Annotated in this window: 72 protein-coding genes and 1 pseudogene (2 of these 73 cut by a window edge); 18 read left to right on the top strand and 55 right to left on the bottom strand. The window is 64.8% G+C overall.

Translation table 11 applies throughout. The features are described 5' to 3' along the window. Together KXV01_RS11145 and dxs are read left to right on the top strand one after the other, a co-directional pair. Positions 1-62: the 3' end of an HNH endonuclease gene (locus KXV01_RS11145; protein ID WP_032954353.1), read on the top strand. It extends 604 nt beyond the left edge of the window; only the last 62 of its 666 coding nucleotides appear in the window; the start codon falls outside the window, past its left edge; its stop codon occupies positions 60-62. Positions 63-167: 105 nt separating this feature from the next. Next, entirely contained in the window at positions 168-2075 is a 1908-nt protein-coding gene (gene dxs, locus KXV01_RS11140; RefSeq protein ID WP_099487342.1) for a 1-deoxy-D-xylulose-5-phosphate synthase, read from the top strand. A 132-nt stretch (positions 2076-2207) separates the two neighbouring features. Here dxs and KXV01_RS11135 read toward each other — a convergent pair whose 3' ends face one another. The 3 genes from KXV01_RS11135 to KXV01_RS11125 form a co-directional block, all read right to left on the bottom strand. Further along, on the bottom strand, positions 2208-2411 hold the full coding sequence (locus tag KXV01_RS11135; protein ID WP_005417823.1) for a hypothetical protein: 204 nt from the start codon (positions 2409-2411) through the stop codon (positions 2208-2210). Positions 2412-2585: 174 nt separating this feature from the next. Next, positions 2586-3143 carry a DUF3011 domain-containing protein gene (locus tag KXV01_RS11130; RefSeq protein ID WP_049413636.1) on the bottom strand — a complete coding sequence of 186 codons (558 nt, stop codon included), beginning with the start codon at positions 3141-3143 and terminating at the stop codon, positions 2586-2588. A 128-nt stretch (positions 3144-3271) separates the two neighbouring features. Beyond that, positions 3272-3943 (bottom strand): response regulator transcription factor, encoded by a 672-nt coding sequence (locus KXV01_RS11125; protein ID WP_049413639.1) that lies wholly within the window; start codon positions 3941-3943, stop codon positions 3272-3274. Between the two features lie 250 nt (positions 3944-4193). On the opposite strand from KXV01_RS11125, the gene KXV01_RS11120 reads away from it, so the two are divergent. The 7 genes from KXV01_RS11120 (at position 4194) to KXV01_RS11085 (ending at position 7997) form a co-directional block, all read left to right on the top strand. Further along, complete coding sequence (locus KXV01_RS11120) at positions 4194-4901, top strand: hypothetical protein (protein ID WP_049438183.1); 708 nt, start codon at positions 4194-4196, stop codon at positions 4899-4901. Beyond that, entirely contained in the window at positions 4898-5449 is a 552-nt protein-coding gene (locus KXV01_RS11115; RefSeq protein WP_049413642.1) for a GTP-binding protein, read from the top strand. Before KXV01_RS11120 ends, KXV01_RS11115 begins: the two co-directional genes overlap by 4 nt. Next, entirely contained in the window at positions 5442-5813 is a 372-nt protein-coding gene (locus KXV01_RS11110) for a roadblock/LC7 domain-containing protein (protein WP_049413644.1), read from the top strand. The genes KXV01_RS11115 and KXV01_RS11110 overlap by 8 nt, the downstream gene beginning before the upstream one ends. A 98-nt stretch (positions 5814-5911) precedes the next feature. Further along, positions 5912-6238 (top strand): hypothetical protein, encoded by a 327-nt coding sequence (locus KXV01_RS11105; protein ID WP_197467660.1) that lies wholly within the window; start codon positions 5912-5914, stop codon positions 6236-6238. A 109-nt stretch (positions 6239-6347) separates the two neighbouring features. Then, positions 6348-6794, top strand: coding sequence for a pilin (locus KXV01_RS11100; protein WP_049413646.1), 447 nt, complete (start codon positions 6348-6350; stop codon positions 6792-6794). A gap of 153 nt (positions 6795-6947) precedes the next feature. Continuing rightward, complete coding sequence (locus tag KXV01_RS11090; RefSeq protein ID WP_049438186.1) at positions 6948-7403, top strand: pilin; 456 nt, start codon at positions 6948-6950, stop codon at positions 7401-7403. A 111-nt stretch (positions 7404-7514) separates the two neighbouring features. Further along, positions 7515-7997, top strand: a complete 483-nt coding sequence (locus tag KXV01_RS11085) for a pilin (protein ID WP_049438188.1) — start codon at positions 7515-7517, stop codon at positions 7995-7997. A gap of 45 nt (positions 7998-8042) precedes the next feature. On the opposite strand, the gene KXV01_RS11080 is transcribed toward KXV01_RS11085, so the two are convergent. Together KXV01_RS11080 and KXV01_RS11075 are read right to left on the bottom strand one after the other, a co-directional pair. Beyond that, positions 8043-8387, bottom strand: coding sequence for a hypothetical protein (locus KXV01_RS11080; RefSeq protein WP_049413650.1), 345 nt, complete (start codon positions 8385-8387; stop codon positions 8043-8045). Between the two features lie 76 nt (positions 8388-8463). After that, positions 8464-8721 (bottom strand): hypothetical protein, encoded by a 258-nt coding sequence (locus tag KXV01_RS11075; protein ID WP_049413652.1) that lies wholly within the window; start codon positions 8719-8721, stop codon positions 8464-8466. A 393-nt stretch (positions 8722-9114) separates the two neighbouring features. On the opposite strand from KXV01_RS11075, the gene KXV01_RS11070 reads away from it, so the two are divergent. The 4 genes from KXV01_RS11070 to KXV01_RS11055 all read left to right on the top strand — a co-directional run bounded on the left by KXV01_RS11070 (position 9115) and on the right by KXV01_RS11055 (position 10656). Continuing rightward, entirely contained in the window at positions 9115-9399 is a 285-nt protein-coding gene (locus KXV01_RS11070; protein ID WP_049413653.1) for a hypothetical protein, read from the top strand. A 12-nt stretch (positions 9400-9411) separates the two neighbouring features. Then, complete coding sequence (locus tag KXV01_RS11065; protein ID WP_049413654.1) at positions 9412-9645, top strand: DUF1653 domain-containing protein; 234 nt, start codon at positions 9412-9414, stop codon at positions 9643-9645. Positions 9646-9737: 92 nt separating this feature from the next. Further along, the gene (locus KXV01_RS11060) at positions 9738-10310 is read left to right on the top strand and encodes a TetR/AcrR family transcriptional regulator (RefSeq protein WP_263467795.1); all 573 of its coding nucleotides are present in this window, start codon (positions 9738-9740) and stop codon (positions 10308-10310) included. 13 nt (positions 10311-10323) lie between these two features. Then, positions 10324-10656: an SMR family transporter gene (locus tag KXV01_RS11055; protein WP_099494819.1), complete on the top strand. Its 333-nt coding sequence runs from the start codon at positions 10324-10326 to the stop codon at positions 10654-10656. 22 nt (positions 10657-10678) lie between these two features. Here the strand turns inward: KXV01_RS11055 and KXV01_RS11050 are convergent, their stop codons facing one another. The 5 genes and pseudogenes from KXV01_RS11050 to KXV01_RS11030 all read right to left on the bottom strand — a co-directional run bounded on the left by KXV01_RS11050 (position 10679) and on the right by KXV01_RS11030 (position 12984). Further along, positions 10679-10852 carry a DUF1328 domain-containing protein gene (locus KXV01_RS11050; RefSeq protein WP_005417836.1) on the bottom strand — a complete coding sequence of 58 codons (174 nt, stop codon included), beginning with the start codon at positions 10850-10852 and terminating at the stop codon, positions 10679-10681. A 94-nt stretch (positions 10853-10946) separates the two neighbouring features. Further along, positions 10947-11509: pseudogene (locus KXV01_RS11045) on the bottom strand (LysE family translocator). 167 nt (positions 11510-11676) lie between these two features. Beyond that, positions 11677-12285: an ATP-dependent Clp protease proteolytic subunit gene (locus KXV01_RS11040; protein WP_005417839.1), complete on the bottom strand. Its 609-nt coding sequence runs from the start codon at positions 12283-12285 to the stop codon at positions 11677-11679. Between the two features lie 37 nt (positions 12286-12322). Beyond that, positions 12323-12673 carry a polyketide cyclase gene (locus KXV01_RS11035; RefSeq protein ID WP_049438192.1) on the bottom strand — a complete coding sequence of 117 codons (351 nt, stop codon included), beginning with the start codon at positions 12671-12673 and terminating at the stop codon, positions 12323-12325. Continuing rightward, entirely contained in the window at positions 12673-12984 is a 312-nt protein-coding gene (locus tag KXV01_RS11030) for a metalloregulator ArsR/SmtB family transcription factor (protein ID WP_049413659.1), read from the bottom strand. The genes KXV01_RS11035 and KXV01_RS11030 overlap by 1 nt, the downstream gene beginning before the upstream one ends. A gap of 86 nt (positions 12985-13070) precedes the next feature. On the opposite strand from KXV01_RS11030, the gene KXV01_RS11025 reads away from it, so the two are divergent. Next, complete coding sequence (locus KXV01_RS11025; protein WP_111096539.1) at positions 13071-13763, top strand: aspartate/glutamate racemase family protein; 693 nt, start codon at positions 13071-13073, stop codon at positions 13761-13763. Between the two features lie 12 nt (positions 13764-13775). On the opposite strand, the gene KXV01_RS11020 is transcribed toward KXV01_RS11025, so the two are convergent. Then, positions 13776-14171, bottom strand: coding sequence for a hypothetical protein (locus KXV01_RS11020; protein WP_100478506.1), 396 nt, complete (start codon positions 14169-14171; stop codon positions 13776-13778). A gap of 242 nt (positions 14172-14413) precedes the next feature. Here KXV01_RS11020 and KXV01_RS11015 point away from each other — a divergent pair, with 242 nt between their 5' ends. Then, the gene (locus KXV01_RS11015; RefSeq protein ID WP_049413661.1) at positions 14414-14929 is read left to right on the top strand and encodes a DUF3011 domain-containing protein; all 516 of its coding nucleotides are present in this window, start codon (positions 14414-14416) and stop codon (positions 14927-14929) included. 203 nt (positions 14930-15132) lie between these two features. Here the strand turns inward: KXV01_RS11015 and KXV01_RS11010 are convergent, their stop codons facing one another. Both KXV01_RS11010 and KXV01_RS11005 read right to left on the bottom strand, forming a co-directional pair. Further along, positions 15133-15474: a phosphotyrosine protein phosphatase gene (locus KXV01_RS11010; RefSeq protein WP_111096533.1), complete on the bottom strand. Its 342-nt coding sequence runs from the start codon at positions 15472-15474 to the stop codon at positions 15133-15135. Continuing rightward, on the bottom strand, positions 15471-15671 hold the full coding sequence (locus KXV01_RS11005) for a hypothetical protein (RefSeq protein ID WP_049413663.1): 201 nt from the start codon (positions 15669-15671) through the stop codon (positions 15471-15473). Before KXV01_RS11005 ends, KXV01_RS11010 begins: the two co-directional genes overlap by 4 nt. Positions 15672-16227: 556 nt before the next feature. Between KXV01_RS11005 and KXV01_RS11000 the strand changes: the two genes are divergently transcribed. Next, positions 16228-16689, top strand: coding sequence for a carboxymuconolactone decarboxylase family protein (locus KXV01_RS11000; protein WP_019660562.1), 462 nt, complete (start codon positions 16228-16230; stop codon positions 16687-16689). A 115-nt stretch (positions 16690-16804) separates the two neighbouring features. Here KXV01_RS11000 and KXV01_RS10995 read toward each other — a convergent pair whose 3' ends face one another. The 5 genes from KXV01_RS10995 to KXV01_RS10975 all read right to left on the bottom strand — a co-directional run bounded on the left by KXV01_RS10995 (position 16805) and on the right by KXV01_RS10975 (position 20675). Then, positions 16805-17248: a Rid family hydrolase gene (locus tag KXV01_RS10995; RefSeq protein ID WP_005417857.1), complete on the bottom strand. Its 444-nt coding sequence runs from the start codon at positions 17246-17248 to the stop codon at positions 16805-16807. Between the two features lie 70 nt (positions 17249-17318). Further along, complete coding sequence (locus tag KXV01_RS10990; RefSeq protein WP_263467794.1) at positions 17319-17822, bottom strand: hypothetical protein; 504 nt, start codon at positions 17820-17822, stop codon at positions 17319-17321. 419 nt (positions 17823-18241) lie between these two features. Beyond that, positions 18242-18781 (bottom strand): ImmA/IrrE family metallo-endopeptidase, encoded by a 540-nt coding sequence (locus KXV01_RS10985; RefSeq protein ID WP_227844837.1) that lies wholly within the window; start codon positions 18779-18781, stop codon positions 18242-18244. 14 nt (positions 18782-18795) lie between these two features. After that, positions 18796-19155, bottom strand: coding sequence for a helix-turn-helix domain-containing protein (locus KXV01_RS10980; RefSeq protein ID WP_263467793.1), 360 nt, complete (start codon positions 19153-19155; stop codon positions 18796-18798). 905 nt (positions 19156-20060) lie between these two features. After that, positions 20061-20675, bottom strand: coding sequence for a hypothetical protein (locus KXV01_RS10975; RefSeq protein WP_263467792.1), 615 nt, complete (start codon positions 20673-20675; stop codon positions 20061-20063). 62 nt (positions 20676-20737) lie between these two features. On the opposite strand from KXV01_RS10975, the gene KXV01_RS10970 reads away from it, so the two are divergent. Next, positions 20738-21013 carry a hypothetical protein gene (locus KXV01_RS10970; RefSeq protein ID WP_263467791.1) on the top strand — a complete coding sequence of 92 codons (276 nt, stop codon included), beginning with the start codon at positions 20738-20740 and terminating at the stop codon, positions 21011-21013. On the opposite strand, the gene KXV01_RS10965 is transcribed toward KXV01_RS10970, so the two are convergent. Continuing rightward, entirely contained in the window at positions 21010-21459 is a 450-nt protein-coding gene (locus tag KXV01_RS10965; protein ID WP_263467790.1) for a BLUF domain-containing protein, read from the bottom strand. The genes KXV01_RS10970 and KXV01_RS10965 overlap by 4 nt on opposite strands. A gap of 445 nt (positions 21460-21904) precedes the next feature. On the opposite strand from KXV01_RS10965, the gene KXV01_RS10960 reads away from it, so the two are divergent. Beyond that, a complete protein-coding gene (locus KXV01_RS10960) occupies positions 21905-22570 on the top strand; it encodes an SOS response-associated peptidase (RefSeq protein WP_263467789.1) in 666 nt (221 codons plus the stop codon). On the opposite strand, the gene KXV01_RS10955 is transcribed toward KXV01_RS10960, so the two are convergent. From KXV01_RS10955 to KXV01_RS10780, 36 genes are all read right to left on the bottom strand, one after another. Next, complete coding sequence (locus tag KXV01_RS10955) at positions 22567-23037, bottom strand: hypothetical protein (protein ID WP_263467788.1); 471 nt, start codon at positions 23035-23037, stop codon at positions 22567-22569. The genes KXV01_RS10960 and KXV01_RS10955 overlap by 4 nt on opposite strands. A gap of 2 nt (positions 23038-23039) precedes the next feature. Further along, positions 23040-24329, bottom strand: a complete 1290-nt coding sequence (locus KXV01_RS10950; RefSeq protein ID WP_263467787.1) for a hypothetical protein — start codon at positions 24327-24329, stop codon at positions 23040-23042. Between the two features lie 69 nt (positions 24330-24398). Further along, positions 24399-27209: a hypothetical protein gene (locus KXV01_RS10945; protein ID WP_263467786.1), complete on the bottom strand. Its 2811-nt coding sequence runs from the start codon at positions 27207-27209 to the stop codon at positions 24399-24401. 30 nt (positions 27210-27239) lie between these two features. Further along, positions 27240-31814 (bottom strand): tape measure protein, encoded by a 4575-nt coding sequence (locus KXV01_RS10940; protein WP_263467785.1) that lies wholly within the window; start codon positions 31812-31814, stop codon positions 27240-27242. An 88-nt stretch (positions 31815-31902) separates the two neighbouring features. Beyond that, positions 31903-32253 (bottom strand): hypothetical protein, encoded by a 351-nt coding sequence (locus KXV01_RS10935; protein ID WP_111096873.1) that lies wholly within the window; start codon positions 32251-32253, stop codon positions 31903-31905. A 74-nt stretch (positions 32254-32327) separates the two neighbouring features. After that, complete coding sequence (locus KXV01_RS10930; protein WP_263467784.1) at positions 32328-33071, bottom strand: hypothetical protein; 744 nt, start codon at positions 33069-33071, stop codon at positions 32328-32330. A gap of 22 nt (positions 33072-33093) precedes the next feature. Further along, positions 33094-35061, bottom strand: a complete 1968-nt coding sequence (locus KXV01_RS10925) for a hypothetical protein (protein ID WP_263467783.1) — start codon at positions 35059-35061, stop codon at positions 33094-33096. Positions 35062-35063: 2 nt separating this feature from the next. Beyond that, on the bottom strand, positions 35064-35300 hold the full coding sequence (locus KXV01_RS10920; protein WP_231109155.1) for a hypothetical protein: 237 nt from the start codon (positions 35298-35300) through the stop codon (positions 35064-35066). A gap of 56 nt (positions 35301-35356) precedes the next feature. Then, complete coding sequence (locus tag KXV01_RS10915; protein ID WP_053497214.1) at positions 35357-35731, bottom strand: hypothetical protein; 375 nt, start codon at positions 35729-35731, stop codon at positions 35357-35359. A gap of 125 nt (positions 35732-35856) precedes the next feature. After that, on the bottom strand, positions 35857-36330 hold the full coding sequence (locus KXV01_RS10910; protein WP_049450663.1) for a phage tail tube protein: 474 nt from the start codon (positions 36328-36330) through the stop codon (positions 35857-35859). 78 nt (positions 36331-36408) lie between these two features. Next, entirely contained in the window at positions 36409-36771 is a 363-nt protein-coding gene (locus KXV01_RS10905) for a DUF3168 domain-containing protein (RefSeq protein WP_235643132.1), read from the bottom strand. Next, a complete protein-coding gene (locus tag KXV01_RS10900; RefSeq protein ID WP_263467782.1) occupies positions 36768-37271 on the bottom strand; it encodes an HK97-gp10 family putative phage morphogenesis protein in 504 nt (167 codons plus the stop codon). The genes KXV01_RS10905 and KXV01_RS10900 overlap by 4 nt, the downstream gene beginning before the upstream one ends. Then, complete coding sequence (locus KXV01_RS10895; protein ID WP_197569465.1) at positions 37264-37599, bottom strand: phage head closure protein; 336 nt, start codon at positions 37597-37599, stop codon at positions 37264-37266. Before KXV01_RS10895 ends, KXV01_RS10900 begins: the two co-directional genes overlap by 8 nt. Further along, the gene (locus KXV01_RS10890) at positions 37596-38075 is read right to left on the bottom strand and encodes a head-tail connector protein (RefSeq protein ID WP_235643134.1); all 480 of its coding nucleotides are present in this window, start codon (positions 38073-38075) and stop codon (positions 37596-37598) included. The genes KXV01_RS10895 and KXV01_RS10890 overlap by 4 nt, the downstream gene beginning before the upstream one ends. A 1-nt stretch (position 38076) precedes the next feature. Then, positions 38077-38547, bottom strand: a complete 471-nt coding sequence (locus KXV01_RS10885; RefSeq protein WP_235643135.1) for a hypothetical protein — start codon at positions 38545-38547, stop codon at positions 38077-38079. 62 nt (positions 38548-38609) lie between these two features. Continuing rightward, positions 38610-39860: a phage major capsid protein gene (locus KXV01_RS10880; protein ID WP_111096865.1), complete on the bottom strand. Its 1251-nt coding sequence runs from the start codon at positions 39858-39860 to the stop codon at positions 38610-38612. An 11-nt stretch (positions 39861-39871) separates the two neighbouring features. Further along, the gene (locus KXV01_RS10875) at positions 39872-40714 is read right to left on the bottom strand and encodes a head maturation protease, ClpP-related (RefSeq protein ID WP_111096864.1); all 843 of its coding nucleotides are present in this window, start codon (positions 40712-40714) and stop codon (positions 39872-39874) included. After that, the gene (locus KXV01_RS10870) at positions 40692-41954 is read right to left on the bottom strand and encodes a phage portal protein (RefSeq protein ID WP_111096863.1); all 1263 of its coding nucleotides are present in this window, start codon (positions 41952-41954) and stop codon (positions 40692-40694) included. The genes KXV01_RS10875 and KXV01_RS10870 overlap by 23 nt, the downstream gene beginning before the upstream one ends. Positions 41955-41962: 8 nt before the next feature. Continuing rightward, a complete protein-coding gene (locus KXV01_RS10865) occupies positions 41963-43843 on the bottom strand; it encodes a terminase large subunit (protein ID WP_263467781.1) in 1881 nt (626 codons plus the stop codon). Continuing rightward, entirely contained in the window at positions 43800-44177 is a 378-nt protein-coding gene (locus KXV01_RS10860) for a hypothetical protein (protein WP_258390909.1), read from the bottom strand. The genes KXV01_RS10865 and KXV01_RS10860 overlap by 44 nt, the downstream gene beginning before the upstream one ends. A 151-nt stretch (positions 44178-44328) precedes the next feature. Then, positions 44329-44652 (bottom strand): HNH endonuclease signature motif containing protein, encoded by a 324-nt coding sequence (locus tag KXV01_RS10855; RefSeq protein WP_263467780.1) that lies wholly within the window; start codon positions 44650-44652, stop codon positions 44329-44331. After that, positions 44652-44915, bottom strand: a complete 264-nt coding sequence (locus KXV01_RS10850) for a hypothetical protein (protein ID WP_263467779.1) — start codon at positions 44913-44915, stop codon at positions 44652-44654. The genes KXV01_RS10855 and KXV01_RS10850 overlap by 1 nt, the downstream gene beginning before the upstream one ends. A gap of 162 nt (positions 44916-45077) precedes the next feature. Next, entirely contained in the window at positions 45078-45440 is a 363-nt protein-coding gene (locus KXV01_RS10845) for a DUF1064 domain-containing protein (RefSeq protein WP_229765986.1), read from the bottom strand. A 99-nt stretch (positions 45441-45539) separates the two neighbouring features. Beyond that, positions 45540-46127, bottom strand: coding sequence for a hypothetical protein (locus KXV01_RS10840; RefSeq protein WP_053497189.1), 588 nt, complete (start codon positions 46125-46127; stop codon positions 45540-45542). Positions 46128-46248: 121 nt separating this feature from the next. Further along, positions 46249-46719, bottom strand: a complete 471-nt coding sequence (locus KXV01_RS10835; protein ID WP_263467778.1) for a lysis system i-spanin subunit Rz — start codon at positions 46717-46719, stop codon at positions 46249-46251. Further along, positions 46716-47030 carry a hypothetical protein gene (locus KXV01_RS10830; RefSeq protein WP_032129818.1) on the bottom strand — a complete coding sequence of 105 codons (315 nt, stop codon included), beginning with the start codon at positions 47028-47030 and terminating at the stop codon, positions 46716-46718. Before KXV01_RS10830 ends, KXV01_RS10835 begins: the two co-directional genes overlap by 4 nt. Next, positions 47027-47515: a glycoside hydrolase family 104 protein gene (locus KXV01_RS10825; protein WP_263467777.1), complete on the bottom strand. Its 489-nt coding sequence runs from the start codon at positions 47513-47515 to the stop codon at positions 47027-47029. Before KXV01_RS10825 ends, KXV01_RS10830 begins: the two co-directional genes overlap by 4 nt. A gap of 96 nt (positions 47516-47611) precedes the next feature. Beyond that, positions 47612-48310, bottom strand: coding sequence for a hypothetical protein (locus KXV01_RS10820; RefSeq protein WP_263467776.1), 699 nt, complete (start codon positions 48308-48310; stop codon positions 47612-47614). Between the two features lie 76 nt (positions 48311-48386). Continuing rightward, a complete protein-coding gene (locus tag KXV01_RS10815) occupies positions 48387-48590 on the bottom strand; it encodes a hypothetical protein (RefSeq protein ID WP_263467775.1) in 204 nt (67 codons plus the stop codon). Beyond that, positions 48587-48952, bottom strand: a complete 366-nt coding sequence (locus tag KXV01_RS10810; protein ID WP_263467774.1) for a Ref family protein — start codon at positions 48950-48952, stop codon at positions 48587-48589. The genes KXV01_RS10815 and KXV01_RS10810 overlap by 4 nt, the downstream gene beginning before the upstream one ends. Further along, a complete protein-coding gene (locus tag KXV01_RS10805; protein WP_005418745.1) occupies positions 48952-49146 on the bottom strand; it encodes a hypothetical protein in 195 nt (64 codons plus the stop codon). The genes KXV01_RS10810 and KXV01_RS10805 overlap by 1 nt, the downstream gene beginning before the upstream one ends. After that, entirely contained in the window at positions 49143-49805 is a 663-nt protein-coding gene (locus tag KXV01_RS10800; protein WP_263467773.1) for a hypothetical protein, read from the bottom strand. Before KXV01_RS10800 ends, KXV01_RS10805 begins: the two co-directional genes overlap by 4 nt. Next, positions 49795-50685 carry a helix-turn-helix domain-containing protein gene (locus KXV01_RS10795; protein WP_263467772.1) on the bottom strand — a complete coding sequence of 297 codons (891 nt, stop codon included), beginning with the start codon at positions 50683-50685 and terminating at the stop codon, positions 49795-49797. Before KXV01_RS10795 ends, KXV01_RS10800 begins: the two co-directional genes overlap by 11 nt. A gap of 1 nt (position 50686) precedes the next feature. Next, the gene (locus KXV01_RS10790) at positions 50687-50998 is read right to left on the bottom strand and encodes a winged helix-turn-helix domain-containing protein (RefSeq protein ID WP_263467771.1); all 312 of its coding nucleotides are present in this window, start codon (positions 50996-50998) and stop codon (positions 50687-50689) included. After that, positions 50995-51525 carry a phage regulatory CII family protein gene (locus tag KXV01_RS10785; protein ID WP_263467770.1) on the bottom strand — a complete coding sequence of 177 codons (531 nt, stop codon included), beginning with the start codon at positions 51523-51525 and terminating at the stop codon, positions 50995-50997. Before KXV01_RS10785 ends, KXV01_RS10790 begins: the two co-directional genes overlap by 4 nt. A gap of 109 nt (positions 51526-51634) precedes the next feature. Continuing rightward, a protein-coding gene (locus KXV01_RS10780) for a helix-turn-helix domain-containing protein (RefSeq protein ID WP_263467769.1) crosses the window boundary here: on the bottom strand, positions 51635-51851 show its 3' portion. Its footprint extends 254 nt past the window's final position; only the last 217 of its 471 coding nucleotides appear in the window; its start codon lies beyond the right edge, outside the window — the gene reads right to left on this strand; the stop codon is at positions 51635-51637.

The raw sequence follows: 51851 nt of genomic DNA, 5'->3' as shown, positions 1-51851 counted from the left end.
TGGCCGACCAGATGGCCTTCCTGAAGGCGCAGTTGCCCAAGCGCTCGAAACTGAGCACCTGAACGCCTGAAAATGCAACCCTCACCGTCCTGTCACGGACGGCGGCGTTTGCTTGCCCCACCCCCGTTTGAGGGCGAAAATGGGCGTTCAGAAAAAGTGCGAACATGATGATCGACTCTGCCCGCTATCCCCGCCTCGCGCGCATCCAGACGCCGGATGACCTGCGCACGTTCGACGAATCCGAATTGAGGGCGGTTGCCGACGAACTGCGCGCCTACCTCATTGAATCGGTGGGCAAGAGTGGCGGTCACTTCGCCGCCGGCCTGGGCGTTATCGAGCTCACCGTGGCCCTGCACTACCTGTACCAGACACCGCACGACCAGCTGGTCTGGGACGTCGGCCATCAGACTTACCCGCACAAGATCCTGACCGGCCGCCGCGACGAGATCCACACCGTCAAGCAGAAGGACGGCATCGCGCCGTTCCCGAAGCGCGAGGAAAGCGAGTACGACACTTTTGGTGTCGGCCACTCCTCGACCTCGATCTCGGCCGCGCTCGGCATGGCCATCGCCCGCCAGTCCGAAGGCGACGACCGCAAGATCGTGGCGGTGATCGGTGACGGCGCGATGACCGCCGGCATGGCGTTCGAAGCGCTGATGCACGCTGGCGGCATGGAGCCGGAGCCGAACCTGCTGGTGATCCTCAACGACAACAACATGTCGATCTCCGAGGCCGTGGGCGGCCTGACCAAGATGCTGGGCCGCGCCACCGGCAGCCGCACGCTCAACGCGCTGCGCGAAGGCGGCAAGAAGATTCTCGGTGACAAGAAGAACAATCCGGCACGCTTCGTGAAGCGCTGGGAAGAACACTGGAAGGGCATGTTCGTGCCCTCCACGATGTTCGAGGAAATGGGCTTCCACTACACCGGCCCGATCGACGGCCACGACATGCCGGCCCTGCTGTCCACGCTGAAGACGCTGCGCGCCTCCAAGGGCCCGAAGCTGCTGCATGTGATGACCACCAAGGGCAAGGGCTACGAGCCGGCAGAAGGCGATCAGATCGGTTACCACGCCGTGGGCCCGTTCGATCCGGACAAGGGCCTGGTGGCCAAGGCCGGGGCCAAGAAGCCGACCTATACCGATGTATTCAGCGACTGGCTGTGCGATGCCGCCGCCGCCGAGCCGCGCCTCTACGGCATCACGCCGGCGATGCGCGAAGGCTCCGGCCTGGTGCGCTTCAGCAAGGAATACCCGCAGCGCTATTTCGACGTGGCGATTGCCGAACAGCATGCGGTCACCCTCGCCGCTGGCATGGCCACCCAGGGTGGCAAGCCGGTGGTGGCGATCTACTCCACCTTCCTGCAGCGTGCGTACGACCAGCTGGTGCACGACGTGGCGATCCAGGATCTGGACGTGCTGTTTGCGATCGACCGCGCTGGCGTGGTCGGTCCGGACGGCGCGACCCACGCCGGCAACCTCGACCTCAGCTTCCTGCGCTGCGTGCCGAACATGGTGGTGATGGCACCATCCAATGAAGCCGAGTGCCGGCAGATGCTCAGCACCGGCCTGCAGCACCCGGGACCGGCTGCCGTGCGCTACCCGCGCGGTACGGGTACCGGCGTTGCGGCCGGCACCGACCTGTCGACCCTGCCGATCGGCAAGGGCGAGCTGCGCCTGCAGGGCAACCGCATCGCCCTGCTTGCCTTCGGCAGCACCGTGCCCGCTGCCGAGCAGGTCGGCCGCGAACTGGGCCTGAGCGTGGTCAACATGCGCTTCATCAAGCCACTGGATCGCGAGCTGGTGCTGACCATGGCCGCCCAGCACGAGGGCCTGGTCACGATCGAAGACAACGTCGTGGCCGGTGGTGCCGGTTCCGGTGTCGGTGAACTGCTCAATGCCGAAGGCGTGCTGCGTCCGATCCTGCACCTGGGCCTGCCCGACAGCTACCAGCACCACGCCAGCCGCGAGGACCTGCTGGCCGAAGCCGGTATCGATGCGGCCGGCATCCGCGCCGCCGTACTCAAGCGTTGGCCCCAGCTGGCCGCAGGCAGCCCGCCGCTGAGTGCAGCGGGCTGAGGCCGTTCGGGAATCCACGCATCACGGGAAGGTGCAGCCGAAGGCTCGCACCTTCCACGGTGGAAGCAGGTGGTTCCACGCCATGCGTGGATGGCGGAAACCCGCAGGCCTGCCCCGGCAGGCGCCCCACGCTCAACCGTAACTGACCGCTTCCACGAACGCCCCGCTGGCCTCCACGCGCACGGCCGCGCGCTGCCCGGTGTCGACGAAGTGCAGGCGGGCCAGGGTCTCGGCAAAGTCATAGGCTCGTGCGCCGTCACGGAACTCGATCGGCTCCGGCCTATCCGGGTGCAGCACGCGCCACTGGCGCTGTTCGCATTGCAGGCGGATCAACATGCAGCTCACTCCTTGAGGCAGCGTATCGACGGCGGCGCGATGCTGATGCCGGCTACGGCAATCGACATCACCGGGAATCAGGGCACGCAAGGCGCCCTGCTCACAGACGATACGGCGTTCAAAATGTGAGCTGTATCAGATTATTCTGATTTTCACGGGTTGAACCCGTAAAGCTCAGTTCACCTGGAACTGCGCCCTGCAGCCATCGCTCACCCAGATGCCGCGGCGATCCCAGCCCCAGCTCTGGCCTTCGATGCAGGCACTGCGCGAGTCCTGGCGGATCAGGCGCACGCCCCGGCGGATGCGGGCATCGCAGTACTCCTGCCGGTGGCCATTGGAATGGCAGGTGACCACATCGCCACCACCCCATCCACTGCCGTTGCCCCAGCCGCCGCCATTGCCGCCCCAGCCGCCGCCGCGCCGGTACTCGCCCACGAACTCGGCACGGCACCCCTGTGTGACCCAGACGCCGTTGCGCGACTGGCCCCAGGTCTCGCCTTCCACACAAGGCGAACCGGACAATTGGCGGATCAACCGCGCGCGGCCATCCAGGCGGCACTCATTGCTGCGGTTCTTGACCGACTCGCAGCGCACGATGCCACTGCCATCGCGGCCGCCATAGCGGTCGTCGTCGTAGCCGTAGCCATAGCTCTGCGCCTGGGCGCCGCCGGCGGCCGCCAGCATCGGCAACAGGGTGCAGGCCAGGGTGCGCCAAGTGAGTGCCTTGCCCATCGAGATCTCCAGATGAATACGATGGCGCAAGCATCCGGGATTCACGGCCCGGCGCACAGAGGGAGGCGCGATGGCAGTTGTTCCCCCATTCAAACAACTCAACCGGACCTGACTGGACCGCCGTGAACTCATGGGCCCCCGTTTGCTGCCCCACTGGCCATGCCACCGGCATTGCCCAGGCGTTCCTCGAACGCATAGGCGAACAACTCGGCATCATTGCTGATGCCCAGTTTCCTCATCGCCGAAATGCGTTGCCGGCTGATGGTACTGACGGTGCGCCGCAGCTTCCCGGCGATCTCTGTGATCGAAGGTCCCGACACATACAGCCGCAGAACCTCCAGCTCCTTGGGCGACAACACCGAAAGCGATCGCTCACGCCCACCCTCCTGCAGGCAGTGCGCCAACTGGGGGTCCAGGTAGATCCCCCCGCTCAACACGGTATCGACCGCCTTGCGGGTGCCATCCACGCAACTGCACTTCCACACCAGTCCGCGCACACCGGTACGCATTGCCATGTTCAAGGTGGTGGCGTTGGTGACCATCGTGACCAGGATCACCGGCACCTTGGGGTAATTGCGACTCAGCGCCTGCAGCATCGCCTGGCCGTCCGAGCGGCCGACATCCGGCATCGAAAAATCAGTCACCACCAGATCCACCGGCTCTTCAGCCAGGATGGCCAGCAGGCTTTCCGCACATCGCGCCTCCGCCACCACGCGATGCTGCCCACCGGCCTCGATCACGATGCGCGTGCCAAGCAAGACCAGTGGATGATCATCCGCAATGGCAATTCGAGTGAGCATGCTGATTACCCGTCAATAGTCACGCCGCAGTGCGCAGTGGAGACGCTAGTAATCATTCCAGGTTACGTCAACTTAATAATCGCTCACTGCAATTGATGTCATTGCAGCAGTAACTTCCGGCCAATTCCATTAATTGCAGAGAGCATCAAAAATACGAATGACACAGCAGTTTTCCCAATAGTTTCATTCCAGAAAGCCAGCGGGGCCGCTTACAAAGTCACCTCCGATCACTCGCCGCACTGGACACCCCATGGTCCGATTCCGTCGTCAATCGTTTGAGGATCTGCAAGAGCCCTTTGAAGCAGAGCCACTGGCGCCGGCCGCATTGCCAACTGCCGCATTGCCGTTCGTACAGCAGTTGCGACTGCATCTGGCGAGCGACAGCACGCCGTCGCGGCGGCCGGCCCATGCCGCGATCATTCACGACGGGGCCACCGTGTGCTGGCTGGACGCCAGGAACGACCGGATGATGACCACCGCACCCGCGCCGATCACGCTGACACTGCTGCAGAGGCTACTGGGCGACGCAGACCCTCGACTGAGCCTAGTACCGGTGACACAGGAGGTCTTCGTGCAGCGTGCGACGGTGTGCAGCAATGTTCCGCTGCGCCTGACGCTGTGGAACGTTGCCCTGGTCACGGACGGGCCCGGCGTGCCGATCCCGCCCCTGCACGACTGCACGAAGTTGCGCCTGCGGCGTTGGCCAGACTTCCGCATCCTGGCCCATCGTCCCGATCACTTCCGACTGTGCGCGCTGCTGATCAAGCAGGGCGCGTCCGTGCGCGCATGCTGCGACATCCTGGATCTGCCACGCCAAACCGTGCAGTCGTTCTTCAACGCAGCGTTCCTCACCGCCTATGCCTTTCCCGTCGTGGGCGAGGACGCACCTGTGCGCCCCTCGCCCGCCGACGGCCTCGTCAATCTGTGGCGACAACTTCGCATCCGCTGGAGTGCATGACCGTGCGTGAGCACAAGATCGTAGTGATGGGCCCACTCGGCGCGGGCAAGTCCACCCTCGTGCAGACATTGACCCAGGGCACGGCGGTGGTGACGGAAGCCCGCAATACCGACCCTTCCGTGGGCAAGCAATACACCACCGTGGCCATGGACTATGGCGACATCGACCTGCCAGGCGGCGACCGCCTGCGCCTGTACGGATCGCCGGGGCAGGAACGTTTCTCCTACATCTGGCCGATCCTGCTGGCCGGTGCAGAAGGTGCCATCGTTCTGATCGATGGCAGCGCCAGCGTGGGCGCCACGCTGGCCGGGCGGCATCTGCGAGCTATCGCCGAAAGCGCACCGGGGCTGCCCGTCGTCATCGGCTTCACCCGATGCGGTAGCACCGATGATCCGGTACAGCCGCACTGGCAGGACTGGTTGCAGGACCATGCGCCACACCTGCCGGCATTGCCGCTGGACCCACGCGACATGGCGCAGGCCATCATGGCGATGGACCTGCTGATGAGTCAGATCGAATGCAATGCCACGGCGGCCGCCCATGAATGACATCGACCGCACATCGGCACTCGACGCGCTGGTACACGATGTCACCGGCATCCAGGCGCTCGTCGTTGCCAGCACTGATGGTTTCGCACTGGCCCAGGCCGGCCCGAAGGGCCATGTCGCCGATCGCCTGGCCGCGATGACCAGCTCGATGCTCGGCCTGGCCAGTGCGCTGGGTCGCGAACTGCACTTTGGTGAACTCGACACACTCATCCTCGATGCCGCCAACGGCAAGGTTTTGATGCTTGCCATTCCCGGAACACAGCCCCGCCTATTGATGACCGCATGCGACCACAGCTGTGTCATCGGCAACGTGCTGTGGCATGCCAAGCAGTGCGTACGGGCCCTGACCGACAACCCGAACTGATGCATGCCCTCTCACTGATCAGACGGCTCTTCAACTCCTCACACCCGCAACGGACCACTGAAATGAACATCGCCATCAACAAATGCCTGGACACGCTCATGCAGATCAACGGCGCGCAAGCCGTTGCCCTGGTCGACTACGAAAGCGGCATGCTGCTGGGTGAAGCCGGCTCAGGCGTGGACATGGAACTGGCGGCCGCTGGAAACACCGAGGTGCTGCGCGCCAAGATGAAAGCGGCTGAAGCGCTGAAGCTCAACGACAGCATCGAGGACGTGCTGATCACTCTGGGTCGCGCGTACCACGTGCTGCGCCCGGTGTCGGCCAAGAAGGGCCTGTTCTTCTATGTGGTACTGGATCGGCAGAAGGCCAATCTAGCTCTCGCCCGGCGCATGGTGCTGGACGTGGAAAGCTCGCTGGCGCTGTAGCGCACGACAACGATAGCCAGGGGATGCGAGTGCCGGGGCTGCTCTGGGGAGAGCGGCCCCGGCCTGTGGTTGCACCGCGCGCCCTTCTCGACAACGGGAGCCGCCCTCCATGCGCCCTCGATCAACCACACAGGCGGCACCTCGCCGACGCCACTACCGGCCCTGGGCGTCGGTCTGCATCGTCGCCGGACTGACAGCCGTCTACGCGCTACTGTTGTGTGCGCCCTCGGCAGATGACGCTACCGGCCGCACCCGGCCGCGCGACGCGGCCAGCGTGCTGGGCGGCGCCATCGCCGCCGTGGAAAGCAGTTACGCCGAAGGTGATCTCACCGTGACCGACCAGCACCTGGGCCTGCCTGCCAGCGCCGCGCATTGCGCGCACCTGCGCGCCTCGCTCCCCGACACCGGCCGCGCAGTGCTGACCTGTGACCTGCGCCAGGACGGCCGCCTGCAATGGTGGCGAACCCCTGCCGGAGAATGGCGATGCAATGCGGGCATGGCCGATGTGCAGGCAGTGCCTGTGCCATGCCCAACGCAATTGCGGCGCACTTTCTGATTATTCGCAAAACAGTCGCGCCGCCATTCAACACGTTCGACTTTACCAGTTCTTGAATATAACCACTGCCGTGCACGTGATTTCCTATGACTGCGCCACGAATGCTTGTTTCGGGGCCAGACCAACGAAACCACCACGCCACAGAGGATTATCATGAACACCGCAATCGGCCGTACACGCCACGCAGGCAAAAGCGCATCCCGGCAGAAGGGATTTTCCCTTATTGAACTCATGGTGGTGGTGGCGATCATCGGGATTCTGGGGATGATTGCCCTGCCGCAGTATCAGCGGTTCTCGGCCAAGGCAAAGTTGGCCGCTGCCCTCGCAGAAGTCGCTGGTGGAAAGGTCGGCGTTGAATCACTCCTCGCCGAAGGCAGCGAGATCACCTCGCCGGCATCGATTGGCCTGCCCGAGTCAAGCTCCCGCTGTACCTGGATTACGGTGAGAAGCGATGTCACGAATGGAGCTACGAGCATCAACTGCGAGCTCAAGAGCGACGCTGCAATCGGCAGTGGCAGCCTGACCCTGGATCGCGACTCGCAGGGAGCCTGGTTCTGCAAGGGCGACATTCCGGACCGGAGCCTCCTTCCCCAGGTCTGCCTGAACTGATCGCACGCGCATGCCCCTACATAGATCGCCGGGCCTGTATCCAGTTGCGCGCGTCTCTCCCATTGCGTGCGCCAGCCACGATTCAAAGTTGATTTCCTCATGGAGGAACCTATGAAAAAGAAAATCTCAAGGGCCGGCCACGGGGGGAGGCGTACACGCCGGCAACGAGGATTCTCTCTGGTCGAACTCATGGTGGTCATCGCCATCATTGCAGTTCTTTCCCTGATCGCAGTTCCGCAATACAAGAAGTTCTCTACCAAAGCCAAGCTGGCGGCGGCGTTGGCCGAACTGGCTGGCGGGAAGGCGGGCGTGGAGGCGTGGTTGGCCGAACGAGGTGATCTCTATGGTTCAGACAACCGCAAGCTGGGCCTGCCGGAGAGCAGCGAGCGCTGTGAAACCATCGCAACAAGCATTCGTGCAGATGGCGACCTGGAAATCGATTGCCTGCTGCGATTCGATACTGGCTACAACGTGGGGACATGGCGAAACAACCTGATGCTGATCAGGGACTCGGACAGCCATGAATGGCGCTGCTGGACTGCCATCCCCTATTACGACCTCCTGCCCAAAGGCTGTGGCCCCGACAATCCATAGCCTGCTATGCAGATACTTCAAGCTGTTCGCGCTTTGCCGCTCCAGTCAGGCAGGGGCGCCTGCGAAAGCCGGCCGTCCCCCCTCCCCTCCCTCGTCATCGCCGATGCAAACCCCTGGATCCGACGCGAACTGATACTCAGACTCCAGCCCCATCTGGACGGCAGAACCCTCGGCGAAGCGCGCTCGCCCGCAGAGGTTCTGACCCAGATCGCCAGCCCGCGCTGCAACGCACTGATCATCGATCCCTGCATGCCGACTGTGGGCCAGGCTGACGGCATGCCACTGCTGCGCCGCATCTGCTGCCTGCGCAGGGATCTGCTCATCCTCGTGCTGGCCCAACAGCCCTTGCGCGTACTGCAGGATCGCGCCCTGCCGGCACAGATCGGTCATGTCTATGCCAAAACGGTGAATCCATCGTGGCTGTGCCATGTCGTAAGCCAGGCACTGCACGGGGGATCCTCCGGCGTTACGCCACCGGGGCAGGACGCAGGCCGGTAGCCGGCCCCGAGGCGGTTGCCATCGCCTCGAAATGCACGGCATCCACGCTGCTACCCAGCGCCTCCACGCGCACCGTGCTGCCCTGGCCGGTCCGGCGATGGTGGGCGCTGGCCAGGCCAACCGCGGCATCGAACGCTGCGGCCCCGGAGTTGAATGCTTCGGCGACGCCTGCGGCCGGATCCAACAGGGACCACTGCGCGGCACTGCACTTGACGGTAATGACCATGGGACGCTCCTTCTGGGAAAGGCGCAGGGGCACTAGACCCTCTGCTGATGCCGTCACCCTAGCCATGCCATCAGGGTGGTCCCATCAGAAAAGTACGAAAAGTCCGCGCCAGTGCGTCAGAACCCCACCCTCATCACATCCCTGAGTCCGTTTAGCTCGTTCATTCCGTGATCCTTGTCACGGAGTCAGCTGGGCTTCACACTACCGTCATCAACAGGGGCCCCGTCCACATGCGCACCTTCTTCTCGCACCAGCGTTCGACGTTGCTGAAGTTCTATTTCGTGGCCAGCTATCTGATCCTGATCGAAGAGTTGGTCCGCGCCGCCGTGCATTGAGCGCTTGCTGGCGAGCTATTTGCGGCAGAAAATATCGCTTTACGCACGGAGCTCGCACATGAAGGTGCTTCTTCTGATCCCGGCCCTGCTGGCTCTGGCCGGCTGTGCCAGCCAGGACACGGCGACCGCGCGCGCTGATGCGGCTGAGGCGTCGCCAGCGACACCGGTGGTGGGGGGCGACCGTGATGCGCACGGCTGTATCGGCTCGGCCGGCTATCAGTGGTGCGAACACAGCCAGCGCTGCGAGCGCCCTTGGGAGTTGGCACAGGCGCAGGGCCTGGCCAACACGGCCGAAGCCATCGACGCGTACTGCGCCACGCCCGCCAGCCCGGCGCGCAAGTGATCACGACCCGTCATGGCTGAGCTGAGTCCCCTGCCCGACCTCGCCCGTGGCCGGTATCGCCACTTCAAGGGCGGCGAATACGAAGTGATCGACATCGTCCGCAGCAGCGAGACGTTGGAACCGATGGTGCTTTATCGCGCACTCTATGGCGAAGGCGGCCTGTGGGTACGCCCCTACCCGATGTTCATCGAGCAGGTTCCGGGCGAACACGGCCCGCAGGCGCGTTTCGCACGCATCGACGATTGATCCGGCTCCCACCGGGGCAGTGCCCGATGGTCGCGCCGGTGACGCGATCCGGCTGCGCTACAATCATACCGTCCAGTCGGTTTCTTTCCATCATGTCCTCACCCCCTCCCCGCTCGCGCCGCAAGGCGCCCGACAGCGTGCGCCAGTCATTGCTTCAGGCCACCATCGAAGTCATCGGCCGCAATGGCTTGGCCGCGCTGACCGTGCAGGACGTCGCGCAGGCCGCCGGTGTCAGCAAGGGTGCGTTGTTCCATCATTTCAGCAGCAAGCAGTCGCTGGTCGATGAAGCCATCGACGCGCTCATCGGCGAGTTCGAGGCACGCGTGCGCGCGCTACTGCAGGACGTCACGCCCGGCCACGGCTGCTTCACCCGTGCCTATGTGCAGGCCAATTTCGAGCACCTGCTGCAGCAGGAACAGGACAACGACATTGGCCTGACCCTGGGCAACCTGATGGAGCCGGCCCTGCTCGCGCACTGGCGCGACTGGAAGCGCGCGATGCTGGCCGAGTTTCCCGGCGAAGCGGGCGATCCACGCCTGTACGCGGCACGCTGCGCGGCCGACGGCTATTGGGCCACCGCCTATGGCCGGCCGCTGGACGAAGAAGAGCGCCTCAATGCGCTGGCGATGGCCGAGCAGGCCCTCAAGCTGTGCGACCCGCAGTGACCCGGAGCCCGCGATGAGCCCCTATATCTACCTGGCCACCGCCATCGTGCTGGAAGTGATTGCCACGTCACTGCTGAAAGCCTCGAACGGCATGAGCCGGCTATGGCCGACAGTGGGCGCGCTGGTTGGCTATGGGCTGTGCTTCTACCTGCTGTCGGTCACCATGAAGTCGGTGCCGACCGGCATCGCCTATGCGATCTGGTCCGGCGTCGGCATCGTGCTGATCTCGCTGATCGGCCTGGTGGTGTTCAAGCAGCGGCTGGATGCACCGGCATTGATCGGGATCGGTCTGATCTGCGCCGGCGTACTGGTGATCAATCTGTTCTCGCGCAGCAGCGCGCACTGAAGACGCTGCTGCGCGACCGGCGCTAGCTGACCTTCTTCGCCACGCTCATGCCGATCAGGAACAGCACTACGGCGATGATGATGCCTGCCCAGAACAGGAACTTGGCGATGCCTACGGCGGCGCCAGCGATGCCGCCGAAGCCCAGCACGCCCGCGATGATGCCGATGATGGCGAAGATGATGGCCCACTTGATCATGTCAGTCCTTTCCCCGCAGGGAATGCAAACGGTGCGATCAGGCTAGGCCGCCACCGATGCGGCGCTCGTGAACGGGCCGCGTGTGCGGCGTGAATCAACGCGGCCGGAAGCGCAGCAGCGCCACGGCGAAGGCCAGGAACACGCTTCCCACCAGCCGCTCGAACCAGCGCCGTGCGAATGGCTTTGCAAGCCAACGGCGCAGGCCGTGGCCACCGGCCGCATACATCACGTACCAGAACAGTTCGCAGGCCGCGAAGGTCGCCACCAGCACGCTGTACTGCACGGCCTGGCTGCGCGACGGATCGACGAACTGTGGCAGAAACGCTGCGGCGAACAGCAGTAGTTTGGGATTGCTCAGGCCGACCCACAGGCCGCCGCGGAACACCGCGCCTGCGCCGTGCACCGGCGCCAGCGGCGGCTCGGCGTCGCCGCCCACCGTGGAGGCGGGCCGGCAGCTGTCACGCCACGCCTTGATGCCGAGCCAGGCCAGGTAGGCCACCGCAGCACCTCGAACAGCATGGGCGAGGAATGCAGCAGCGCACTCAGGCCCGCTGCGGAAGCCGCCAGCACCAGCAGCATCGCCAGCAGGCAGCCGGCCATGGCCGGCACACTGCCACGGAACCCCAGCCCGACGCTGCGCCCAAGGATGTGCAGCATATTCGGCCCAGGCGTCCCGCACAGCACGAAGACCGTGGCCAGGAACCACCACCAAGTATGCAGGGCCATATCGGGCGTCCACTTCAGAACATCCAACCAGCATAGAGTGCGCCGGCCTGGCGCGGCACACACAGTGCAGCATGGATGCGGTGGTTACAGAGGCAGGCTCAGGCCGCGAGCGCGTCGCGCCGTACCAGTACCTGGTCGATCAGGCCCCATTCGCATGCCTGCTCGGCGCTCATGAACCGATCACGGTCCAGGGTCTGTTCGACCTCCTCGAAACTGCGTCCGCAATGCCGCGCATACAGCTGGGTGATGCGCTGCTTGGTGCGCTGCATCTCCTCGGCGTGGATGAAGATGTCCGAAGCCTGGCCCTGCACCCCGCCCAGCGGCTGGTGCACATGCAGGCTGGCATTGGCCAGCGCCGCGCGGTGACCCGGCTCGCCGGCCATCAGCAGGAACGAACCCATCGACCGCGCGGTGCCCATGCACAGCGTATGCACCGGGGCCGAGATGTATTGCATCGTGTCGTACATCGCCAGGCCGCTGGAGATCACCCCACCCGGCGAATTGATGTACAGATGGATCGGCTTCTCCGGATTTTCAGATTCAAGGAACAGCAGTTGCGCGCAGACCAGCGCCGATACGGTGTCATCGACTTCGCCGTTGAGAAAGATGATGCGCTCGCGCAGGAGCCGCGAGTAGATGTCATAGGAGCGCTCACCGCGCTCGCTGCGTTCCACCACCATCGGTACCAGCTGCATTCTGTCCCGCATGTGCCTGCTCCCTGTAGCGTTCGATCCAGGCGCCGGCTCAAGCCGCGCGCATCACCGTGCGATGGTCATCGTTGGACGCCGGCGGTATCAGCGCGCGCCGGTCGGTGAGCCGATGCACGATGGTCAGCACCGTTCCCCCATCCTCATCAGCGCGCAGCCGGAAACACACAAGGCTGTGCAGATGTGGGGGCTGTGCATCGCGCAAGCGGAATCCCAGCGCCCGCCCCTCCTCGCACAGGCAGGGCTGTGGATCGGCAAGATCGGCGGCAGGCAACCAGCGCTCACGCAGTGCCGGATCGAACAGTGCGCGCCAGACCCGTTCCGGCGGCGCAGGCAACCGCTGCTCCATCACCAGCGCGGGAGCCGCTTCCTTCAGTACATCGTCCATCAGTCCATCTCCTCCAGCAGGTTCTGCAGTGCGGACATCCGCGCCGGCCAGTAGGCCCGGTATCGCTGCAGCCAGCGTCCGATGTGGGCCAGCCCGCGCGGATCGACTTCATAGTGGACGAAGCGCCCCTGGCGCTGCTCACGCACCAGCCCTGCATCGCGCAGCACTGCCAGGTGCTGGGACATCGCAGACTGGCTGATCGCAATGCCCTCGCGTAGCGCGCTGGCATGCCGCCCGCCATCGGCCAGCTTTTCGAAGATGCGGCGGCGTGTGGGGTCAGCCAGCGCCTTGAACAGGGCGTTCTCGATCATGATCAACACATTAGCAGTCACTAATGTATGGTGCAACTGCCACACCTGCTGTGCTGCAATGACGACTCCCTGGCATGGAGCTGAGCATGAAGACCCTTGGCCTGATCGGCGGCATGAGTTGGGAAAGCTCAGCGCAGTACTACCGTCTCATCAACGAGACGGTGCGGCACCGCCTCGGTGGCGCGCATTCGGCACAACTGCTGCTGTGGTCGGTCGATTTCGCCGGCATCAAGCAGTTGCAGCACGACGGTCAGTGGGATGTGCTGGGCAACCACATGCTCGATGCCGCGCGGCGACTGCAGGCCGGTGGCGCCGAGTTGCTGGTGATCTGCACCAACACCATGCACACGCTGGCCGGCCGGATCGAAGCCGAGTGCCCGCTGCCCTTGCTGCATATCGCCGACCCGACCGCCACGGCGATCCTGCAGGCAGGCATCCGCAAGGTGGGACTGCTCGGCACCGCCTTCACCATGGAACAGGCGTTCTACCGCGAACGGCTGCAGGACCGCTTCGGGCTGCAGGTACTGGTTCCGGAGGCTGATGATCGCCGCTGCGTGCACGACATCATCTACCAGGAGCTGATCGCCGGCGTGGCCAGCGAGCACTCGCGGCAGGCGTACGCCGGCGTGATCGCGCGCCTGGTCGCGCGCGGCGCCGAAGCGATCATCCTCGGCTGTACCGAGATCATGCTGCTGGTGCGCCCCGAAGACAGTGCGGTGCCGTTGTTCGACACCACCACCCTGCACGCGCTCGCCGCGGTGGACGCGGCGCTGGCCTGACCGCGCGCGGCGTCAGCCTTCGCCCTGGACTTCCAGTGCGGTGATCAGCCAGTCGACCACGGCCTGCGAATCGCACAGGAAGAAGATGGAATCGCCCGAACGCGCCTCGGTCAGCAGCCGATAGACGGTAATCGCCACCGCCGACTGGTTGGCGATGAACACCTCCGGGCTGCGCGGCCCTTCGCTGTGGCCGGCCACGGCGTGCAACGCCTTGCGCGCAGCCACGGTGGCGGGCGGGTCTGCGCTGCGGCTCAGTTCCGGCCCGCGCAGGCCCCACGCAATGAACACATGCTTGCCCTTGAACGTGGTGTCCAGGACACGCACCTGCCCGGCCTCTGCGCCAGCCAAGCGATGAATGACGGTACTGCTGATCAACGCAACCCCCTGTGGTCGTCGTGGTCCGCGCATCCTCCTCCACAGGCCGACCGCGTGCCAGTGACGGCAGCCACAGGCTGCGCCGGCATGCGCGGGAGACATGTAAGAAGGTGTAAGCCGATGCGATCGGATGTGCCGCGATGATAAGGGATGTAAGGCCCTGCATGGGCCGGTGCGCACTACTAAATCCCCACTGAGCCAGCGCCGGAACGATCCGTTCCGGCGGCCTCGGGCTGGTCCATTCTTGCGGCCCATTCCCCCTGCCGAGGCTCTCCATGACCCATCGCCTGTTGCTGCCGATTGCCACCTCCACCCTGGCCCTGTTGCTCGTGGCCACCACGGTGGCCGCCCAGGACTACGACAGCGATCACATTCCGCCGCTGCGTTGCGAGTCGCAGTTCAACAAGACCCAGCAGTGCCCGATCGAAGGCCGCATGCGCATGGCCAGGCAGCTGTCGGTCACCCGCTGCGTCGAGGACCAGAACTGGGGCCAGAGCCGCCGCATGCTCTGGGTCACCGAAGGCTGTCGCGCTGAGTTCGTGGCCGACGAACAGGGACGCGGCCGCTGGCCGGGGCGCGGCCGGGATCGTGACCGGGATGACGACGGCGAGCGCCTGGTCTGCGAGTCCTACGAGCAGAAGGACAAGGAATGCCGCATCCGGGTGCGCCATGAAGTGCGCCTGGTCAAGCAGAAGTCGGTGACGCCGTGCGTCGAGGACCGCAACTGGGGCTGGGACCGCCGCGGGGTGTGGGTCAGCGACGGCTGCCGCGCCGAGTTCCGCGTGTATTGACTGCCGACCACACGCTGGCTTTGGCGGATACGCAGACACGGCCGACGTGATCGATGGACTGGGCGCATCCAGTCCAGGAGCCGTCGATGACGCCACCCGATCCTTCCTCGACGGTGCTGCATATCCGCGAGGCGATGCTCGCCTCGGGTTCTCACCGGCAGCGGCATCGTGCAGGGCTTGGACGAAGGCGATCCGGAGCTGATCTACCGCTTCGCCGGCAGTTGATCGAGGTACACGGCCACCTTGGCGGCCAGCAGGTCCATCAACGCCGGATCCATGCAGCGATAGTCGTCGGGGATGTCCAGGCAGTGCACGCGCTTGTGTTCCAGCAGGCGCGTGTACACGGCCCGCAGGCGCTGCTGATGCTTGGCCTCCATCACGAAGATGACATCGGCCCAGCGGATATCCGCCGGGCCGATGGGGCGTCGTGCGTGCGGGCTGGTGCCGGCCGACAGCGCGTTGAAGCCTGGCCGCCGTCGCCACATGGCTTCGGCGGTCGGGCTGCGCAGCTGGTTGCGGCTGCAGACGAACAGCAGGTTGATCATTGCTGTTCCTGCAGTTGGCGGGCGCTGAGGACCGGATAGGTGAAACCCAGCTGGCGTGCACGCGCGAGCTTGGCATCGCGCGTATACAGCAGCTTCCAGTTCTTCTCGGGCTTGTAGCTGTACGCGGTCGTGGCGCGGTCGCCATCGCGGTTGCGTGCCTGGCTGCGGCGCCAGGCACGGTTTCTTGCAGATTCCATGATGTGTTCTCGTGAGTACCGGGTTCAGCAGCCGCGGTAGTACGAGTGGCGCGCAGCATACACCGCACGCACAAAAAAGCCCACGCATCGCTGCGCGGGCTTCTTGATTGATCACAGTGGTCGGGACGGCCGGATTCGAACCGACGACCCTCTGCCCCCCAGGCATCGTTACTGTTCGGCCCATCTCGTTGATTGGCAAGGAATCTTCATAACAATGAAGCTCCCCAAAAGTGTCGATTGCGACACTAACAATCAACCACTTACGAGCCGATAGGGTGCATATGGCGGCTCTACCCGACGCCATCCGAACGGCGGCGATGCGATCCCCCCTTCAGCCAATTCCCCTTCCCTGTCCCGCCAATCGAGGATCTTCTCCGGGTGCTCCCCGCCGCGCCCCGTATCTAGCGCCCCACGGCCAGCATCCCCTTCCTCGGCGAGCGTACATGCAGCGGATCGCGACGAGCCTAGGCAGGTGTCACGAACTGCTGCCCGTCGGCGTCCTTGCTTCGGGTGGGGCGATTCCGGCCCCACAGATACCCGAAAAGGACCCATTAAAATGAATCGAGCGAACTGGTTCGTAGTCTCTCCCGAGGGCGCCAAAGCCGTGGGGCAACTGCATCACTTTGTGACCGCGGGCACCTCTCTGCCGCCGAAACTGGTGCATCTGGTGTTTTTGCGTGTGTCGCAGCTAAACGGCTGCGCCCACTGCATCGACATTCATACCCGTGATCTGCTTAAGGAAGGCATGCCGTTCGACACAATCGCTCTCCTACCTGTTTGGCACGAGGCCGCCTATCTATTCTCGGAACAAGAGCGCGCCGCACTGGCATGGGCAGAGGAAGTGACGCTCGTGAGCGAAACCCATGCATCTGATGAGGCGTACGAAAAAGTAGCCGCAGTATTCGGCGAGAAAGACCTGGTCGACCTCACGCTCACCATTGCGGCCATGAACGCGATCAACCGGATGGGCGTGAGCTTCAGATTGAAGCCCCGCGCCAAGCCCGCTGCGGAGAAGTAGCGTACGGCACGCCGGAGATCGTCCTGGCTTTGTCCGGGCCGAGGCGCTCGTAGGAACCATCGGTGGCCTACTCACCGCAAGGAACGGGCGGAGCAAGCCCCGCCCACAAAGTGCCTTAACCCTGGACTTCCGCCCGGAAGGCAATCTCAATCAGCTGCTCGGGGAAGGCCAACGCCGAGACCCCGATCAGGTTGCTGGCCACCTGCGGCACCGGCTGGCCATACACGGCCGGCCGGACTTTGCTACTGGCCGCGAAAGCGGCCGGAACGTCGATGACGAACAGCGTTTCCTCGACCACGTCCGCGATCGACCCACCCAGCTCTGCCAGCAGCACCTGCGCGTTCTCGTAGGTGCGCCTCATCTGGGCTTCCATGGTGTCGAAGTTGGCGGGCTTGCCGTCGGCCCCCAGCTCAGCCGGCGCAACCAGCTCGCCCTGCGGCGTGTGCGAGAGCTGGCCGGACACGAAGATCGTGTTGTTGACGCGGACGGCCTGTACGTACCCGTAGGCCGATTCCCACGGCACTCCGAAGCTGGCGGTCTTTCGATTGGTAGCGTTCATCATTGCTCTCTCTGGTGAAAGGGCAAGTGTGGCAAGCATTTTGAGTCGACCGCCTCCCCTGAACGGGGGATCAGATTCGAGCGCGGGACAGCTGCTCTCTACCTGCCTTGACCCACGCCTTCATCGGATCCCTCGCCCTGGGCTTGGTCTCCTTCGGCGGTCGGCGCGGTTCCAGCGCTTCCTTGATCCGCGCCAGTTCCAACCGCCCGGCCTCGGCTAGGCGCCGGGCCTGTTGCTGCTGCTCACGAGTCGGCGGCAGGCCGGGCAGTGGCGGGGGCAACTGAATCGGAGTGCTGTCGGTCAGCCGGGCGACGGCCTGGCGCAGCGGCAGCTCGGGATACAGCCTGGCCGCACACCAGCGCTCGGCGTAGCGCTTCGCCTGCCGGACGTTGGCGGCGCGCACTTCCTTCACTTCCCAAAATTTGTGGCCTTCCAGCCATAGGCGCACCCCTGGACCGCCATCGAGTTCGACGCCGGCCGTCTCGCGGCCGTTGTACCAGAGCGCCCAGCGCTCACCGGTCTGGACCCAGCCAGCGGGAATCGGGGCGGTGCGGAAGCCGTGAGAGGAATACATGGCCGGAAGTCTACGACCGCCCGTCGCACATGCTGCGACAGGTTGATTAACGCTTAATTCAACTGGCCCAGACAGCTATCGGGGAGGCGGTACACCGCCTCCCCTCCCAGGGTCCTAACTACTCAGGTTCCTTAGCAACGGACCAGGAAGCGCCAAGCCTCATAGCCGTAGTCGTGGGCGTCCAGCACGCGGTCCGAGTTACGCACTCGGCGATAGCGGCAGTAGACCCATCGGAACCCCTTGGGGGCCGGATGAATTTCCATCGGGCATGTCACACCTCCTTCTGGAGCCAGATTTGATTCTTGCCAGACGGTCCGGATGTAGTTAGAATCCCCGGCTAGTCGAGTCAAGCAAGAAATTGGTGGCGGCTCCAAGCCCACCGAACACATACGCGGACCATCCTTTGGTTCGCGTTTTTTTTACTTCAGCATCCCCCTTTGGCGGAGAGATGCGAGTCGAACCTTCGCGGCATCCACGCTGACGTTACACGCGTCAGCCAGTTCCAATTCATTCCTCAGGCGCTGCGCAGTCGCCGTCGGGATCAGAAGCGCACCCGCAAAGGTGTTCGCCTGCCACTCCGAGTTCTCATAGGCTTTGAGTTCACTCGGCTTTTTCATACTCCTCGCCAACCCGACACCGTTGTGCAACACCAGGTGTCCGACCTCGTGAGCGACGGTAAATCGATCCCGGGGCTGATTGGCGAGGAAGCCCTCGTATACATCCTCACGCAACCAGATTTCAGCAGTCTCTGGGAACGTGAGGCCGTGCGCGCTACCCATCTCTGACTTCTCGCGGACCTGGAGCGAGAAGGCTTCCCACAGCGACGGGATCGCGTACTCAACAACTTCAATCAAGGGAAACCTGTCGGTTTCTACCCCGAGAGCTTTCCGGAAAACATCAGCCCTTGCGGTGATCTTGTCCGTGCTCAACGGCGGCACTTGGAAGCAATAGCCACTCATGCGCGTTCATCCTTTCATTTGAGCTTTTCCAGTTGGGACAACATCTTTTCCACCTCCTCCGCGTCCATGGTGTCGAATCTCCGCGCAAAGGCCACAGCAAGCTCCTTCGCTCTATCACTCCGATGGTTGCCTAGCCCCACAACCACCTCATTCATCTGCTTAGCTGCCGCGACTTCCAAATCCCGCATGGCCGCTTCGCCGAGACGCAGATGACTCTGCAGCTTCGGTAAAAGCGCCGACGGGACTGGCTTGCGGCCCGTTTCCACAGCGGACAGGTACGCAGCACTCACCCCGAGCAGCTCCCCAAGCCCACCAAGCGTGAGGCTGAAATCTATCCGCAGCTTCCGGAGCGCCTTGCCGAATTCAGTCAACATGGCTTTCCCCTCCCTGCGAACCGATACGTGCCTCGAACATGTACATGGGAACCCTTCCACTTCGCTGGACAATCCAGCGATATCATTTCACCACAACCCATGAACCATGTCAACCCCGAGGTTGAATTCCTTTCCAAAATGAAGGCGGGGATGCCCCGCCGCTCACCGGCTGTTCCGAAGCCGTGAACACAAGATATTGGGGTTCCGCCCAAAGGTCAAGAACCTCAGCAACGAAAAATCAGTGGCTTAGCTAAACATCTAGTGTTGGAGGCGGACCAAAGCACATGCCTGGCTGCGCCTGCACACCCCTGCCACGGCCAACAGGGCTACTCTCCGGCCATGTGCGGCCGATTCGTCCAGCTCCCCGTGATCGACTTCGGCCAGCCGGGGCTGGCTGACCTTGCCCCCGGCCTGGCCGAAATCCAGCCCAGCCACAATCTCATGCTGACACGGCGCTGCTCACGCGCCTTGAGTTGAGCTACTTGGCGGCACGGCTCCCTGCGTAGAAAATTTGCCCAGCACGAAGTTCTTAACGATTCATGCTGTATGGTTGACGCATCTGGCTCCTCTCAGGCGCGAAATCCTTCGCCCCCGTGTCTAGCCCTCTACAGGCACGACACATGACACCCCTAACAGCTTTCCGGATCCTTCGGATCCGCCCGCTGCTGCGCCTCAACGGAACGATCGAGCAAGTCGAAACTCTGCACGCCAAGTGCGGTTCATGCGGCGACGAGTCACGTATGTCCCGAGGATATGGCCTTGCCGAGGTGGAAGGAGGGGTAGAGCTCACGTGTCCGGCATGCCAGGTGACAGGGATTTTGACCGTAGACCAAGCGTGGATTCTCTGGGCCGAGCAGATGAGGCAGGACAGGATCCTCGCCTTGGCCGGGCTAACGCCCGAAGATCTAAAGCTCACCTAGATCTTTGATCAAGGCCTGCCCCGCCTGCAGGAAGCCGGCTAACAGCCGCCCACCCGCCACCTGTCTCCCCACCTGTTTGTTGAGCCAAGCCGCTTGGATCCGGCCCGCAGCGAATACGTCTTCGGGGGCAAGGCTGTCTGGCCTTCCAACCAGAGGTTCGCCAGGAGAGGCCAATCCTCCATCTAAGGGCTGCACGACGGATGGCCGGGAACTGTCGCTCTTGGCATACGCAGTTGCCATCATCCGCCCGTTCTTTGGCGACCAGCCACCAAGCACCAACTCGGTCCCAAGCTGATCAAGCTGCAGGCCGGCCTCGGCTGCCGCCTTCTCATAGTTCGGCCATAGCTGGTCCACCACCAAGCCCAGCTCAGCGGACAGCTGCTCTATCGTGAAATCTGCGCGGAAGCTGGCCTGCAGGGCCAGTTCGTAGATGCGAAGGAAGAACTGGGTGGAACCGCGCGTGGCCAGCACCAAGTTGTGCTGAGGGATCAGCAGCAGCTTCGCCCCCGCGGAATGGGCCCCTGTTTGGGCATCCTCTGCCAAGGTATCCACTGCAACCACCAGGTGGTCACGAGTAAGCAAAACGTTGAGGATGCTCATAGTGGGCATGTCCAAGCGTCCGCCGACTATCCCTTCTTCCCGCCCCACCTGTCGAGAGAGCCATGACCACAGAGACAGCAGAAATCCTTGAGCGCCTGCACGCGTGCGAGTCCGGCCTTGAAGTGCACCGCGGCTACCTCAAGGCTATGGAGTACGCCCTACGCGTGTCTTTCATCACTCACCAGGATCGCGAAGCACTGCTCTCGACGTGGACAAAGCTGCTTCCTGCTATCGCGCACAGCCACGAAAGCGACGGCGGCGCGTTGTTTGCCGCCGCGTTCCAGCAGTCTCTCACGATTCTTACCGAGCAAATAGGCGCAGGGAACACGCCTCCTTAGGCTGCTACGGCGTACGGTTCCACCAGGCCGACCAGGAGATCCATGGCCGTCCGGTTGAGATCTTCGGCGTCACCGCGCTGGTTGAACCTGGTCCAGTCCGCACGGGCCAATCTCCGCAGCTCGTCGGGCTCAACGGGCAACCACTTCATCGGCCAGAACGGCAGGCGGCGCTGTCCCACCCTGCCCCTCTGCAGCTCGACAACACCGTTGTGGCTGCTGGCGCCCAGCACGCGGGAATAGGACACCGAAAGCCCGTCCTCCGGCCCCTCCAGATACTGGAGGAACCGTTCGCCATCGAAAAGGAGGACCCCCGTAACACCAGCGTTACGGTTGAACCGGGCCGCGTCGTCCACAATCTGATCCAGCTTTCCATTGGACAGGCCCAGCTTGTCGCCGGCGATTTCGTCGCCAGCGCCGCTCACGTATACAACCGCCCTGATGGGCATGGCGCACCTCCTTGATGAGGCACGACCCTACCACTCGTTAAGCTCGGCGAGCGTGATGCGGCGCAGGAAAACACAACAATTCAGTTTCAGCTGAGACTGAAAGGCTTCACTCGTCACACGATCAACGCACTTATCGCGGCAGCATTCGGGAAAATGCTCTCGGTACACAGCTATGCCCAACACAGGACTTTTCTACGTTCTAGATCTCGACGCGGAACGCGATGAGCACGGCGTTTTGGAGCGTGTAATGGAGATTCGGATCTCCTGCAACCAGTGCCGACACGTCACCTACTCCAAGGTTCCTGATCTGGAGACAATGCCCGGCGGCACCCTGTTGGCATGCAGTGGCTGCGGTGAGCGCCAAGCCGTCAGCAATGCGCGCTTGGTTGAATGCGACCACGTCCTTGGGCACATGGCCCGCTATCCAGCCTCGGCTTGACCGGCCATGTGCGGCCGATTCGTCCAGCTCCCCGTGATCGACTTTGGCCAGCCGGGGCTGGCTGATCTTGCCCCCGGCCTGGCCGAGATCCAGCCCAGCTACAACCTCGCGCCGACACAGCGCGCTTCGGTGATCCTGGACCGGGGTGAAGGCCGACAGGTCACCCGACTGGCGTGGGGTCTGCTGCCGTTCTGGGCCAAGGCCAAGGGCCTGCAGGGCTCGACCATCAACGCCCGGATCGAAACGGTCGCCACCAAGCCGGCATTCCGGTCGGCCTTCAAGAAGCGCCGCTGCGTCATCCCTATGGCTGGCTACTACGAGTGGTCGGTGAGCCCGATCGACGAGAAGAAAGACCCCTGGTTCATCCACGCCACCGGGCCCCTGCTGGCCGCCGGCCTGTGGGAGGACACCAGCCCGCTGCTGCCAGACGGCAACCTGGGCACCTTCACCATCATCACCGGCGACAGCAGCGGCGTCTCGGCCGACATTCACGACCGCATGCCCGTCTGGCTGCATGCCGGCCAGATCGATGACTGGATGGCAGCCAATCCGGACGATGCGATGGCGATGCTGCTGGCCAGCGAGCCGCCCGTGATGGAGGCGTATCGGGTCAGCCGGGCGGTCAACACGCCGAGGAACAACCGAGAGGATCTGCTGCAGCAGGTCGCTTAGAACACAACGGTAGGGCTTCCCGTCTCCAGTGGCAGCTCCGCCTTCTCCGGCCAGGCGAACGTCTCCGGCTGCGGCAACAGCGCGCGCACCTGCTCCCACGTCTCGATGCCATCCGGCGGCGCCAGCACCAGCTGCTCCAGCGCCTGGTTCACAGCATCGCGCCAGGCCACCATCGCCCGCGCCTCCGCGCGGTATCGGGCCACGCCGCTGTTGTAGTAGCTGGCGCACGACTCGATGCTGTCGTAGCCACGCTCCACCGCCTCGGCACGCATCCACGCGAACGCCTGATCCCGGATGTAGCGATAGTGCACGGGTGTATGCAGCTCGAAGCCCAGGCTAGGGAGTGACACCGGCAGCGGCGTGTTCTGTTCCAGCCACTCGGTCGGCCACAGGTAGTGACCGCGCGGGATGAAAGCACCGGTTTCGACGCAGCGAATGACGTCCGGGTCATTGGTAAGCTGGTACATGATCAAATCTCCGCATCCGCTGTCCAGTTGAAACGCGTCAGATACGACCCGTTTGGCGTCAGACCTGACCCAAAATTGCCCTCAATCGCAAACCCCCTACTCGAAGCGGTGTCGAAGCTCCATGCAGCGCCGGAGTTCCACACAGTACCGTTCCACAGTGCAGCGCCGTTACCCTGCGAACTAGCATCATTGCTGGTGTAAAGCAAAAGTGCGGGAGTGCTCCGCATTTCTACTGGGAAGGGAACAGTATTTGTACGGATCAAACCGCTAGAGAACGCAGTCGCCCCTTGTGCTGTTGCTGCAGGAAGCGCAACGGCTGGGGCTGTGCTTGCACCGAATGACTTGCAGTAGAAGCGCTGGCACAGCGCCAGTTCAAGCCCATCATGTCGGTACTCAAAAGCGCTGGCCGAAGAACCTTCTTCGACCTGCACCTGCGTGAAATGCACATCACCAGCTTGCGCACCAAGCGATGCGTTGCGACCGTTGAAGTTGCTTCCGCCTGTTGCCCAAAGAGTCAGAATCAGAGAATTGTTGGCACCCACAGTCTTACCGCTAATAGACGGAATCTGCACGGTATGGGTGACGGTGTTGATTCCTGTGGCAAGGCTGTACTTTGCCGCGCCGATCCCCGAAACCTGCGCGCTTCCGCCAGCGCCGAAGCTCTGACCAAATTCGATGGCAATTTGTCGGCCTGCCGCACCACTGTTGAACACCTTCAGGCTTACGGTTACCGTTCGACCCGCGAGCGTCGTCACATTCTCCATTCGTTGTTCAAGCACAACGTAATGGTTTGCAGCATCAGTCACAGCACCGTATGCGATTTTGGCGAGATAGATACATTCGGTATCGAATGCACCTGGCGTTACCGTGTTCCGTGACAAGCTCGGCGTTGCCACGCCGCCCGCGTTGAAGTACCAACGGTCGACGGAGTAGCCCGGCGTAGTGAAGTTGGTCCCGCGCTGCCACCAGCGCATCGAACCGTTGATAAGCCGGTTCTTTCCGATGAAGCGTGCGCCGATCGCAGCGTCGGCGTTCTGGCGTGCGGTCACTTCCGCTGCGACAGCCTGCGAGAGCGCGGTATCGGCGTCCGTGCGCAGCAGCGTCTCCTGCTGCAAGCCCGTTTTCAGGTCGGCCACGTCCTGGCCGATGTTCGATGACCCACCTTCCAACGCCGAAAGGCGTCCCTCGGCATCCGCGAAGTTGTCGTTGCAGGTTGCAAAGGCGGTGAACGCGTCGTCGCCTGGGCGGCCATCCGGCTGGATGGTGGTTTGATCGATGAGTTTCTGCGGCATGTGTGTTCTCTGCTGTTGATCGCCCACGGCAAAGCGGGCCGGACATGCCGGCCCGCGCCTTGTGCGGTTTCAGTTCTCGACCGAGATGATCGACAGGCTCTGCGTGATGGACTGCTGCTGGAAGGAGCCGGAGGTGTGCGTCACGCTCTGCTCGGTGAAGCTGGTGATCACCGCGCGATAGGTCATCGTTTGCGCGCTGGGGCTGGTGTCGTTCACCGTGAACGATCCGCCCCAGTCGGAAATCGCGTTGTCCGGGCCATCTGTCTCATTGAGGATGTTCACCCCGCCGCTGGCGTTGAGGACTTGCCACAACGATTCAGCGCCCTCACCCACCCGCCGATAGATTTCCACGCGCGCCGTGTTCTGACCCGCGCCAGCAACAAACCCGTCAGTGCCATAGGTGGTCTTCGTCCGCACATGTCGACGGGAAAAGCTGACCGTGACGCTCCGCACGCGGCCGTTGGTGGCGAACGGCCCGTTGACCAGCTCCACACCGACTGTCTGCGTGGTGGTCGTTTGGACCGCGTTGCGCAGGATGCCCGCCGACAGCTGGCCACCGAAGTAGGCACTGCCGTTGGCATCCATCCACATCACAGCGTTGGCCTTCGACGCAGCACCCGCACCGACGTTCGGCCCGAAGTAGTCGACCAGGTTGTCGCCGGCGGCGCCGAAGTTGGTGCCGATGATGCGCTGAGCAGACCCTTTCCAGACGCGAAGGAAGCCACCGCGCCATTCCATCCCTTCACTGGCTCCGGGCGAGATCACCTCGAACGTGTTGCTGGAGAAGCGGGTGTTGACGACCTGACCGTTGTTCTCGATGACCATGCCGCCGATCAGCGGTCCACCGCCACTGTTGGCGATGACATTCAGGAACGCCCTCGCCAATACCTGGGTCAGGCCGTTTTCGGTCTGGACCACCCGCGCCTCCATGCCCTCCACCACCTGCGCGCTGGCCTTGCTGTCCACCTCAGCCTTCACCGATTGCAGTTGGCCAGTGAATGCCTCGATGCCTTGCTCGGTCACGTCGACCCGGGCGCTGATCTCCTCGACGTAGTCCGCTGACGCTTTCCCGTCCAGCTCGACGCCCAGGTGCTGGATCTGCACCGCTTGGGCACTCTGCTCCGTGGCGATGACCTCGATGGAGCGCGTCGCCGTGGCCTCGAAATCGCCCAGTTCGGCCCGGACCGATTCCACCTGCTTGGCGACGGCGCGGTCGCCTTGGGCGATCACGGACTGCCAAGTCTTCACGCCCGCGCGCACGTCGCGGTCCCCGGCGTTCCAATCGCGGTCTCCGGCGTGCTTGTACGTCACCTGCGCTTCCAGCGACGACGTTCTGTCGCCGACTGCCCGGATGCCCTCCTCCGTTTCTTCCACACGGGTCGAGACGGCATCCAGTGCTTCCGCAGAGGCAACCTTGCCGTCGCCGGCGGGCATCCTCGCGGACACCCGCTCGATCGCCTCAGCGTTGGCGCTGTCGCCGTCTGCGCGCGCCTGACGCTCCTCCGTAATGCTGGCCTCCGTGGCCACCGTGCCATCGCCCGTGGGCAGCCGCGCTTGGATCACATCGATGGCGCTGGCGTTGGCCTCATCGGCCGTGACCCGCGCATCGCGCTCCGCGGCGAACAGGCCGCTCGGCACCTGCGACAGATCGCTGCCCTGGTAGTCGCCCCGCAGCTGCACGGCCAGCGTCTCGCGCTTGCTGGCCTCGGCCACGTCCGCCGCTACGCGGGCGCGGGCTTCCTCCTGGACCAGCGCCACGCCTGCACCGGGCGTAGGACGCCCGATCGCCACCCAGTCGGTCATGAAGTAGCTGGAGACGGTCTGGGTCCCGCCGAACTGCAGCCGGATGGCGTCGACCTCACCCGGCCACCAAGCGATATCGGCCACGTCGACCGTGCCGACGCCATTGTCGTCCCACCGCGGCTCCGGGATCGCCGCCCGCTTGTCCACGTCCCATGCCTGGTCGGCCAGCGTGATCCACTGCAGGAAGCCATCCCACGCTGCACCGCCAACGCGCTTCACCCTCAGCTTGACGAAGCGGTAGGCGCTGCCGTCGACGCCCAGGGCTGCCGGCGATTGAACATACGGGTTCTCGGTGCCGTTGGCCGGCCGCAACCAGCCATCGACCACCGTCGGTGGTGACCCGTTGCCGGTCCACTCCTCCACGGTGGTATCGAAGTACCAGATGCGCAGGCTGTCGAACTGGGTGCCACTACCGGCGGCCACCTCGGACAGCGCGCGCGACAGCGATTCCACGTCGCTCTGCCGGGTTTGGGTCTCCAGCGTGATGGCAGCCTCGCGCTCGAGGCGTTCATTCAGCAGGCCGTCGGCCCGGGCCTGCGCCTCCTGCGCGATCGCCTCCATTGCGTCGAACACGCCGCGCTGGCGCAGATCCGCCTCGGCCAGAAGATCCCGGGCAGCGGCAGCCAGCCCATCGGCCCGCGCGGCCGCCTCCGCGGCATCTGCCTCGATGCGGTCGGCAATCTCCTTCGTGATCCGCTCCGTCTGCTCGATCAGCTCGGCGGTGGTCGGCGGCGGGGTTGCTTCCACGACCGAGCCCGAGCCTGGCCGGCCGCGCACGGTCGGCGTGATCTTGAACCACCACTTGGTGCCGGTGTTGTCGCTGTAGAAGTAGCGCGTGTCGGTGGTCCGATAGATCTCGGTCCACGGCCCCTCCGGAGAGGGGCCACGCTCGACCACGTACACGACGCCGGCCAGATCGACCGCCGGCCATTCCAGCAGCACACCGTCGGCCACCGGGTTGGGGGTCACCTCATCCACCGGTGGCACCTCGGGTGGCCGGTGCACGACCGGGAACCAGTTCGAGTAGCGCGGCGCCGCCGGAGAAGGCGACGGCAGCGCGCCCACGCCGATCTCCACCAGCGTGAGTTTCCTTGCTTGCATTGCGGATTACCTCGCGTTGAGTGCCTGACGCAGCGCGTTGCTGCTGGAGGCGCGGACGCCCTGGGTGGTGGTGGACAGCAGCTCGCGAAGCAACTGGTTCTGCTCGGTGAGCAGCGCATTGCTCTGCTGCACAGCCGCCGTGGTTTGGGACTGCGACTCGTTGTTCACCACCAGGTCGAACACCGCACGGCTGAAGTTGTCCGGCAGGGCCTCGATCGCGTCCGCCAGCTGTCCCATGCTGGTGCCGTCCTCGGTGTTCAGGTCGCCGACCTTCATGCCGTCGATGAGTCCAGTCACCTGGTCGTACAGCCCGTTGTAGTCCTTGCCGCTGGCGTACAGGTTCCGGCCAAAGCCAAGAGCGGCCTGTGCCGCCGCCTGGGCTGCGCTGGTGTCGCCACCGGCCACGGCCCGCTCCAGCTCCTTCATGGCCTCGCCGAGCTTCTGCTGGTCCGTCAGCGGGGACAGGTCGCTGATCGACAGGCCGTACTGCATGGCCTTCTTGTCCTTGTCGATCTGCGCCTGCAGCTTGCCCATGTTCATCGCGCGCAGCGCTTCGATCTTGGCCAGATCCTCGGCACGTGCGCCGGACAGGCCCAGGGCCTTGGCGTAGTCGTTCGCCGACTTCACCTGCTGCCGGTAGGTCCGCTCGATGCTCAGGGCCTGCTGCTGGTAGCTGGACAGGTCGCCGGTCATGAGCTGCGTGGAAACGTCCGCCATCAGCGAGGCGTAGTTCCCGAGCAACCCGGTCACCTTCTCCACTTGGGTGGCCAAGTCCGTGCCGGCGACGCTGGCCAGGTCCTGGAAGTAGTCCACCGCCTTGTTGACCTTGTCGACCTCCATCCCGTTGAGGGCGCGGCCCAGCTCGTCGGCATTGCCTACCGCCAGTGCAATCGACGCGCTCAGCGCGTTGAACACGTCCGACGCCTCGAAGTAGCCGTCCAGCTGGCCTCCGAAGCCGGCAGCCTTCACCGCCTCGGTGAATAGCCGGTTGGTCATGTCGCCGAGGTACGCCTCCAGCTGCGACTTGGCCTCGGCGGAGTCTGCCGACAGCTGCAGCTTGCCCAGGCTCACCCGCACGCCACCCAGCTGCTGGGTCAGGTCGACGCCCAACTGCTTGGCAAGGCCGGTTGCCGCACCGCGAACCTGACGCGCGGCCATGTCGAACGTGCGATCGATCCCGGGATCAACGGCGCCGTACTGCGTCCACTTCTTGTCGGACCGGAAGAAGCCGCCCTTCTGCTTGATATCGGCGTAGGTCTGGCCGTCGAAGCCACCGAACCCATACGAGCCGGTCAGGCCCTGGCCGGTGATCTTCGGCGCGCCGCGACCGAACAGCTTGGCGTGGATGCTCGACCCGGACAGGATCGATGCGACCTTGTCGTTGAAACCCAGCCCGCGGAACGTCTTGTCGGCGAGGCCCACCGCGCCGGCGGTGGCAATCTTGCCGGCCCAGCTCTCCCCGTTGGCGATGTTCCAGCCCTGATCGAACAGCTCGGCGTTCTTCATCATGCCGGCCACGATCCAGCCGATGATCGGGACCGCCGCCGCAGCAGATCCAGCCGCACCGGCACCAGCAGCAGCGGAAGAACCACCCGCTGCGGCTGCGCCGCCACCGGTAAGGGCGGCAACGTTGTTGCCGAAGCCGAGCAGACTGCCGGCGCTGGCGCCGCTGCTCGCCGCACCCGCGCCCGCACTGAACAGCCCCTGGCCCTTGGACAGCAGCCCGGCTATGGTCCCCAGGTTCTGACCGCCGCCGGCGGCGCCATTGCCACCGAACAGCCCCATGATGCTCTGCAGGCTCAGGCCACCGCCCTGGCCGTTCATCCCGTTGAGGATCTGCGTCTGGATCGGGATCACGATCTTCTGCTGCAGGAACTCGCGGGCTAGGTCACGCAGCCCGCGCTTGGCGGCATCCTTCAGGTCGTCCCACAGGTCGTCGAAGTCGCGCATGCCGCCGGCAACGAAGTCGGCCATGGCGTCGGCGGCATCGCCCACGCCGTTGACGACCACGCCGGCCCACGCTTCAACGTTGGCAGCGGCCTCCTCCACGCGCAGCGACAGATCGGCCGATGCTCGGGCCGCGTCCAGCATGGATTGCTCGTACTGCTCGTAGCTCGCCGCCCCCTTGGACAGCGCCAGCGCTTCCTTGCCGCCAGCGGCCTCCACCGCCTTCTGCAGCTCCTGCCGCATGTCCCGCTCGTTCATCATCTCGCGCCGCGACAGCTCGCGCGCACGGCCGACCTTGCCGAGCATGGCGACCTCGGCATCCATCGTCGCAAGGAGCGCCTCGGGACTGGCCAGGGCCTTCTTGATCTCCGCGCTGGACTGCTCCAACGCCTTCTGCGACTCCAGGACCAGCGTGTTGTACGCGGCTCGCTCGATGCGCCCTTCCTTCAGCGCTTCCTTCAGCTTGTCCTCGAGCTGCTTCTGTCGCTCGGTGGCCTCGGCCAGCGGCCCAGCCATCGTTGCCGCGGCCATTGCAGCCTGTTCGTTGTAGCGCTTGATCGCTTCCGCATCTGCCTTGCGATCCTTGGCGCCGGCGCGCTCTGCGGCTGCCGACGCCTTGCGCGACTCCGTGAAGTTCTTCTGCGCAGCGGCCAGCTCCGTCTGGAGCCGAATGTACTGTGCGCCCTGCTCGATGTACTGCTTGACCTTCGGGTCGTCGCGCTTGGAAAAGTCGACGCCGCTGGCCTGGGCCTCCTTGAACCAGTCATTTACGTCCAGCTTTGCGACTTCGGCCGCGCTTTTGCCCACGCGGGCGAGCTGGCCCGGCAGCGACTGCATTGCCGACGCGATGCGCTTGCCCGCGGCGCCTGCCGAGTCGCCCAGAACGTTGAACGATCCCGACAGGGCGTCGGTTGCGCTCTTCGCCTGGCTACTGCTGCCCGTGAAGGCGTCGAGGATCGCCCGCTTACGATCGACCTCCCTGCCGGCAGTCGCCGCGGCAGCGGTTTCTTCCGTGAGGCTCTTGGCCACGGCGGCTGCGGCCGGCGAGCCCTCAATCATCGCCTTCCAGGCCGCGTCCAGCCCGCTCGCGAAGTCATCCGCGCTGATCTTCCCCGCCTTGAATGCCGCGTCCAGCCGTTCCGTCTCCTGGATGAACGCGGATGCCTGGCCGACGGTGGAGAAGTTTGTAGCAGCCGCAACCATCTCGGTGATGGAACCCGTGATGGTTCGATAGTTCGCATCGATCTCCTTCTGCAGGCGCAGAATCTCGCCGGCCTGCTGTTGGCGATTGAGTTCGCGGAACTTCTCGATGGCGGTGTCAGCGGCGCCGCCAAAGTCAATGAGCGCCGCCGCCGCTGTGTTGGTGTTGTCCCGGAAGAGCAGCCAGCCGGCTGCCGCCGTCGCCAGCATCGTAACGATGCCCGCGGGGCCACCAAGCACTGACAACGTCGCCGAGCCAGCACGCGCCAGCCACCCAGCGTTTGCCGTCGCGGCCTGAGCCTGTGCTTGCGCGAGCAGCAACGTCGCCTGCCTGTGCTCGAGCGTCGCGGCAGCAGCCTTGGCACTTACCGAAACGCTTCCGCCGATCACCTGCATCCGGCGGGCTTCGGCCTGAGCATCCAGCATTGCCGCTCGCGTACGAAGCTCCAACTGCTGAGCGGCTGCCAGACTCTGCGCGGCTGCAGCGCGATCTGCGGCGACCGCAGCGTTTGCCGCCGCAACCCGCGACAGAAGCGCCTTCACCAATGGGCCGGAGGCCACTGCGGCGCTGGCAACGGCGACCGTCTGAAGGTTGCTGCCCAGCAGGCCAATGCCAGCAGCAAGTGCCTGGGAGGCGCCAGTCGCATCGTCCGCGCGCCCGATCATCTCCGAAAGATTGGTGTTGAGCAGGGTCAGTGACTGGCCAACCGTCGCGTCCATCTTGCCGAACGCGTCGTCAACCGCACTGGCCTGCCGCTGGAGAGCGTTGATTACCTGGTCAGCGCTCAACTTTCCGGCTTGCCCAAGTTCGCGCAGCTTGCCCATCGGGACATTCAGCCCCTTAGCAATCTCTTGCGCGAGCGCCGGAGCGCCTTCCAGCACTGAATTCAGTTCCTCACCCCGGAGTGCGCCAGATGCGAACGCCTGCCCCAACTGAATCAACGCGCCCTCGGCCGCTGCCGCGCTGCTGCCACTGATCACCATCGTTTTGCTGATGGTCTCGACGACTCGCGCAAGACCCGCTCCGGAAAGCCCCAGTGCGTCCTGGTTCATTGCGATGCGCTGATACAGCTCGGCGGTCGCGCCGAGCGGCTGCCGCGTAGCCTTGGCGATCTGCACAACGTCTTGCTGGGCAGCGACGAACGCCGCTTGGTCTTTGGTGACGAGACGAAGCCGGTTGTTCAGGTTGGTCCACTCATCGGCCTTCCCAATCACGGCTTTCACCGCCGCCAAGGCCGAGGTCATCCCAACAGCTTCGAAGGCCACGCGGCGGAATCCAGCAGACACCTCATCCGCGCCACGACGCGAAGCATCCGACATTGATGCTTGGATTGTCTCCATGTCGCGCTTTACAACACGCGCGGCCTTCCCGCTGTCTCTCTCGAACGAACCCGACTTCAGCAACAGGTCTACGGTAAGGGTGTAAAGGCTCATGCCGTCATCCACAAAAAAAGCCCGCACATGGCGGGCCGAGATGGGTACAAAAAAGCCGCCCCATTGGGCGGCTTCTGTTGACGATCGCTCAGTCGGAGGACGATCTTCGGATCACTTCGTCGTTGATCACCAGCTCCTTCAGGAAGTGGCCATCCAACGACATGGTGCATCGCGCGGTGGAGTCGACGTTTGCGCCGAAACCGTTCATCAGCGTCAGCCCCTCACCATGCTCCCACTGGACGATGATTTGACCGCTGGCGCTGCGGACCGAGGCCGGTTGCGGGATCTTCGCCGAGGATGGGTTCTTGGCCGACTCTTTGACCCATTGCTGGCAATTCTTGCTCGCCTCGCGGTAGGCGCGTTGCTCTGGCGACGTGCCGCCACAGGAGGCAAGGAGCATCCCCGAGGCCAGCACGACGGCAGCCGCTGTCAAAGCCATTGGATTTCTCATTGCGATCCCCGTGTCAGTCTTCCACGCCGATTCTCGCACTCTCTTAGAGCCTCAACAAACAGCTACGCCGGAACCTCTTCGTATTCCATGTATCCGGTGAAGTACTGCCGGCTGATGTTCTCCGCCGATGGCAGCTGTGTCGGGTAGCCGTAGAGCGCCGACCGCGCCGCCAACAGCGGGTCGAACGCCTTGCTAGCCATGTCCCGGTACTGCGGCACAACGCAGGAGCGCCGGCGTCCCGCGATCGCTGCCGCCACCGTCTCCCAATCGGTCCCGCCCAGTCCACTGCCGCGGACGGCAGCTGTCGCCCGGCCGGACAAGGTGCAGGTCAGCCGGCGGTACAGAGGCCCAGGAACCGTGTTGACCTGCCCACCCTTGGTGCGGGTGTGCACGCTGGTGTCGATCATGGCCACCGCCCAGCCGTCGCTGATGCCCACCTCAACTGCCCGGAAGATCGCGATCTCGCCCACGTCCACGTTCGTGGCAGTTGTGGCGATCTCGACGGACACTGTCGAGACCAGGGCGCTGGCCTGCGGAAACAGCCATGCGCAGACACTGCCGTCGGGCAGTCGCACGGTGGTCCCGGTCGCGCCAGCAGCGCTCACCTGCACGCCGGGCGGGATGTTGAGGCCGAGGACGGCGACGATCCCCGGCACAACGGCCTCGGCCAGGGTGATCGTGATCGCCAGCGAACCGGTGCGCCGGATCCGCGACGATCGCCCCGGCTTGCCATCGAAGAGCGCCGCACCCTGGTCGGTCGACAACCACGTTCCACCGGTGAGGGTGGCCGTTTCCACCGCCGGCATGCCATATCCAATCAACACGTCATCATCCCCACAGGGTAAGCACCACGTCCCCCGTGGCAGGGTTGCGCTCTACGCGCCGCACCAGCACCGGCTTGCCATCGGCCAGGCCGTAGCGGCTGTAGGTCAGCCGGCCGATCTGACCAGGGAGCGGGGCCATGTCCTGATCACCGCGAATGGCGACCTGGTAGAAGAACCGCTGCCGCTGATACATCGCCACGACGCGGTTGATCTCGGCCTGCGCGTCGGCCGCATGCCAGAACAGCGAAATGACCGGATCGGCGGCGTCGGCGCGGCGGTAGTGTGCGTCCAGTGCGCCCGCAGCGAACACCTGACCTCGGTAGAGGCCCGTCAGCTCGTCGCGGCGGCTCTGAGGCACGTCCACCACGTCAGTGACGAGGTCGGAGGCGCCGAGGGCCTGAGCGTTCGGCCGGTAGGCCATACGCCGGGTCAGATTGGGCGCGTCGTCCGGGACGCCGACCAGGTCGCTGGCCATGTCCGCTTCCGAGATCTCAAACACCGGCTGCCCCTGATAGGTCTCCGGCGCAACCACCTGCACGAAGCGCAGCACACCGGTGGGATCCTGGTAGCACCCGACACCGTAGCTGGGCAGCATCGCGTTCAGGGCATCCCTGCCCGTGATGGCCGCTCCGGCGTAGTAGCCGATACCGGCGTAGCCGGTTGCAGCGTCCACGGCTGCACAGTCCGCTGCCGACCAAGCCCCTGCCCCGAGGCGAGCCATCACGTCGCCCACGGCCTGCTCCAGGCGCGCCGGGGCCATGCCGGGGCCGATGCTCGAACCATCGACCACCACAGGGGTGACGGGCGGAGATTTCAGCAGCAGCTGCTGGCCGTCCGGCACCATGCTAAAGGTGCCGTCTTCCATCAGATCGCCACGGTCCATCACAGCGTTTACGTGCACCGGGCTGTCGGCCAGGAACATCGCTGTCGCATCCGAATTGGCGCCGGCTGCCGGCACGCTGGCCACCGCGCCGATCACTACCGGCTGCGGCTTCCAGGCCAGCGACGTGATGTTGGGCAGGAACACGCCCCGGTTGATGGTCTGCCCCAGGTAGTCGTGCGCGTCACGCAGATGCAGAGTCTTGCTGCCGTCGTCGTTCACCTCGATCTGATCGATGACACAGCGGAACACCGGAGCGGCGTCGGCGAGCATGCCGCCGTCATCCACCTGCAGGATGCGCACCGCAGCCCCCGAGGCACCGGACAATGCCAGGTCATCCAGCAGCCCCTCGGCGTCGGCGACCACGCACTCCGCCGCCGCCGTCTGCGATACCGGATCGCCCCCCCAGGGCCAGAAGCTCAGCTCCTGGACGAGGTTGACGCCCTCGGCGACCAGCCCTTCGTACCGGGCATTGGCCGGGCTATCGCCTGGCGCGGAGAGCCAGTCATCGTCGGCCAGCCGCGTGGTCGGCGCCTGGACCTGGTCCAGCTTCCAACCGGCAACAGCGGCATCGCTGCGGGCGCCCCACTGCCCAGCGTTTACGGCCAGACACAGCCCACCGGCCTTCGTCGCAGCCAGTGCGGCGGCGAAGTGGAGCGGACCGGACAGCAGCAGGTCGCGCTGGTGGACCAGCGCGCCGTTGAGGTACAGGTGGAGCCTGGAGGGGCTGCCGAAGGAGACCCGCATCCCGACGATATCGCCCAGCGCGACCACGGGCAGACCAGTTGCGATCGCGCCAATGCCTTGGATCAGGCGACCCGTGGCCAGTTCCCAGCCGATGCCCTCCCCGTTCGCGCCCGGCGCTTGGCTGAGGGGCGCTGCTGCCGTGACAAAGCCCACGACGGCCGAGAGGTCGTCATCGCCCCACAGCGCGAACTCGACGCCGACAACGCCGGCGCTGAGGGCAAAGTCGGACCGGGCGCAGCGGTTGAGGTCGGCTGCTGCCGTCGTGGCAAGAGTGAGCCCACCGTCGCGCGCAGCGAGCAGCGGGCCGATCGGGAGGGCGGCAAAGCGCCCAAAGGTGTCGGTCATGGCTATCCCAGTCGATCGAACCAGTCCTGTGCCTCGTCCTCCTCGGAACGTGGTACGAGGGTTTCCAGGTACTCCTGAAAGGAGCGCTTGGTGCCGCCCTGGCTGTGTGAGGCGGTGATGTACGCGGCGAAGGCAGCGGGCTTGATGTGGAGGCTTACGGGGTCGATGGGATTCCGCTTATGGAACTCCCACCACTCCAGGAACTCCCGGCGCGACATGCTCGCCTGCAGCTCGGACACCGTGCGATGCAGGTGGCCGGCGAGGACCTTCCAGAACCAGTCCTCGCCGCGCTGCCTTAGCCGTTTCCCGCGTCGGCCTGGGCTTGGGCAGCATCCTCGCCGAAGCCGGAATGCTTCATGGCCACGCGCTGCAGCTCAGCGGCCACCAGGGGCTTGAGCTGGGCGGCCTGCTCCACGTTCATGACGGGCTTGCCGTCCTCGTCGCAGATGGTCGCTGCGATCAGCTTGGCGCGATCGCCTTCGCCCCACAGCTTGCGGAACTCCGCGTCCGGCAGCTCGCGCACATGGAACTGTGCCTTGGCCCCGTTGGGCAAGGTGATCGTGTCGGCGCGAACGTCCTTGGAGGCGAACATGCCCAGGTTGGTGAACGATTGCAGGATGCTCACGGGCTGCTGCGGCTGGGTTTGGGTGGTTTCGCTGGTCTTGCTCATTGGCCGTTTCCTTGAATGGCGACAGGGCGCGCGGGCCGCGCACGGCTAACACGCGGAGGATCCGCGCGCCCTGTCAGAGAGATGGCCCGCCGGAGCGGGCCTGGGTGTGCGCCGTTGCCGCAGCCTTACGGCGTCGGGCGGTGCGTGGTGACGGCGCCGGAGCCGCGGATGGTGATGGTCGCCTTCCAGACGTCGTTGTCCTGGCTGGTCACTGCGAAGTTCTGCACGAAGCCGTCGAACTGCTTGGACAGCACGGTGTCCGGCGGGGTGATCTTGCCGGCAACGGCCGTCGGCTTGGCCACGCCTTCGGTTTCCGACAGCGGCGCGGTCACCAGCCAGTTCACGACGGCACCGGTCTCATGCAGCTCTTCCAGCTTCTCGTGGTCGACGCTGTCGTAGATGATCTCGATGCTGGTGCTGCCGGTCTGCTTGCGGCCGGCGACGAACTGGTCCCAGTCGTCGTCGTAATCGGAGATATCGATCTCCGACGCCTGGCCATCGGGGAAGCCGACCGTACGCAGGCGGGTCACCTTGATGACCTCGGCCGCGGCGATGGCGACGAACAGCTGCGTGTGCTTCGACTTGATTACCTGTCCCATAGGGGTTTCCTTGTGTTGCGCCCGTCGCCGGGCATGAGAAAGGCCCCTTGCGGGGCCAGTGGGTTGCCGTTGTGTGGTTCAGCGCAGTTGCAGGAGCCTGGCGTCGAAGGAGATGCCAAAGGCGTCCGTGCCGTCGCTGTCAGGCGTCGGGTTGTAAGACTCGATGCTGCCCACGCGCTCGATCGCTTCGCGGATGGCGACGGCCGCGCCGTTGGCCTGCGTCATGGCTTTGCCCCACACGGTTAATCGGACTCGCCAGCCGTCGGCCGGCGGCGCATCGGACAGCATCGCGGTGGGCGATCCGCCGACCACCTCCCACGTCGCGTAGGGCAGTGCTGCATCCTGTGGCGCGGTTCCCGGCCACAACCGGATCGGGTCGCCCAGCACGTGCCGAACCGCTGCATCACCCTGCAGCAGGGACTGGATCAGGGGAACCATCATCGCCAGCCATCCTTCTTGAGCTGCTTGTCGAGCGCCGCCCAGGTTTCATTGATGATCACCTGCGCCGCCTCCGGCCCTTTGGCCTCTCCTGCCGGCGTGAGGAACGGCTCGGCCCTCATCTTTCTGGTGCCGAATTCCTTGAAGCGCCAGTAATAGACCCAGCCCGCCTCCTCATATACCTTCCCGACGCTGCCGCGGCGCCGGTTGCGCTTGGTGTTGGCGTACTTGCGCCGGCGACCGGTCTTAACCCCGACCGTGTAGTACTCGCCGCCTTGGCCTACACCTGCGCGCTGTCGGCTCTTGGAGTTGGCCCGGCGGGTGACGATTTGAGACGCCATGAAGCCCGTTGCTTTCGGTGCGCGGCGCCTGGCGTCGTCCCGGATGACATTGCCGCCTTTTCGCATGCCGGCCTGGACCGCCCTTCCCTGTATGGCCTTGGGAGCCTCCCGCAGCGAGCGCAGCAGGCCGTCCAGCCCCTGAATTGACACTTGCTCAGACATTGATCAGCCCCGCTACGGCGATGATCGCGATCTCGCTCCGGTCGTTGCTGGGTGCGATGCTCTTGATGTCGAAGGCGCGGCCACGGAACACGATCCGCCACTGAGGATCAACGTCACGCGGGCGGATATCGAACCGAACCTGCTCCCGGTAGCGCTCGGCACCGGCGGCGACCGCTTCCGTCGTCGCCGCAAGATTGTTGGTGGTCTTGGCCCACACGCTCACAACCTCGACCCACACCGGCTTACCTGGGCCGCCCAGGGGGTCGCGCGCATCTGTTTTGCGCTCGAAGCGGATACGGTGCTGCAGGTCGCCATCTAGAAGCGTCATGGCATCATCACCCTTCGGTATGGACGCAGGAGACTCTTGGCGCCGTTGGGAAGCTCCACCGCCTGAGCCCCAACGATCACGTCCGTGCGGTTCGCGTAGAGATGACCGAGCGTCAGCAGGATGGCAGAGAAGATGCTGGGATTCGTAACAACGCCGTGGATGCAGGCCTCCGCCTTTGCTGTCGCCTCCCGATGGGCAACAACTGCCAGCCGTATCGCGGCAGTGCGCTCGTCCCCATCCTCAATGAACATTGCGTCTGCCAGCGCCTGACTTTTTGCGAGCGAGGCGGCCCTCACTGCGGCTGGATAGCTGCTCCGTGCTAGAGCCAAGGCGCCAGCGTCTTCGTAGATCTGCCGATTGAGGTATGCCTGCGCTGCATCCTGCGCGCCGGCAATGGCGGCCTGCAGCTGTTCCTCGGGGTAATCGGCCTCAACTCGCACATGCGAGCGGGCTTGTGCGAGTGAGACGATGGGCATATCAGTCCTTCTTCCCTTCGGCAAGAGCAGCGGCCAGCTTTTCCGCCCCCCAACGCTTGTCGAACGGGATACCTGCGGCTTCAAGCTGCGCCATCAGGGCTGGCTTGTCTTCGCCAGCGACCTGGCCCTTGTCATCCTTGCCGGAGAGCTTGTCGACGGTCTCGGCGATCAGCGCCTCGCGTTCGCTGTCCTCGAGCGCGTTCCAGTCCTCCACCGACAGCCCCGAGGCTGCGTGTGCCCGGCCAACCACGTCGCCCAGCGACAGGACTGTACCGTCGGAAAGCTCCAAGCTCGCCGGCTGAACACCGGATCCCAGCAGGAACGGGGGCGGTGTGTCTGCCTTCAGGCTGAGCGCACCGACAGAGAGTGCGCCAGCCTCCAACTCAGGCGGGCAGTCGTCGCCGGCAACAAACTGGACCGGATAGATCTCGCCTTCCGGCACTCCACGGAAGGGCTTGATGAACTTCGCCATTGCGGCTCCTCGATCACAGGGTGGATGCCGGGCGGCACGATGCCGCCCGGCTGGTGGGGTGATTAGGCCGCAGCCGCGATCTTGAGGGCGCGCATCGGCTCCGGGTTGTGCACGCCGCCGCCCACGCGCTTGGTGGTGTAGAACATCACGTAGGGCTTGTTGGTGTACGGGTCGCGCAGCACGCGCACGCCCTTGCGGTCGTACACGGTGTAGGTCTGCTTGAAGTCGCCGAACAGGGCAGCGACAGCGTTGGCTGCCACATCGGGGATGGCCGCCACGTCCTGCACGGCGAAGCCCGCCAGGGTCGAAGGCTGACCGGCCACCAGCGAGGGCTGCCACAGGTAGTTGCCCTGCGCATCCTTCAGCTTGCGGACCACACCCTGCGTCTTGCGATTCAGCGCGAACTTGGCGCCCGCGGTGAATGCCGATGGCAGGTCATAGACCAGGTCCAGAATGCTGTCACCGTTGATGCCGGCCGCCACCCCGCTGTTCACGACCTTGATAGCACCGAACGGATGCTTCGCGGCATTGGCCCCACCGTCCACGTAGGTCAGGATGCCGAAGGGCTTGTTGACGCCATTGCCGGAGAAGAACGCATCGCCCTCCTGCTTGGCGAACTCCAGCTCGACCTCGCCGGCCAGCCATGCCTCCAGGTCAATTTCAGCATCGTCCAGCAGCTGCTGGGTCGCCGCCGGATTGGCGTAGATCTCGCCCCAGCCGAAGCTGAGCGGACGCAGCTTCGCCGTTGCAGTCTCCGGGCGTGGATCTTCTTCGCCCACCCAGCCCGACGAAGTGCCGCCGGTGTTGTAAAGCTTGGTCAGGCCCGCCCCGGAGCACGGCTGCACGTTGGCCAGCTGGCGCATGTCCGAGACGATGACCAGGCGGTCGGTGATGGAACGGTCCCATTCGACCGGTGCCAGGTAACCGCCCTCATCGGCCGCGCCCTTGTTGAGGGCCGCCTGCACTTCACCCTTGCGGAAGTGTGCACGGAACGAATCGGTGTATTCGGCGTCGGCCACGCCGCTGCCGGCGCTGCCGCCGCCCATCTGGAACGCGGCCATCTGGGTGTTGGCTTGGTCGACCGCCGCCTGAAGGCGGGTGATGTCGGCATTGATGTTGTCGACCTTGAGGGCCTGCAGTGCATCGGCGCTGCCCTTCTTGATCTCTTCCAGCTGCTTGGTGTGCTCGGCCTTGAACTCGGCAAACGCCTTGTTCAGCGACTCCACCAGCGCCTTCACGTCGGGCTGGCTGCCGCCATCGGCGTGCACGGAAACGAGGCCGCGCGGGACGCGGCCGTGGGTCATCTTGGTCATGTGTTGGCCTCTTAGGCTTTGATGTTGTCGAGAAGGCCCTGCAACAGGGCCGAGGTTTCGTTGCCGCCAGCGCTCGGCGTGGCGGACCCGGCAGCGCTCGGCTTGCCGTTGAACAGCGATTTCAAGGTGTCGCGCCGCATGGAGCGGGAGTGGCCTGCCTTGGCCATCGCCGCCTCCACCAAGGCCAGCGCCTTGCGCCCGCCCGATGCTTGCTTGGCATCCTTGGTGGCAGCAGCTCCATCAAGCAGACCATCGGCAAAGCCGTCCTCTACCGCTTGGGCGGCGCCGATCCAGGTCTCTTCGTCCATCATCCGGGCAGCTTCGGCCTCGGTGACGCTCGAGCGGGCCGCGTAGACCTTGGCCATAGCCGTGTCGAAGGGCTCCAGCAGCCTTGCCGCGTCGGCCATATCGTGCCGATTGCCGATGGCCACCGCCCAAGCGTTGTGGATCATCAGGAACGATCCGTCGCCCATCAGGATCTCGTCGCCGGCCATCGCGATCACCGACGCCGCCGACGCGGCCAGGCCCATGACCTGGACGGTCACTCTGCCTGGATGCTCGCGCAGCAGGTTGTAAATGGCGACCCCTTCGAAGAAGTCACCGCCGGGCGAGTTGATGTTCACCACCACGTCCTTGTCGCCGATCGCGCGAAGGGCGGCGCTGATGCGCTTGGCGGTGACGCCGGTTCCCTCCCAGTTCTCGCCGATGGAGTCATAGATCGAGATGCTGTTCGCGTCGTTGCCGGCGGCGCGGACTTCGGGCTCCCAGCGTTCGAGCGCGTCGGGGCGCATGTCGAACTGGGCTGCGCCGAGCCGTCGCTCAGCACGGATTTCAGGCAGCTGCCGGAGGCTCATTGCTCTTTCCCTTCTGTGTCATGGGGTTGATCAGGTCGTTGGCCCCTGGCTGATCCGATTCCGGATAGTCCAGCAGGTCGCGGATCTCGTTCTGCGTGTGGAACGGCGCCGTACCGCCGGAGCCGAGAGCGGCCTTGAAGAAGTCCGCCTGATCCTTGAGCGTGCCGCGCATCAGCGCCCGCACGTTGAACTTGGGCTGATAGCGCTCCAGATCCCGCTCGTCGATGAGCGATCGCGCGACCGCCTGCTCCCAGTTGGTGAAGTGCTCCAGCATCGTGTACTGCAGGAAGAAGATGCCCAGCTGCTCGATGCCGGTGCCCCAGCTGGTATCGCTCAGGAACAGCAGCGGACGGGGAACACCGTAGAGCCTGGCCACCTCCTCCACCTGTGCGCTGCGGTTCTCGACATGCTGGGCCTCTTGGGCGGTGCTGCCGAACTTGTTGGCCTTGGCGTTCTCCTCCAGCAGCATCCAGCGCTGCGCCGCGGCGGCGCCGGCATATTCGGTGTCGAGGGACGTGCGCATGCGCTCGTAGGCTACGTCGCTGAGCGCATTGGGCACCTCGATGGCACCACCGGCCATGTTGCCGGTCTCAAAGATCCGACTCGCTGCCTGTTCCGCATCCAGCGCCAATCGGATAGCCCGATCTGCCAGTTTCATCCTGGACAGGCTGGTCACGCCGTCCACCGATAGGTCACGGATGTGCAGCACTTCTTCCTGCTTGAGGATGACCTCGCCACGCTTCTTGCTGTTGAACCGGTAGAGCATGCGCCAGTCGTCGCCCAGCTCTGCCCGCACCGCTGGGGAGTCAAGCGGGATAAGGTGGATTGGCCGGCCTGCCGACCACACGATCCGCGCGTAGGCATCCCCGTGCCGCTGCCTGGCCAGCTCCATCTGCCGCTTGAACTCCAATGGCGTCTGCCACGGATTCGGCTTGATCTTCAGCAGGCGGTGCGCGGGATGCTCGTCGGCTATCCGCTTCTTCCTGCCCGACTCGACCAGGTTCAGGGGCAACATGCCGATGGTTCCGCAAATCAGGGACAGGCAGCGGAGTACCGCCATGTTGCGCAGCTGGTAGCCACCGCCGCCGTGGCCGCCCTGTGATCGGATGAACTCCAGCAAAGCCGGATCATTCATTCCCGTGAACTGGCCGGCCTCAGCGCGTGCGCTGGGTGGCGCCGCCGGCGGCGGATTCCAGAGCCGGTCCAGCGACTTCAGGTCTTCTTCATTGAACCTGGACATGGTTTTCCCTATAGAAACCGGATCCCGCGCTTCTCGTACACAGAAGCTGAGCGGACAAAGCTCGCGTGCGCTGCACCGATAGCCATGCACAGTGCGACGGCCGGATCGATCTTGTTGATGGACCGCTCTTTGGAGAGCCAGCGGTTATCCCATTTGTCGGTTTCGATCACCGCCGACATGAGCGCTGAAACGAGGACCGGGTTCTTCTTCAGTCGGATCCGGCCCTCCAAGAGGGCCTCTTCCAACAGGCTTAGCGAGCCGGGCATCCACATGCCCTCTGGCACCGGCTGCCCTGCTGCTTTGGCGGCCTCGGCTGCGGCTTCTAGCGGCTTGCCCTTCCTGGTGCCGCCCTGCGGGTGCTCGGCGAAGGTCAGCGAAAGGCCAATCTGTTTGGCATCGTCCTCGAAGCGGCGGAACACATACCGGTCATAGGCCATCAGCTGAATGGAGTAGCCTTGGTCGTAGTCGGCCAGCGTCTGAGCCACATGCCGGAAGCTGATCGTCTTGCCCTTCGGCGCGTGCAAGTGGCCAGCCTCGATCCACGTCCGGTAGGGCAGCTTGTCCTTCAGCTGGCGTGCGTCCACCGTGTCGCCGGGCGTCCATGCCTCAATCCAAGCGTCAAACGTCGGCTTCTCGACCACGCGCTCCTCGCCCTCCACCATGACGGTGACCGGCACGCTGCCGGTTTGGACGACGAACGCCGCAGCGGTCAGGTCGCGCACCTGCGATAGATCGAGCCCGCCATACACCGGCTTTCCGTGGTGTTCGGCAATCTCGAAGTCGGCCAATGCCGGCTCCAGCGTCGCTCGGGTCATCCATGCAGTTTCAGCATCGGTCCAGACGCAGAAGTGCAGGCGCAGCACGCCGTTCAACTGGCCGGGAATCGCCTTGGCTTGGTGAACAATGTCCCGCAGCGTCTCCTCGGTGATCGTGATCCCGAGCAACGGGTTCGCTTTGGCCCAGCAGGTCGGATCCTCCAGTGGGTCGTCGCCATCATCGAGCGCGCACACGTAACTGAAAGTGCGATCGTCCAGCGGCTCACCGACAAAGGTCGGATCGTTGACCGCCTCGGTATGCCCAGCCGCCACTTTCACCGCGTGCTCGTGCTCCTCCCAGGCAACACTGTTTCGGTCGCTGCCCGAGTTGGTGATCATGAACAGCAACGGCTGTCGCCTGAACTTGAAGCCGCGCTCGAGCATCTCGATGGCGCGCCGGTCGGGCAGCTCGTGGACTTCGTCGGCAAGAACGAAGTACGGGCGAGGACCGGAGCCTGTTCGCCCGGTGTCCCGCGAAACCGGCCGGAAGAAGCTGCCGCTCTTGTGGTGAGCGATGTTGTACTCGCGCCCCTCGCCGCCGGAGAACTCCAGACGCTTCATCAGCGCCTTTGACGCCTTAACCATCTTCACCGCGTCGGCGAACAGGATTCCGGCCTGCTCCTTCTTCGCGGCGGCGGCGTAGATCTGCGCGCCAGCCTCCCCGTCGGAGGTCATCCCATACAAACCAATGCCGCCGGCCATGGGCGACTTTCCGTTGCCCTTGCCCATCTCGATGTAGGCGCGACGGAATCGCCGGTTCCCGTCTGCTTTCTTCCAGCCAAACAGCGATCCGAGAATGAATGCCTGCGAGGGGTGCAGCTCAAAAGAGCGGCCCTCGAACTGGCCCTCGGAGAGCTTCAGAATCGTCTCGAAGTACTCAAAAACCCTTTGCGCCGCAGCTTGGTCGAAGTAGAGGCCGCGCTCGTGACCGTCTTGCAGGTCCTTCAGGTGCCGGCGGCATGCATTCCGCACATGGGGGCCGGCCACGATCTCACCTGCTACCACCGCCAGCGCATAGGCCGCAGTGCGATCAGAAGAGCTTGTCGTCGGGGTCTTCGTCCTCTTCGCCGCCATGATTCACTTTTGTCTCGTCAACCGGCGTTGCGCCGAGCTTGGAAAGCAGGGAGCCCAGCGCCTGAAGGGCAGAAACCCCCATGTCGGGGTCGGTCTCCATCCGAGCCGCCAAGATGCAGACCTGGCGCAGCAACAGCCGGTGGCCGGCATGCAGCCACGGCATGTTTTCGACCTGCTCACGCCATACCGCGATCTGCGGTTTGGTCATCCCCTTGTAGGGAGGCCCGACCGCCTTGGTCTTTTTCGGCGTCTTGCGGTCCTTGTGCCGTTTTGGGTTCTTGGCCGCTGCGCCAGAAACTGCCGCTTTTGCGGCTGGTGTCCTTGGGTTTGCCATTTTCTGCCCCGGTCGGGGGGTCGTCTTTCCAACTGTGGATGTGCGAAGAAGGGGGGGCGCACGTATCGCCGGGCGATCGGCCCAAACTTTTGAGCCCCCCTCCCCTTTTCATTCAGCTTTCTGTGGATAACCCCGCGCCGGCACTGTTGGCCTACTTGATCGGCCAACCGTCGGCGTCGCACCCCACAACCACCTGCTGGGCGTTCCCAAAGCCGCCGTCCTCGCGGGCCGTCTTCCGGCTATGGCAGCTGACGCACATCGTCCGCAGGTTCTCCGGGGCGTTGTTATTGGGGTCGCCGTCCACATGGTCGACGTGGGCTTGGCCTCGCCCGCTGCAGAGAACACCGCAGCCATGCTCCTGGCATCGGTACAGGTCCCGAACCAGAATGGTCTCCCGCAGCGCGCGCCAGGCTCGGCTGTTCGTCGGCAAGGCGCGCTTGGCCTGCCGGTTACCTGCCAGCCCTCGGGCGCTCATCAGTAGGGCTTCCCGTCCAGGTCGACGCGCGCAGGCTCGGCACCTTCATCCTGCACCGGTGCGCCGGCCTCCTCGCCCAGCAGCTGCGCCACCGCCTGCACCAGCAGCCCCACGTGCATGGCCAGCTCGGCGATCTGCTTGCCCTGCTGCTCGATGATCCCGACCATTCGGTCGATACGGCTGTCGGTGCTGCTCTCAATCAGCCCCGCCAGGGCCGTGACAGCCGCAGCGCGCGCCACCTCTTCAATCCGTGCAGCGTCCATCACCAACCCTCGTCGTTCGCGGCACCAGGCCGCGGCGTATCCACCACTCAACCCGCTTCCAGTCCGGCTCCATTCCCGTGGCCCTGGCAAACCACACCACGGCAGCTAGATACCACCGCAGCCACCAGCGCAGGCGGACCGACGCAGTCACTGTCGAGTGCATCAGAATTCCTCCACTTCCCAGCCACCGCCGTCGCGCTTGGGCCTGACCTTCACCGCAATGAAGCGGAACGGGTACATGGCCGCGGCAATCTTGATCTTGGCCCTGGCATCGTCCTGCCAGTGCCCCTTCACCTCGTGGCACTCCATGACGCCATCGGCAGCCATGACCGCAAAGTCCGGGGTGTAGAACGTGTTGTCGGCCAGGCGCAGCTTCATGCCCTCGAACCGGTGCCACTGGACCTCGCCCGCAGCCTGCAGCGCACGCAGCCGCGCGGCATACGCAGCCTCGGTCTTGTTCATCTCGCCGGTCTTCAGCCGGCCAAGCGCCAGCATGCGGCGCTCCACCCCGTTAATTCGTCCCATCGACGAAGCACCTCGGAATCTGTCACCTGCATTGCTGAGGCGCTTGGACACGCCAAGAAGTAGATGCCCGGCCAGCGCTTTCGCTGGCCGGGCCTGGCCTTAGTTCGTCAGCACGATCAGCTGGAACTTGGCATTCACGCCCCACGAGCCGCCACCGCCCCCCGAAGCGCCCAGGCTCAGGCTGAAGCTGCTGCCACCACCAAAGGACGAGCCGCCGGAGAACTGGATTCCCATGCCACCGCCGAACTCCTGTCGGACGCTTCCGGACCAACCGCCGCCGAAGTCATACGTGATGCCGGCACTTGCAGGGGAGATGTCGATCGCGGTGTTCTTGAACTGGACCTTGGCGGAGCCAGACAGCTTGCCGTTGCTGTCGAAGGTGCCGGTCAGTCGGGCCTCTTCGTTACCCACGCCGTAGCCGACCGTACCAGTGACGCGTTCGTTCTGGTACTTCAGATTCAGGAACGAGTCGTTCTCGCCCACCTTGACCTGCGCATTGCCCGTCTTTACCTCACCGCTGACGGCGGTGCCGTCGATGTTGCCGGTGAAGCTCGCACCCACGGGGCGCCCATTTTCGTTCACGACGCTGCCGCTGACCTGCCAGCCACTATCGTCCATCGGCTGATCGATCGTGCCACCGCCTGCGCGCTGCATCATGTAGTCGTCCTTGTGTTCGTTCTTGCTCATTGAATTGCTCCTTAGTTGTTGCCTTTGCGGCGGTAGTCGGTGCAACGGCCTATCCGAGGCACCAAAACGGCAGAGGGCCGCTCAAGGCGGCCCTCAGATAAAAGTTGACTCCAGATTTCGGTCAGTGCTGATCGCGATCCACCCGGATCACTGCTTGGCATGCTCGGAGCTGGTCGTCGGCGTCGGTGACGATCTGAACAGCAGCTCCGACAACCTCTGGACGTAATTCGGCTCGCGCATCACGTTCGGCGGCGCCGGCGGCAGCTTCGGACAGGCGAGCGGTGTGGCAGGTGGCGAGGTCGTCGCGCAACTGGAGACGCCCAGCGCGCAGGTCAGCCACAACAGCAACGGGGACGGTCGCGGCCGCAGTGCGGTCTTCTTCATGCTTAGCTCCAATGTCGGCCAGCTGCAGAGCCTTGCTCTGCTCGGTGGCACGGGTCTGGTTCACCTGGTCGGCGACTGCCGATGCGCCGGCGGCGCGCAGGGTGGCGTCGCTGGCATCGGCCCGGTCGCCACGCCACGCCCAGCCAGCACCGAACATTGCGCCTGACCACAGGACGAAGGCAGCAACCGCGATGGTGATTCGGTTCATTCGGACCCTCCTGCCCTGATGGTGTCGCTGTCCGGGTCAAACGGCGGCGGCTCCAAGCCGGCCGCGCGCATCAACCCTTCCAGCCGGTAGATGTGGCGGATCAGGCGCAGTTCCCTGGCCTCCATGCGGCCAACCCTTTCGCCCAGCCGGGTCACTTCCTCGCGCATCAGCTGGATCACGTTGACCTCGGCCCCTTCTCTGGCTGTCTCTACGAACTGCTTGCGCCACCACAGCGCCACACCGCCAGCCCCAACCATCAGGCCGCCGACGGCGGTGCCGATTGCCTGCCAATCCACGTCGACCCCGATCATGGCGCCACCGTCCCGCCGGCCTTGCGGTAAACCGCCAGCAGGTCGGCCAGCTTGTGTTCGTGCTGGCCGTAGCCCGCGCCGGGCAGGCTCGCCCAGATCTTGCGGACGGCCTTGATGGCGTCCTCGATCTTGCCCGCCTGGATCAGCGGCAGCGCGCGGCGCTCCCGGATTTGCTGCAACGCAATCAGGTCCTGGCTCAGAGGCGAGAAGTCCTTCAGGCCGAGCGTCTTTTTGTAGGCGTCGTAGTAGCGGCGCAGCAGCTGGTAGCGGCCGGCTGCGGTCGACTGGATCTTGAGCTTCGGCAGGTCCACCAGCACGCGCGGATGGTTGGCGTAGCTCTTGAACAATTGCCCGCCAACGATCACGTCGTAGCCACGGTCTTTGGTCGGCTGCTTGCCGTTGTCCGTACCTTCGGACCAGGCCAGCATGTCGAGGAAGGCCACGACGTTCACGCCGCCAGCCTGTTGGGGAGTGATCTGCGCCATGGCGTCTCCTGGAAAAGAAAAGCCCCGGCTTGGCCGGGGCTTGCGTCTGGATGCTGGGAAGATTGCACCCGTTTCCGATGACCTAGGAAGTCATCGCTATGCAGCCTTGGAAAGAGCCCTATTGAACTTACTTGCAGCGCGCGCCTCGGCAGCACGGAAGCTGCACAGCATCCACTCGTACACCGGGCGCCAGAACCGGCTGTATGCCGACCAGTCGGCCCCGATCGCGGCGGCGCGCTTACGACCGCTAAGCGGCTCATACCCGCTACCACCGCACTCGACGCAGTTCACTACACCTGCTACGCGCTGGTCCCGCAGAACCCTCTTGCCGTCGCAGTGCGCGCACTGGCGCGCGCCGGCCATTTCAGCGATCACCGCCCCGGCCAATACTCCCAGCTGTTCCATCGTGTTGTTCGGCCAGGCCGCAGCGCGCGCGTCGTCCAGAGCCTTTTCCGTACGGAGCAGCTCCCGCCGCTGCGCTTCCGTAATCGACCCGCCGCACCAGCCCATGCTGGCCTTGGCAATGCCGTAGTCAGTGCGGGCGTCGGCAAGAGCGTGCATCTGGCGGGTGAACTCGGGCGCGACCAGGGAGATGACCGCCTGGCGCAGCTGCTCGCGTCTCCGCTGACCACTCTCCGGCCACCACAGCGCCTCCAGCAGTTCGCGACCAAGACCAGCCGGGACGTACGCCAAGGCGGCCAAGATTTCCTCAGTGCTCGGTCCGCCGATGCTTCCGTCGAAGCTCAGTGCCCTCGGCCCCGTCCGGCTCGACAGCAGTTCGCGTGCCTCGTTCATTCCCATGCGCCTTCCCCTTGGTGGTTTGCTCGTGCAGCGCGCGATCGCGCTTGGTTGTCTTCTATTGCGGCACCTGTCACGCCGCACGGTCCCAGCTGGCCGACAGGCGCTGCACCTGCCCGCCGCGTGCCTCGAACTGCTCCACCGTCTCGACCGGGCCATCGGCGAGCACACGTGCCTTGACTCGCTTGGGCCGGGACACGGTGTTGTGGTCCATCCGCCGCTCGCGGGGCGCACGCTGGGGGTTGATCTTCGGCGCCATGGCCTTCGTCTTCTTCATGCTGCCGCCCTCAGTTCGTTGATGTAGGTCTGCTGTGCGATCAGGTCGTCGTCGGATCCGAACGCCTCGTGGAATCTCTTGGACCAGTGCAGCGGTGGGCCCCAGCGGGCCACCATTTGCTTCTGCGTCATGTGTTCGGTTCGGTAGCGCTGGTGATGCCACTGGCACAACGCGTAGCCGAAGAAATGGCCGCGCCGGATGTTTCCCGACTTGGCGTGGTTGTATTCGCACCCGTAGATCACGTGCTTCTTCGCCATCAGTCCATGCGCGTAGCGAACGAGGCATGCCATGCACGGCCCGGTCTTCGCCAGTTCGATGCGTGCTGCCTCCGCCTCGGTCGGCGGCGGTGCGTTCGACCACATCAGCGCAGCTCCGGGATCGGGCCGGCGTAGCGGGTGATCGGGATCCGCCGCATGCCGTCGCGCCAGACAGTCATCCCGCGCGTTGCGTAGACCACCAGCGGCTTGATCCCGTAGCCGTAGGCCAGATACCAGCCCGCCTCGGCCACTGGCTCGCTCACTGGGCGCACTTCGACGTTGAAGTGATCGGGGCTCATGCCGCTTTGCCCTCCAGCAGCGCGACGACCTCAGCCAGGCGCGAACGGGTCCGTTCGTCCGCGGTCGGCGACGCCTCAACGGTTCCGGCCAGCAGCGCCACCGGGTCGAAGGCCGGGGTGGCGGGCGGAAGTGCCAGGTACTGCTCCACCTGCTCCTTCATGAGTTGGCCAGCGGCCACCGCCTCGCGCAGGACGCTATCCCGACCGGACACGTCGCCGCCAAGGGACAGCTGATAGGTGGCGACCCGGTGCGCAGCGCGCGCTTCCTTCACCAACCGGGTGTAGACCTCCAGGAATGCCGGCCGGGCAGCGATCTTGTCGCCCGCCTGCACCAGCGGCAGCGCCGCCGCCCACGCATCGCGGGTCTGCTCAGTCCACACCACGGTCGCACCTTCGTCAGCGGCGCGGATCGCGTTGGCCCATGCCTCATTTGGTGCCGGGTGGCCGTCCTCGATGCGTTCGAGGATCGCCGCCAGCGAAAGCCGCGCCTTCAGCTCCCGGCGGCACGACGCCAGCGCGCGCTCCAGCATCGGCAGCGGGTACTGCGCCAGATCCGAAACCATGTAGGCGGCGGCGTTCGGGCTGAGCTGGTCGCCAATCACCTCGGCGGTGGCCACCAGCAGATCGACCAGCCGATCCTGCTCCTGATTACCCAGCATGTGCCGCCCTCCGCTGTGCCAGCAGAGCCTTGGCCGCGTCGGCGGCGCTCAGGTTGGTCTGCGTCTTGTCGGTCTGCCGCGCGGCCTCCTCGGTCACCTGCCGACCGGTGGCCCACTGCGTGCGGTATGCCTCGCACTTCGCCAGCAGCGCGCCCAGGTCGTGCATGTTCTGCACCACGTAGCGCTCGTTGACGGTCAGAAACCACGCGGCCACCAGCGGTGCTTCGCTGTGGCCGAGCCGCTGCACGATCTGCCGGACGTTTGCGTTGACCTTCGCGTTGCGCACCGGTGCCACACCGTGGCGGTCACGGTAGGCGCTGGCGTAAGCCGCCCAGGTGGCACGGCACGCGGCCTGCAGGTCGGTTTCGGAATCCACCGCCAGCGGCGCGGCCGGCAGGCCCGCCGGAAATGACGGTTCTCCTGACGGTTCATTGAGGGTTATATGACGGTTAGGCGGCACGGGGCGCACCCCTAGACCTGCGCCCGGTGCATCCCCCCCTGCATGGGGCGCATCCCCTCCTGCAGCGGGCGCACCCCCTGCATGGGGCGCAGCCCCTGCGCCCGGTGCAGTACCTGCTTTTCCAGACTTGCGGCCAGCCTTCGAAGGCGCAGCGGCCTTGTCGAAGTTGGCCGGAGTGACCTTGTAGACCGTGCTGCTGTTGAACCGGCGGTCACGGGTCAGCAGGCCGACGGTCTCCAGATGATCCATTGCCGTACGCACAGCGCGCGCCGACATGCAGCAGCGCGCGGCGATGGTGCCCACCGCCGGCCAGCACACACCGTCGTCGTTGGCCTGATCAGCCAGCGAGATCAGCACAGCCTTCTGCGTAACGCTCAGGCCCTGCAGCGGCCAGCACTGCGACATGATGATGGTCGACATGTCAGAGCCCCAGCGTCAGGTTCTCGCCCGGCGCAACTGGCCACCAGGTGCATGCGGGCTTGCCGGTGGTAGCGCACGGCGCGGTCGGGCCGCGCCAAATGCGTCCCTCGCGGGCCAGCTCAGGCAGTCGGCGACCCAACATGTGGCGGTCAAGGCCAGTCAGCGTCGACAGGTGCAGGCTGCTCTGGCCAGGGTGGCGGGTCACCGCAGCCTCGGTCTTGGCGTGCTGGACACGCAGCGCGCCGCTTTCAGCGAGCGCGGCGGCGGCGATGTGACTGGACAGCGGATCGGTGGAGCGGGCCGGGTGGTTCATCGACGCGCCCTCCCCTTTGCTGCAGCGCGCGACACGTTGCGGATCAGCCGGTGCGCCATCGTGATCAGCGAGCTGGCCTCTTCCACCATCAGCTTGGCTTCGTCGCTGTCGATGTGGCGGTCGGCCATCGCATCCACCGCAGTGCCCGACAGGCGCCCCACCCGCGTGGTGATCTCCAGCAGCTTCGTCTGGATGGCGCCAATCTCGTCCGACCAGCCACCCTCCGGCGGAGGCGGAACGGTGGCCACCGCCATGCCGAACTGCCCGGCAAGCGCCTGCATCCAGTCCAGGGCGTAATCGCTGCCGCCTGCCTTCTCCTGCATCCACTCGGTCAGCAGTTCGGCGATTTCCATCGTCACGGACTCACCCTCCAGCCCGCGCAGCTTCGCGCGCAGCGTCTCCGGGTGCATGGATTTGCCACGGCGGTCGGCTAGGAAAGCGGCTGCGTCCACGACACCGCCGGGCGTCTTGCGCACGGAGTTGTAGAGAACGTCGAGCCAGTTAAGTGCGGATGTGCGGCAGGTCATGGGTCACCTTGGGGAAGGCTGTGTTTCAAGGTTTCGGGTTGGGCCCGGGTGGCGCACGATGGGCGCCATGGAGATCAACAAGTCAGGGACGACGGCCAGGGATGGCCTTTCAGGCGGTGTCGACAGGACCGATGCGATCGGCGTCGGGATCGTTGTTTGCAGGCGCCACAACCGGCGCAACTTCCATGCCGAGCAGGCGCTGGATCTGGGGAAGTGCGGGCAAGACGCCCTCTTCGGGCCACGCCTCCACCTCTGCGGCGGGGAGCTGAAGCAAGGTTGCGAGATGACGGTCACTCGCGATGCCGAGCCTTCGGCGCAGCGCGCGC

Source organism: Stenotrophomonas sp. Ps181, from assembly GCF_025697425.1.
GTDB classification, from domain to species: domain Bacteria; phylum Pseudomonadota; class Gammaproteobacteria; order Xanthomonadales; family Xanthomonadaceae; genus Stenotrophomonas; species Stenotrophomonas sepilia.
Note: the sequence above shows the minus strand (reverse complement) of the source record. Positions and strands in the feature narration are given on the sequence as shown.

Coding starts and splice junctions, on each gene's coding strand:
- dxs (WP_099487342.1), top strand. CDS start 168: ATGATCGACTCTGCCCGCTATCCCCGCCTCGCGCGCATCCAGACGCCG.
- KXV01_RS11135 (WP_005417823.1), bottom strand. CDS start 2,411: ATGTTGATCCGCCTGCAATGCGAACAGCGCCAGTGGCGCGTGCTGCAC.
- KXV01_RS11130 (WP_049413636.1), bottom strand. CDS start 3,143: ATGGGCAAGGCACTCACTTGGCGCACCCTGGCCTGCACCCTGTTGCCG.
- KXV01_RS11125 (WP_049413639.1), bottom strand. CDS start 3,943: ATGCTCACTCGAATTGCCATTGCGGATGATCATCCACTGGTCTTGCTT.
- KXV01_RS11120 (WP_049438183.1), top strand. CDS start 4,194: ATGGTCCGATTCCGTCGTCAATCGTTTGAGGATCTGCAAGAGCCCTTT.
- KXV01_RS11115 (WP_049413642.1), top strand. CDS start 4,898: ATGACCGTGCGTGAGCACAAGATCGTAGTGATGGGCCCACTCGGCGCG.
- KXV01_RS11110 (WP_049413644.1), top strand. CDS start 5,442: ATGAATGACATCGACCGCACATCGGCACTCGACGCGCTGGTACACGAT.
- KXV01_RS11105 (WP_197467660.1), top strand. CDS start 5,912: ATGCAGATCAACGGCGCGCAAGCCGTTGCCCTGGTCGACTACGAAAGC.
- KXV01_RS11100 (WP_049413646.1), top strand. CDS start 6,348: ATGCGCCCTCGATCAACCACACAGGCGGCACCTCGCCGACGCCACTAC.
- KXV01_RS11090 (WP_049438186.1), top strand. CDS start 6,948: ATGAACACCGCAATCGGCCGTACACGCCACGCAGGCAAAAGCGCATCC.
- KXV01_RS11085 (WP_049438188.1), top strand. CDS start 7,515: ATGAAAAAGAAAATCTCAAGGGCCGGCCACGGGGGGAGGCGTACACGC.
- KXV01_RS11080 (WP_049413650.1), bottom strand. CDS start 8,387: ATGACCGATCTGTGCCGGCAGGGCGCGATCCTGCAGTACGCGCAAGGG.
- KXV01_RS11075 (WP_049413652.1), bottom strand. CDS start 8,721: ATGGTCATTACCGTCAAGTGCAGTGCCGCGCAGTGGTCCCTGTTGGAT.
- KXV01_RS11070 (WP_049413653.1), top strand. CDS start 9,115: ATGAAGGTGCTTCTTCTGATCCCGGCCCTGCTGGCTCTGGCCGGCTGT.
- KXV01_RS11065 (WP_049413654.1), top strand. CDS start 9,412: ATGGCTGAGCTGAGTCCCCTGCCCGACCTCGCCCGTGGCCGGTATCGC.
- KXV01_RS11060 (WP_263467795.1), top strand. CDS start 9,738: ATGTCCTCACCCCCTCCCCGCTCGCGCCGCAAGGCGCCCGACAGCGTG.
- KXV01_RS11055 (WP_099494819.1), top strand. CDS start 10,324: ATGAGCCCCTATATCTACCTGGCCACCGCCATCGTGCTGGAAGTGATT.
- KXV01_RS11050 (WP_005417836.1), bottom strand. CDS start 10,852: ATGATCAAGTGGGCCATCATCTTCGCCATCATCGGCATCATCGCGGGC.
- KXV01_RS11040 (WP_005417839.1), bottom strand. CDS start 12,285: ATGCGGGACAGAATGCAGCTGGTACCGATGGTGGTGGAACGCAGCGAG.
- KXV01_RS11035 (WP_049438192.1), bottom strand. CDS start 12,673: ATGGACGATGTACTGAAGGAAGCGGCTCCCGCGCTGGTGATGGAGCAG.
- KXV01_RS11030 (WP_049413659.1), bottom strand. CDS start 12,984: ATGATCGAGAACGCCCTGTTCAAGGCGCTGGCTGACCCCACACGCCGC.
- KXV01_RS11025 (WP_111096539.1), top strand. CDS start 13,071: ATGAAGACCCTTGGCCTGATCGGCGGCATGAGTTGGGAAAGCTCAGCG.
- KXV01_RS11020 (WP_100478506.1), bottom strand. CDS start 14,171: ATGCGCGGACCACGACGACCACAGGGGGTTGCGTTGATCAGCAGTACC.
- KXV01_RS11015 (WP_049413661.1), top strand. CDS start 14,414: ATGACCCATCGCCTGTTGCTGCCGATTGCCACCTCCACCCTGGCCCTG.
- KXV01_RS11010 (WP_111096533.1), bottom strand. CDS start 15,474: ATGATCAACCTGCTGTTCGTCTGCAGCCGCAACCAGCTGCGCAGCCCG.
- KXV01_RS11005 (WP_049413663.1), bottom strand. CDS start 15,671: ATGGAATCTGCAAGAAACCGTGCCTGGCGCCGCAGCCAGGCACGCAAC.
- KXV01_RS11000 (WP_019660562.1), top strand. CDS start 16,228: ATGAATCGAGCGAACTGGTTCGTAGTCTCTCCCGAGGGCGCCAAAGCC.
- KXV01_RS10995 (WP_005417857.1), bottom strand. CDS start 17,248: ATGAACGCTACCAATCGAAAGACCGCCAGCTTCGGAGTGCCGTGGGAA.
- KXV01_RS10990 (WP_263467794.1), bottom strand. CDS start 17,822: ATGTATTCCTCTCACGGCTTCCGCACCGCCCCGATTCCCGCTGGCTGG.
- KXV01_RS10985 (WP_227844837.1), bottom strand. CDS start 18,781: ATGAGTGGCTATTGCTTCCAAGTGCCGCCGTTGAGCACGGACAAGATC.
- KXV01_RS10980 (WP_263467793.1), bottom strand. CDS start 19,155: ATGTTGACTGAATTCGGCAAGGCGCTCCGGAAGCTGCGGATAGATTTC.
- KXV01_RS10975 (WP_263467792.1), bottom strand. CDS start 20,675: ATGAGCATCCTCAACGTTTTGCTTACTCGTGACCACCTGGTGGTTGCA.
- KXV01_RS10970 (WP_263467791.1), top strand. CDS start 20,738: ATGACCACAGAGACAGCAGAAATCCTTGAGCGCCTGCACGCGTGCGAG.
- KXV01_RS10965 (WP_263467790.1), bottom strand. CDS start 21,459: ATGCCCATCAGGGCGGTTGTATACGTGAGCGGCGCTGGCGACGAAATC.
- KXV01_RS10960 (WP_263467789.1), top strand. CDS start 21,905: ATGTGCGGCCGATTCGTCCAGCTCCCCGTGATCGACTTTGGCCAGCCG.
- KXV01_RS10955 (WP_263467788.1), bottom strand. CDS start 23,037: ATGTACCAGCTTACCAATGACCCGGACGTCATTCGCTGCGTCGAAACC.
- KXV01_RS10950 (WP_263467787.1), bottom strand. CDS start 24,329: ATGCCGCAGAAACTCATCGATCAAACCACCATCCAGCCGGATGGCCGC.
- KXV01_RS10940 (WP_263467785.1), bottom strand. CDS start 31,814: ATGAGCCTTTACACCCTTACCGTAGACCTGTTGCTGAAGTCGGGTTCG.
- KXV01_RS10935 (WP_111096873.1), bottom strand. CDS start 32,253: ATGGCTTTGACAGCGGCTGCCGTCGTGCTGGCCTCGGGGATGCTCCTT.
- KXV01_RS10930 (WP_263467784.1), bottom strand. CDS start 33,071: ATGCCGGCGGTGGAAACGGCCACCCTCACCGGTGGAACGTGGTTGTCG.
- KXV01_RS10925 (WP_263467783.1), bottom strand. CDS start 35,061: ATGACCGACACCTTTGGGCGCTTTGCCGCCCTCCCGATCGGCCCGCTG.
- KXV01_RS10915 (WP_053497214.1), bottom strand. CDS start 35,731: ATGAGCAAGACCAGCGAAACCACCCAAACCCAGCCGCAGCAGCCCGTG.
- KXV01_RS10910 (WP_049450663.1), bottom strand. CDS start 36,330: ATGGGACAGGTAATCAAGTCGAAGCACACGCAGCTGTTCGTCGCCATC.
- KXV01_RS10905 (WP_235643132.1), bottom strand. CDS start 36,771: ATGATGGTTCCCCTGATCCAGTCCCTGCTGCAGGGTGATGCAGCGGTT.
- KXV01_RS10900 (WP_263467782.1), bottom strand. CDS start 37,271: ATGTCTGAGCAAGTGTCAATTCAGGGGCTGGACGGCCTGCTGCGCTCG.
- KXV01_RS10895 (WP_197569465.1), bottom strand. CDS start 37,599: ATGACGCTTCTAGATGGCGACCTGCAGCACCGTATCCGCTTCGAGCGC.
- KXV01_RS10890 (WP_235643134.1), bottom strand. CDS start 38,075: ATGCCCATCGTCTCACTCGCACAAGCCCGCTCGCATGTGCGAGTTGAG.
- KXV01_RS10885 (WP_235643135.1), bottom strand. CDS start 38,547: ATGGCGAAGTTCATCAAGCCCTTCCGTGGAGTGCCGGAAGGCGAGATC.
- KXV01_RS10880 (WP_111096865.1), bottom strand. CDS start 39,860: ATGACCAAGATGACCCACGGCCGCGTCCCGCGCGGCCTCGTTTCCGTG.
- KXV01_RS10875 (WP_111096864.1), bottom strand. CDS start 40,714: ATGAGCCTCCGGCAGCTGCCTGAAATCCGTGCTGAGCGACGGCTCGGC.
- KXV01_RS10870 (WP_111096863.1), bottom strand. CDS start 41,954: ATGTCCAGGTTCAATGAAGAAGACCTGAAGTCGCTGGACCGGCTCTGG.
- KXV01_RS10865 (WP_263467781.1), bottom strand. CDS start 43,843: ATGGCGGCGAAGAGGACGAAGACCCCGACGACAAGCTCTTCTGATCGC.
- KXV01_RS10860 (WP_258390909.1), bottom strand. CDS start 44,177: ATGGCAAACCCAAGGACACCAGCCGCAAAAGCGGCAGTTTCTGGCGCA.
- KXV01_RS10855 (WP_263467780.1), bottom strand. CDS start 44,652: ATGAGCGCCCGAGGGCTGGCAGGTAACCGGCAGGCCAAGCGCGCCTTG.
- KXV01_RS10850 (WP_263467779.1), bottom strand. CDS start 44,915: ATGGACGCTGCACGGATTGAAGAGGTGGCGCGCGCTGCGGCTGTCACG.
- KXV01_RS10845 (WP_229765986.1), bottom strand. CDS start 45,440: ATGGGACGAATTAACGGGGTGGAGCGCCGCATGCTGGCGCTTGGCCGG.
- KXV01_RS10840 (WP_053497189.1), bottom strand. CDS start 46,127: ATGAGCAAGAACGAACACAAGGACGACTACATGATGCAGCGCGCAGGC.
- KXV01_RS10835 (WP_263467778.1), bottom strand. CDS start 46,719: ATGAACCGAATCACCATCGCGGTTGCTGCCTTCGTCCTGTGGTCAGGC.
- KXV01_RS10830 (WP_032129818.1), bottom strand. CDS start 47,030: ATGATCGGGGTCGACGTGGATTGGCAGGCAATCGGCACCGCCGTCGGC.
- KXV01_RS10825 (WP_263467777.1), bottom strand. CDS start 47,515: ATGGCGCAGATCACTCCCCAACAGGCTGGCGGCGTGAACGTCGTGGCC.
- KXV01_RS10820 (WP_263467776.1), bottom strand. CDS start 48,310: ATGAACGAGGCACGCGAACTGCTGTCGAGCCGGACGGGGCCGAGGGCA.
- KXV01_RS10815 (WP_263467775.1), bottom strand. CDS start 48,590: ATGAAGAAGACGAAGGCCATGGCGCCGAAGATCAACCCCCAGCGTGCG.
- KXV01_RS10810 (WP_263467774.1), bottom strand. CDS start 48,952: ATGTGGTCGAACGCACCGCCGCCGACCGAGGCGGAGGCAGCACGCATC.
- KXV01_RS10805 (WP_005418745.1), bottom strand. CDS start 49,146: ATGAGCCCCGATCACTTCAACGTCGAAGTGCGCCCAGTGAGCGAGCCA.
- KXV01_RS10800 (WP_263467773.1), bottom strand. CDS start 49,805: ATGCTGGGTAATCAGGAGCAGGATCGGCTGGTCGATCTGCTGGTGGCC.
- KXV01_RS10795 (WP_263467772.1), bottom strand. CDS start 50,685: ATGTCGACCATCATCATGTCGCAGTGCTGGCCGCTGCAGGGCCTGAGC.
- KXV01_RS10790 (WP_263467771.1), bottom strand. CDS start 50,998: ATGAACCACCCGGCCCGCTCCACCGATCCGCTGTCCAGTCACATCGCC.
- KXV01_RS10785 (WP_263467770.1), bottom strand. CDS start 51,525: ATGACCTGCCGCACATCCGCACTTAACTGGCTCGACGTTCTCTACAAC.